Source organism: Barnesiella sp. An55, assembly GCF_002161555.1.
GTDB lineage: Bacteria > Bacteroidota > Bacteroidia > Bacteroidales > Barnesiellaceae > Barnesiella > Barnesiella merdipullorum.
In genome coordinates, this window is record NZ_NFHZ01000017.1 from 1 (window position 1) to 57,671 (window position 57,671).

The 57,671-nt window shown below is 49.6% G+C and carries 38 protein-coding genes and 3 tRNA genes (1 of these 41 running past the window's edge); 22 read left to right on the plus strand and 19 right to left on the minus strand.

The window, feature by feature from the left end; all coding sequences use genetic code 11:
- Positions 1-55: 55 nt before the first annotated feature.
- The 3 genes from B5G10_RS10485 (at position 56) to B5G10_RS10500 (ending at position 6,554) form a co-directional block, all read left to right on the plus strand.
- Complete coding sequence (locus tag B5G10_RS10485; RefSeq protein ID WP_087424682.1) at positions 56-310, plus strand: hypothetical protein; 255 nt, start codon at positions 56-58, stop codon at positions 308-310.
- A gap of 353 nt (positions 311-663) precedes the next feature.
- A complete protein-coding gene (locus B5G10_RS10495) occupies positions 664-4,800 on the plus strand; it encodes a phage tail tape measure protein (RefSeq protein WP_087424684.1) in 4,137 nt (1,378 codons plus the stop codon).
- Complete coding sequence (locus B5G10_RS10500) at positions 4,797-6,554, plus strand: hypothetical protein (protein WP_087424685.1); 1,758 nt, start codon at positions 4,797-4,799, stop codon at positions 6,552-6,554. Before B5G10_RS10495 ends, B5G10_RS10500 begins: the two co-directional genes overlap by 4 nt.
- Here the strand turns inward: B5G10_RS10500 and B5G10_RS10505 are convergent.
- The 8 genes from B5G10_RS10505 to B5G10_RS10540 all read right to left on the minus strand — a co-directional run bounded on the left by B5G10_RS10505 (position 6,551) and on the right by B5G10_RS10540 (position 14,002).
- The gene (locus tag B5G10_RS10505; RefSeq protein WP_087424686.1) at positions 6,551-7,759 is read right to left on the minus strand and encodes a site-specific integrase; all 1,209 of its coding nucleotides are present in this window, start codon (positions 7,757-7,759) and stop codon (positions 6,551-6,553) included. The two genes, B5G10_RS10500 and B5G10_RS10505, sit on opposite strands and share 4 nt — an antisense overlap.
- A 129-nt stretch (positions 7,760-7,888) precedes the next feature.
- Positions 7,889-7,961: transfer RNA gene (locus B5G10_RS10510), tRNA-Glu, on the minus strand.
- Positions 7,962-8,081: 120 nt separating this feature from the next.
- Complete coding sequence (locus B5G10_RS10515; protein WP_087424687.1) at positions 8,082-9,443, minus strand: TrpB-like pyridoxal phosphate-dependent enzyme; 1,362 nt, start codon at positions 9,441-9,443, stop codon at positions 8,082-8,084.
- Positions 9,444-9,702: 259 nt separating this feature from the next.
- Positions 9,703-10,284, minus strand: a complete 582-nt coding sequence (locus tag B5G10_RS10520; RefSeq protein ID WP_087424688.1) for a superoxide dismutase — start codon at positions 10,282-10,284, stop codon at positions 9,703-9,705.
- Between the two features lie 136 nt (positions 10,285-10,420).
- On the minus strand, positions 10,421-11,395 hold the full coding sequence (gene floA, locus B5G10_RS10525; protein ID WP_087424689.1) for a flotillin-like protein FloA: 975 nt from the start codon (positions 11,393-11,395) through the stop codon (positions 10,421-10,423).
- A gap of 22 nt (positions 11,396-11,417) precedes the next feature.
- On the minus strand, positions 11,418-11,924 hold the full coding sequence (locus B5G10_RS10530; RefSeq protein WP_087424690.1) for an NfeD family protein: 507 nt from the start codon (positions 11,922-11,924) through the stop codon (positions 11,418-11,420).
- Between the two features lie 24 nt (positions 11,925-11,948).
- On the minus strand, positions 11,949-13,400 hold the full coding sequence (locus B5G10_RS10535) for a tetratricopeptide repeat protein (RefSeq protein ID WP_087424691.1): 1,452 nt from the start codon (positions 13,398-13,400) through the stop codon (positions 11,949-11,951).
- A gap of 113 nt (positions 13,401-13,513) precedes the next feature.
- Positions 13,514-14,002: a YcxB family protein gene (locus tag B5G10_RS10540; RefSeq protein ID WP_087424692.1), complete on the minus strand. Its 489-nt coding sequence runs from the start codon at positions 14,000-14,002 to the stop codon at positions 13,514-13,516.
- A gap of 208 nt (positions 14,003-14,210) precedes the next feature.
- On the opposite strand from B5G10_RS10540, the gene B5G10_RS10545 reads away from it, so the two are divergent.
- On the plus strand, positions 14,211-14,579 hold the full coding sequence (locus B5G10_RS10545; protein ID WP_087424693.1) for a DMT family protein: 369 nt from the start codon (positions 14,211-14,213) through the stop codon (positions 14,577-14,579).
- A gap of 154 nt (positions 14,580-14,733) precedes the next feature.
- Here the strand turns inward: B5G10_RS10545 and B5G10_RS10550 are convergent, their stop codons facing one another.
- Positions 14,734-17,712: an AsmA-like C-terminal region-containing protein gene (locus tag B5G10_RS10550; protein ID WP_087424694.1), complete on the minus strand. Its 2,979-nt coding sequence runs from the start codon at positions 17,710-17,712 to the stop codon at positions 14,734-14,736.
- 169 nt (positions 17,713-17,881) lie between these two features.
- Positions 17,882-17,956 (minus strand) — tRNA-Met (locus B5G10_RS10555).
- A gap of 240 nt (positions 17,957-18,196) precedes the next feature.
- On the opposite strand from B5G10_RS10555, the gene B5G10_RS10560 reads away from it, so the two are divergent.
- Positions 18,197-18,775, plus strand: a complete 579-nt coding sequence (locus B5G10_RS10560; RefSeq protein ID WP_087424695.1) for a TetR family transcriptional regulator — start codon at positions 18,197-18,199, stop codon at positions 18,773-18,775.
- A gap of 64 nt (positions 18,776-18,839) precedes the next feature.
- Entirely contained in the window at positions 18,840-19,586 is a 747-nt protein-coding gene (fabG, locus tag B5G10_RS10565) for a 3-oxoacyl-[acyl-carrier-protein] reductase (protein WP_087424728.1), read from the plus strand.
- A gap of 125 nt (positions 19,587-19,711) precedes the next feature.
- On the opposite strand, the gene B5G10_RS10570 is transcribed toward fabG, so the two are convergent.
- Positions 19,712-21,901, minus strand: a complete 2,190-nt coding sequence (locus tag B5G10_RS10570; protein ID WP_087424696.1) for an outer membrane beta-barrel protein — start codon at positions 21,899-21,901, stop codon at positions 19,712-19,714.
- 219 nt (positions 21,902-22,120) lie between these two features.
- Between B5G10_RS10570 and B5G10_RS10575 the strand changes: the two genes are divergently transcribed.
- The gene (locus B5G10_RS10575) at positions 22,121-22,807 is read left to right on the plus strand and encodes an RluA family pseudouridine synthase (RefSeq protein ID WP_087424697.1); all 687 of its coding nucleotides are present in this window, start codon (positions 22,121-22,123) and stop codon (positions 22,805-22,807) included.
- A gap of 210 nt (positions 22,808-23,017) precedes the next feature.
- On the opposite strand, the gene B5G10_RS10580 is transcribed toward B5G10_RS10575, so the two are convergent.
- Complete coding sequence (locus B5G10_RS10580; RefSeq protein ID WP_087424698.1) at positions 23,018-24,352, minus strand: DEAD/DEAH box helicase; 1,335 nt, start codon at positions 24,350-24,352, stop codon at positions 23,018-23,020.
- A gap of 393 nt (positions 24,353-24,745) precedes the next feature.
- A complete protein-coding gene (locus tag B5G10_RS10585) occupies positions 24,746-25,930 on the minus strand; it encodes a hypothetical protein (RefSeq protein ID WP_087424699.1) in 1,185 nt (394 codons plus the stop codon).
- Between the two features lie 398 nt (positions 25,931-26,328).
- Between B5G10_RS10585 and B5G10_RS10590 the strand changes: the two genes are divergently transcribed.
- Both B5G10_RS10590 and B5G10_RS10595 read left to right on the plus strand, forming a co-directional pair.
- Entirely contained in the window at positions 26,329-28,674 is a 2,346-nt protein-coding gene (locus B5G10_RS10590) for a PKD domain-containing protein (protein ID WP_087424700.1), read from the plus strand.
- 234 nt (positions 28,675-28,908) lie between these two features.
- Entirely contained in the window at positions 28,909-30,105 is a 1,197-nt protein-coding gene (locus tag B5G10_RS10595; protein WP_087424701.1) for a transglutaminase domain-containing protein, read from the plus strand.
- A 186-nt stretch (positions 30,106-30,291) separates the two neighbouring features.
- Here B5G10_RS10595 and B5G10_RS10600 read toward each other — a convergent pair whose 3' ends face one another.
- Genes B5G10_RS10600 through B5G10_RS10615 form a run of 4 tightly spaced genes read right to left on the minus strand, consistent with a single transcriptional unit; the run spans position 30,292 to position 32,748 of the window.
- Positions 30,292-30,873: a Maf-like protein gene (locus B5G10_RS10600; protein ID WP_087424702.1), complete on the minus strand. Its 582-nt coding sequence runs from the start codon at positions 30,871-30,873 to the stop codon at positions 30,292-30,294.
- A gap of 23 nt (positions 30,874-30,896) precedes the next feature.
- Positions 30,897-31,421, minus strand: coding sequence for an HAD-IIIA family hydrolase (locus B5G10_RS10605; protein WP_087424703.1), 525 nt, complete (start codon positions 31,419-31,421; stop codon positions 30,897-30,899).
- Positions 31,418-32,203, minus strand: coding sequence for a Rossmann-like and DUF2520 domain-containing protein (locus B5G10_RS10610; protein WP_087424729.1), 786 nt, complete (start codon positions 32,201-32,203; stop codon positions 31,418-31,420). Before B5G10_RS10610 ends, B5G10_RS10605 begins: the two co-directional genes overlap by 4 nt.
- Before the next feature lie 14 nt (positions 32,204-32,217).
- Positions 32,218-32,748, minus strand: coding sequence for a nitroreductase family protein (locus B5G10_RS10615; protein WP_087424704.1), 531 nt, complete (start codon positions 32,746-32,748; stop codon positions 32,218-32,220).
- A 250-nt stretch (positions 32,749-32,998) separates the two neighbouring features.
- Between B5G10_RS10615 and B5G10_RS10620 the strand changes: the two genes are divergently transcribed.
- On the plus strand, positions 32,999-35,413 hold the full coding sequence (locus tag B5G10_RS10620; protein WP_087424705.1) for a TonB-dependent receptor: 2,415 nt from the start codon (positions 32,999-33,001) through the stop codon (positions 35,411-35,413).
- 10 nt (positions 35,414-35,423) lie between these two features.
- On the opposite strand, the gene B5G10_RS10625 is transcribed toward B5G10_RS10620, so the two are convergent.
- Positions 35,424-35,939, minus strand: a complete 516-nt coding sequence (locus tag B5G10_RS10625) for a DUF308 domain-containing protein (RefSeq protein WP_087424706.1) — start codon at positions 35,937-35,939, stop codon at positions 35,424-35,426.
- A gap of 449 nt (positions 35,940-36,388) precedes the next feature.
- On the opposite strand from B5G10_RS10625, the gene B5G10_RS10630 reads away from it, so the two are divergent.
- Complete coding sequence (locus B5G10_RS10630; protein WP_087424707.1) at positions 36,389-37,357, plus strand: diacylglycerol kinase family protein; 969 nt, start codon at positions 36,389-36,391, stop codon at positions 37,355-37,357.
- 51 nt (positions 37,358-37,408) lie between these two features.
- Here the strand turns inward: B5G10_RS10630 and B5G10_RS10635 are convergent, their stop codons facing one another.
- On the minus strand, positions 37,409-37,915 hold the full coding sequence (locus B5G10_RS10635; RefSeq protein WP_087424708.1) for a metallophosphoesterase family protein: 507 nt from the start codon (positions 37,913-37,915) through the stop codon (positions 37,409-37,411).
- Positions 37,916-38,003: 88 nt separating this feature from the next.
- Here B5G10_RS10635 and B5G10_RS10640 point away from each other — a divergent pair.
- From B5G10_RS10640 to B5G10_RS10690, 11 genes are all read left to right on the plus strand, one after another.
- Positions 38,004-38,076, plus strand: a tRNA-Gly gene (locus tag B5G10_RS10640).
- Between the two features lie 353 nt (positions 38,077-38,429).
- A complete protein-coding gene (locus B5G10_RS10645; protein ID WP_087424730.1) occupies positions 38,430-39,002 on the plus strand; it encodes an RNA polymerase sigma-70 factor in 573 nt (190 codons plus the stop codon).
- 61 nt (positions 39,003-39,063) lie between these two features.
- Positions 39,064-39,999 carry a FecR domain-containing protein gene (locus tag B5G10_RS10650; RefSeq protein ID WP_087424709.1) on the plus strand — a complete coding sequence of 312 codons (936 nt, stop codon included), beginning with the start codon at positions 39,064-39,066 and terminating at the stop codon, positions 39,997-39,999.
- A 278-nt stretch (positions 40,000-40,277) separates the two neighbouring features.
- Positions 40,278-43,580: a TonB-dependent receptor gene (locus tag B5G10_RS10655; RefSeq protein WP_241147754.1), complete on the plus strand. Its 3,303-nt coding sequence runs from the start codon at positions 40,278-40,280 to the stop codon at positions 43,578-43,580.
- Positions 43,581-43,811: 231 nt separating this feature from the next.
- Entirely contained in the window at positions 43,812-45,368 is a 1,557-nt protein-coding gene (locus B5G10_RS10660) for a RagB/SusD family nutrient uptake outer membrane protein (protein WP_241147755.1), read from the plus strand.
- Positions 45,369-45,537: 169 nt separating this feature from the next.
- Positions 45,538-47,010, plus strand: coding sequence for a LamG-like jellyroll fold domain-containing protein (locus tag B5G10_RS10665; protein ID WP_158098813.1), 1,473 nt, complete (start codon positions 45,538-45,540; stop codon positions 47,008-47,010).
- Positions 47,011-47,021: 11 nt separating this feature from the next.
- Entirely contained in the window at positions 47,022-48,614 is a 1,593-nt protein-coding gene (locus B5G10_RS10670; protein ID WP_158098814.1) for a beta-N-acetylhexosaminidase, read from the plus strand.
- Positions 48,615-48,651: 37 nt separating this feature from the next.
- A complete protein-coding gene (locus tag B5G10_RS10675; RefSeq protein ID WP_087424713.1) occupies positions 48,652-49,521 on the plus strand; it encodes a T9SS type A sorting domain-containing protein in 870 nt (289 codons plus the stop codon).
- Positions 49,522-49,574: 53 nt separating this feature from the next.
- Positions 49,575-52,208 (plus strand): glycoside hydrolase family 2 TIM barrel-domain containing protein, encoded by a 2,634-nt coding sequence (locus B5G10_RS10680; protein WP_087424714.1) that lies wholly within the window; start codon positions 49,575-49,577, stop codon positions 52,206-52,208.
- A 32-nt stretch (positions 52,209-52,240) separates the two neighbouring features.
- Entirely contained in the window at positions 52,241-55,450 is a 3,210-nt protein-coding gene (locus B5G10_RS10685; protein WP_087424715.1) for a phosphodiester glycosidase family protein, read from the plus strand.
- Between the two features lie 275 nt (positions 55,451-55,725).
- Positions 55,726-57,671: the 5' portion of an alpha-L-rhamnosidase C-terminal domain-containing protein gene (locus tag B5G10_RS10690; RefSeq protein WP_241147756.1), read on the plus strand. Its footprint extends 190 nt past the window's final position; 1,946 of the gene's 2,136 nt are visible here — the first part of the coding sequence; the start codon lies at positions 55,726-55,728; the stop codon falls past the right edge of the window.

Consider the following 57,671-nt stretch of genomic DNA (forward strand, 5'->3'; position numbering starts at 1 on the left):
GAGATGATCGAGGAATATATCGAAATGTTTCACCTAACGAAGGAAGGAGAGAATCATGAATAAGCAAGAGAAGGAGGTTTCGTTGCAGAACCTCGTAGAACAGTATTTACAGGAGTGGGCACCGGCCGCCTCTCTCACCGACGAGGGGGCCGTCGTTCGTACCACCGACGATATTTTGCGCGACCTGGACGATATGGCCGATTTAGTGCCCAACGATGTCGCGATGACCATGCTCTCGCTCGGTTTCCGCTCGGCCTATTATCCTGATGGGCGACATGGTTGGCTCATGAAGCCGCGACAATTTGTGTGATAGACTTGCGAATGCCTAAAATTTTCACTATCTTCGGAGAAAAGGAGGGAATATGTTTCTGATTGAATTCTTTGGATATGCGGTTATGTTTGTGGTGGTTCTAGCTATTGCAGGCTGTTTAATTGCCGCTTTTGTCGTATTCGGGCTTTCCTCCGTAGCTTTCCTCGGAGGTGCGATAGGAGCCCTCGGGTATTGGATTGGCCGATTTTTCAAATGGGTGTCACGTCCATTTGTAAGGAGTTGATGTGAAATATAGGATACTTTCGGAGCCTCGGGAAATCTCTCCCCGAGGCTTTTTTGTGTCTTTTATGGTGTCGCCAGGAGTACCCATATTCGTGAAAAATTGAACGAATATGAGCAACTACGAAACATCGGCCTCCATTGTCTTGGAGGTGAATGGCAAGAATGCGGAGGCGCGGTTGAAGGCTCTCCGGCAGCGGGCCGAAGATCTTGAAAATGCTTTGGCCCGGGCCCGCAGTAGCGGCGATAAAATCGAGATGAACAAACTCCAAAAGGAGTTGAGAAAGGCGAACAAGGAGATTAAGGAGATGTCGTCGTCGGCCCAGCAGGCCGAGAACGTCATGCGCCGGCTCGATAGGGCCACCCCGAAAGAGCTTTCCAAAACATTGTCCACGCTTCGCCGGCAGCTCGACAATATCGAGCGAGGATCAGCCGCCTGGAATGCCCAGGTCGAAAAAATAAAACTGGTACAGCGGGAACTGAACTCGGTGAAAAATTCCATGAGAGAACATGAGTCTCTATGGACTCGATTCTCTAAAAAAATGTTTGACTGGGGAAATGCCATTACCATGTCGGTGGCAGCCATCTCCGGCTTGACTATGTCGGGAAGAAAAGCGGTTCAGAGTTATGCCGATATGGAGGGCGAGATGGCAAGCGTTCGTAAATTTACGGGTATGACCATGGACGAGGTTGAGAAGTTGAACGAATCGTTCAAGACGATGGACACCCGCTCTTCTCGCGAACAGCTCAACAAACTGGCCCAGGAGGCCGGTATGTTGGGCTTGGCATCGCAGGACGCCGTTCTTGAATATGTCAAGGCGGCCGATGTGATAAACGTCGCCCTCGATGAGCTGGGAGAGGGGGCAACCCGGGATATCGGTAAGCTCTCGTCGATCTATGGCGATGCGGACCGAATGGGCCTTGGCAAAGCCATGCTGGCCGTAGGAGCTGCCATCAATGAGGTTTCGCAGAATTCTACCGCGTCGGCCTCCTATCTGGTCGATTTCGAGAACCGCATGGCAGGTGTAGGAAAGCAAGCCGATATGACTGTCGCCCAAATCATGGGATATGCTTCGGTACTCGACCAAAATGCCCAGCAAGTTGAGATGTCGGCAACGGCATTACAGGGCGTAATCATGAAGATGTACAAGGAGCCGGAGAAATTAGCCCGAATAGCGGGGATCAATGTCAAGCAGTTTGCTCAGATGGTGAAAGAAGATGCGAACGAGGCTCTGCTCTATTTCCTCGACACCCTGGGCCGGGCCGGTGGTATGCAGGAGCTTGCCCCGATGTTCGACGCGATGAAGCTCGATGGGGCTCGCGCCGCCAGTGTGTTGTCGGTGCTGGCGGGTAATATCGAATCGGTTCGGAGAGAGCAAAAACTGGCTCAAGAAGCATTTGATGAAGGCACTTCGGCCATTACAGAGTTCAATGTCCAAAACAATACGGTGCAGGCGCAACTCGACAAAGCGAAAAAATCATTCAATGAGATTTCAATTGCGCTTGGTAAGGATCTTCTCCCCGTTATGCGATATTCTATTACGAGCGCGTCGGCTATGTTACGGGTTTTGAAATTTGTAGTCGATTTCCTGAAAGAGAATCGAACTTTGATAATTTCTTTGACAGCTGGTGTCGCCGGGTACACAGTGGCAGTCAAGGCTGGAATAATTGCCCAAAAATTGTGGAATGCTACTCAGAAAACGGGGAATGCTATCGCTTTGGTGAGTAGGGGAACTATTCAGTTGCTTAGGCTTTCATACTATCGGCTTACTGGACAAATTCGCAAGGCTGATGTAGTATCGAAGGCATTCAATAGAACCACCAAGATGTCTCCTGTGGGGATATTAGTAGGGGCTTTGGCGGCCGGAGTTGGGGCTCTTTTATCTTACATGGATCGAATGAAATCGGCTCGGGAAGAAGCTGCCGAAGCTGCCAAGGCGGAGCGAGAATTTGAACGCAGTATTACCGATGTGTCGGAGGCAACTGCTTCGGCATCGAAGGCGGAGCTGGCCCAACTGAGAGCTCTTTACCAGGCTGCGGTTAATGAGGCTAATTCCAAAGAGGAGAGAATCAAGGCAGCGAAGCGATTGCAGGCTATGTACCCGGACTATTTTGCCAAGATGTCCACCGAGCAAATTCTACTGGGAGAGGCTAAGTCTAAATACGATGATCTCACCGAATCGATACTCAAGAATGCCAAAGCGAAGGCTGCTGCCGACTTGATAAAAAAGAATTCTGAGCAGATAATCGAAATAGAACAATCCATACCGGAGTTGAAGAAAAATATTTCTGATGCAAATGCTGCATACAATCAGGCAAAACAGCGGAGAAAAGAATACATCGAAAAATATACGATTCATCCTACGGAAATGGTTGGAGGACCAGTTCAGGACCAGTCGGCTATCTTGTCTAATTTTGTGAACAAAGCGACAGCTCCCGGCACTGATAGCGAAAAGGCTGCTGTCGAAGACGCAAAGAAAGTATATGCAGATGCAAATAAAAAGCTGGAGAAACTCCAGGCAGCCAACAAAAAACTGGCTGAAGAGTATGGAGTTTCTTCTATCGATGTATTTGCGGGTCAAGGACCTGGCGGTGTCACTATCGGGGCTCCTGGAGGCTCTATCGGTGACACTGGAAGCGGAACGAAGAACAAGTTTCAGGCAGAGGACGACTGGCTGGCGCTCGAGCAGTCGAAGACTCTCGCCAGCTATGCTACGGGTCTCATCGATTACACCCAGTACAATGAGAAGAAGGCCGAACTCGACAAGCAGTATCTTCTTAAAAAATTGCAGAATACCGAAGCCACCGAGCAGGAGATTGCCGAAATCACCGGTGAATTGAACAAGCTTACCGAGAAGGAGGTGACCCAGCGCAACAAGGAGCAGCTTGATGCTGCCAAGGAGGAGATAGAAGCTGAACGCTGGGAACGAGATGCAGCCATCACCGACAGTTATATGCGGAGCCAGATCTCTGAGAAGACCTACCAGCAAATGAAATTCGAGTCGGAGGTAGTATATCTCAACCGTCTCAAAGAGCTGTATGCCGAGGGTAGCCAGGAGCGCGCCGAGATTGAAAAGCAAATTACCGACAAATTGCAGGCCGATAAACTGGCAAAATTTAAAGAGACGCAGGACCTTCAGAAATCTCTCTATGAGGAATATTTCAAAGGAATATCGCTCATGTCGGACGAAGAGAGGGAACAGCAGTACCGCATGCAAATCGATGCTCTGGATACCCTGACGAAGAAGATGCTCGAGACAGCCGGCTCCGACGAGGCCAAGAGGCAAAAAATCGTCGAGGCATCGGCTATCGCTGAGAAGGCTCTGAAAAAGCAGTATCTCGAAGAGACTACGGAAGAGAGTTTCAATGCTATGGAGAAGGCCAACGCCGAACTGGCCGAATGGTTGCAAAGCGATGGCGGAAGGGCTGTGACCGACTCTTTCGGTACGATCATGTCTGGAATGTCGGCCATCTTCTCGCAAATCTCCTCAATCGTTCAGTCGAATTTGGAGATGGAGACGGCTGCCATCGAGAACCGCTATGACAAGGAAATCTCGCTGGCCGAAGGAAATACCTACAAGGTCAAGAAGATTGAGCAAGACAAAGAGAAAGCGATTGCCAAGGCCAAGAACGAAGCCAACCGCAAGATGTTTGCCATGCAGGTAATTCAGGCCATCGCGCAAACGGCACAGAACGCCATCGCAGCCTATGGTTCGGCGGCCGCGATACCGCTCGTCGGGTATATCATGGCCCCTATTGCTGCCGGTTTGGCCGTAGCTGCCGGTGCCGTGCAGATAGCCGCCATCAAGAAGCAACAGCAAGCCTCTGAGGCGCAAGGATATGCTGTCGGCGGTTTTACTCGCCCAGGTCCTGTGAACGAGCCGGCCGGTATCGTCCATGCCGGCGAGTGGGTCGCCAGCCAGAAGTTGGTAACGTCGCCGGTAACCCGGCCCATCATCGATGCCCTCGAGTATGCACAGCGTACCAACACGATAGGTTCTATCAGTCGAGTATCTACTCCTCCCGGGACGATTAGCTTGCCAACCACTTCGCCTGATGGCGGAGGGAACTCCCCGGACACAGGCGTATTACTCGCCACATATTTTGCGGTTCTCAAGAAACTGAACGACCGCCTCGACGAGCCATTCATCACGGTCAACACTGTTACCGGCGATCGTGGAATCAAGAAGGCTCAGGACGAATACGATCGTCTCATACGAAACAAAACCCCTAAATCACGTAGGAAATGAAAATATTTGTAGAAGGGAAAGAGGCGGTCTTGAAGAAAGGCTCCTCCTTCGAGTTTATTGCTGAAAACAGGCTTTTCTCTGGCGCCGATGAGTACACTTTGTCTATTACCTTTCCGATAGTCGATTGCCCTCAGAACCGGGCGATATTCGGTCATTTGTATCGGAAAGATGTCGATATCGAAAAAGTGAACTTTGCCTGTGAACTGCGGGATACCAATTTCTATAAAATGGGGGTTCTCGCTATCGTCGAGGTGTCGCAGTCTGAAATCAAGGGACAATTCCTCGAAGGCATGAGCGCTCAGAACTTCATCGGTGATTTCGACGAAATATACATCAATGAACTCGAATTGGGCGATTATGAGTATGTGATTATGAGTAATACACCTCCAGAATGGCTTTGGCGAAGCATCGACCGCATGACAAAGTATATAGCTTTGCCCTGGGTCAACAACTATTCGGGGAATATACAAAATGAGGTCGTATATGAGAATGGCACCTATAAATGGCACTCGGACACCAAAGGGGTATCGTTTCAGCCGTATTTGCTATTCATTACCAAGCAAATCTGCGAGGTACTAGGGTATAGCTATGATTTCGGGGAATGGGAAAGATCGAAATATCGCCATCTCATTGTCTGCAATTCGCTTCCGTATGCCTGGGATATGCCCCAAATAGCCAAAGCTCTTCCTCATTGGACGGTAACGGAGTTTTTTGAACAGTTGGAAAATTTCTTGTCGGCCTTTATCGACATCGACCATAAAAAGAAGAGTATATCTTTCCGATTTCTTAATAAAGACCCGGAGATCAATACTTATATAACGATGAATGACATCGTTGATGATTTCAACGTAGAAGTGACTTCGGATCCTCAATCGTCTTATAAAAACGACTCTACATTACGATATGCCGATTGTGACCATGAGTTGTGGAAGTTCTACTCGTGTGATTGGTTGGTAAAGAACCATGAAAAGATGATTGTTAGTTACGGGAAATTGGAAGATCTGATTGAAGCAAATAAAAATTTGAAGGAGACAGTCGTCGGGGTTGAGTATCCGAATTCAAATCTGGACAAAATTTTATATGTCGAGAGTTTGAATACCTATTTCGTATTTAGACCTGTAAAGATTATACCTCAGGGGCGTTATGATTCAGTATCTGATACTTATTACGACTTGTATGTGAATATCCTTCAACCGATAAACCAGTTTGGAGAACGCATCGGCTCAAATGAGGATAGTAATAGCATAGAAATAGGGATTGTACCCGCCTGGATAGATGATACTGAAACCAGTAAAGGGCAATGTCTGTTTTTAGAGCTAAACTTTGGCGATGGGGAAGCAACGTCCGACAACTCAAAGTATTTGCCATTAAGTCTTCTCGACTCGGGAGAGAGTGAGAACAGTGGTGCATACTTTTCTCAACTTTTTGTCGCTTTTTGGGATGGGACGAATTATTTCAAAGGTTTTCAACCTCGGCCTATTATCGATAAAATATCGATGAATGAGGATTGGAGTTTTGCCGAGACTGATTACAGCATGCGTCTGAATGACTTTAGTAGTAATTTTGTCCAGTTCGGTATGGATATCGACAACAGTAAAAAATACAATTTCCAGTTCTTGGCTCATGAAATTCCACCCGTGAGAGCTCATTTCTTCATACAAGGAAAGGAGTATGTATGTGAGAAGATTACGGCTACCTTTACAGAGAATGGTATGTCACAACTCTTAAAGGGGACGTTCTATCGTGTAGGTTAAAGGGCTCCGTCTAAGTCGAGAATAGCTTTGTCTGCCTTGGTCCGGTGGCGGGTATATACGTCGGTAATAGCCAGTGAGCTGTGCCTCGCCTGGTCTCTCACCGAGATGTTGCTCAGTTTTTTGTCCAACATCTCGGTGATTCCTGTATCTTTCAACGAATAGAATGTGTAATCTTTATCGAGGTTCAGTTCCTTTTTTAGTCGAGACCACCTTATGGAAATAAGGCGTCGATCGATCTGTACCTCGCCTGGTAAGATGTCATTTGAAAATAGATAGTAGTGGGGAGGATAGTTGAACACACCTAAATCGAGCATGAACATCATTACTTTCCTCGGAATGGTGATTGTTTGCGTCGTTCTATTCTTGCTGTCTTGGGCTGGAATCGTCAGGGTACACTCTTTTACACTGAAATATTGGAGCTTCAACCGGGTTTGCTCGATGGGCCGGATATAGCAGTAGTACAAGAGATAACACGATAAAAGAAAGTGTTTATCGTGTATCTTCAAATATTCGCCAATTTGTTGAATCACGGGCGCAGGAATGACTTTTCTCCTTTTTTGGAATAGCTTCCGGTTAAAGGGTTTGATGCCGCTGGCCGGGTTGTCATTCATAAACCCTTTTTCTACGCAGAAGGAGCAAAAAGACTTGATAAAAGTGAGGCAGTTGTTTCGATATAAAGGGGAGTTTTTGAGTTCCAAGTGTATGTAATCGAGGAAGTCATTGCAGAATCGTTTGTCCAACTGGTATAGGTAGGTGATGGGGGCGCTCCTTTGTTGATTGTAGGCAACCAACTTTTTGATCTTCGATTCGTGGCTGATGTATGTCTCCTTTCGGAAAATCCCATCGGAGTACATCTTCTTGTTATTCTCCACATATCGTTTGATGGCATCATCAAACAAAATCGCAACCTCGAATTCCTTCTCGATCCAGGGATTCCACCCCCGGATTAGTTGCTGATAAAGGCGGTTAATCAAGCCGGCGGCATACTCTCTCCTTTGACTTTTTGTCGCGAGCCGGTTGATTTTTATGCGCTTTCGCCGCATCACTTTTCTCAACGGGTCGAAGGCATAGAATTCGATATACCAGGCTGGTTTGTTCTCTCGAAGTCTGGGGTAAGTGAAACGAATGATTTCGTCGATAGTCGCTTTTTGGGGAGAATCGCTATTGTTAAAATCAATACGCGCGGGAGGTGTGTTTTTTAGCATTTTTTTATTTAGCAAATCCGTGGAGATTCGCCAAACACGAACGCATTTTGTCTCGTTTTTGTCCCGTTTTGGGATAGAAAAAAACTCAAAAGTCTAATTGATAGGCTTTTGAGTTTCCAATTCTTGTTGTAGCGATTCCGGGAATCGAACCCGAGTCTCAACCGTGAGAGGGTTGCGTGCTAGGCCACTACACTAAACCGCCAGCTTGTTTCCTTTCGGAAAGGTGATGCAAATATAGGCGGTATTTTTGAACTGGCCAAATTTTTGAGATTAAAAAATCAAATATTTTTGTTTGGGCTCTCCTCCTGCGTGTCGGTCGCTATTAAATGATTTTATCCAACTCGCTGATATTCTTTGCAATCTCGGTATCGGATAGAGTGTAGTTCACAAGGTCTCCGGCCAGATATTGGTCGTAGGCCGTCATGTCGATGAGTCCGTGACCCGATAGGTTGAAAAGGATGCAGCGTTTCGTTCCCTCTTCCTTGGCCTTGAGTGCTTCCCGGATGGTTGCCGCGATAGCGTGAGCCGACTCGGGCGCCGGGATGATACCTTCGCTTTGGGCAAAGAGTGTGGCGGCCTTGAAGGTATCGAGTTGGTCGATATCGGTGGCCTCGAGGTAACCGTCTTTCTTGAGTTGGCTGACGATGGTGCCTGCCCCGTGGTAGCGCAGACCTCCGGCATGTATGTTGGCCGGGGCGAAGTTGTGTCCCAGCGTGTACATGGGGAGCAGGGGGGTATAGCCGGCTTCGTCGCCAAAGTCGTATTGGAATACGCCTTTGGTGAGTTTGGGGCACGAAGCGGGTTCGGCAGCCACGAGGCGTATGTCTTTTCCTTCGCGCAATTTGTGCCGCAGGAAGGGGTAGGCGATTCCCGAGAAGTTGGAACCTCCGCCAAAGCAGGCGATGATTACGTCGGGGTATTCGCCGGCCATCTCCATCTGTTTCTCGGCTTCGAGTCCGATGACGGTCTGGTGTAGCGACACATGGTTGAGCACACTGCCCAGGGTGTATTTGCAGTTGGGGGTGCTCATGGCCAGCTCTATTGCTTCGGAAATGGCGGTACCCAAACTGCCCTGGTAGTTGGGATGCTCGGTGAGTATCTTGCGCCCGGCTTTGGTTGACATGCTGGGCGATGCGATTACCTGTGCACCGAAGGTTTGCATGATGGAGCGTCGGTAGGGTTTCTGGTGGTAGCTCACCTTGACCATATAGACGGCGAGCTCGAGCCCGAATACTTTGGCAGCCAACGAGAGAGCTGCACCCCATTGCCCGGCACCGGTTTCGGTGGTGATGTTGGTCACGCCTTGTTTTTTACAATAGTAGGCTTGGGGTATGGCCGAGTTCAGCTTGTGTGAACCCACGGGGCTTACACTCTCGTTTTTGAAATAGATATGGGCAGGGGTGTCGAGTGCTTTTTCAAGCCCAAAAGCTCTCACCAGCGGAGTAGGGCGCCATATTTTGTACATATCGCGTACTTCGTCGGGTATCTCGATCCAAGAATCGGTGCTGTTGAGTTCTTGTTTGCAGAGTTCTTCGGCGAAGATGGGATAGAGGTCTTCTTCGGTGAGCGGCTTTTTGGTTGCCGGGTTGAGCGGACTCATGGGCTTGTGGGGCATGTCGGCGACAATGTTGTACCAAGCCTGTGGAATCTCCTTCTCGGGGAGAATGAATTTCTTGGTTGCCATGTGATTTTTTTAGTTCATAAGATTGTTTGTATTACGGTTTGTCAATAAAAATGCATTTTTATGTCTATCTGTAAACAAATATAGATAAAAAATTATTGTATCGTTATTAATATGCAATAAAAAGTTTCAATTTGAATAAATATTAATTCTTTAAAGCAAAAAGAGACGCTGCTCACGCAGCATCTCTTTTTTAGAATTCATCACATTATGCTTATTTTAAAGTGCTAGATAGAGTTACGCTCACGCGCGACTATGCGAATTATATCGTGTATCTCGACTCGACAACCGACCAGTCTATAATCTCCCACAGGCGGTGCAGATGTTCGGCTCGTCTGTTGCGATAGTCGATATAGTAGGCATGTTCCCACACGTCGAATGTCAGCAACGGTGTGTGCCCCTTTTTCAGCGGGGAACCTGCATTGTTCTCTTTGCTGATTACCAAGTTGCCTTGCGGGTCCTTGGATAACCATACCCAGCCCGACCCAAAGAGGGTCACACCGGCTTGTTCAAACTCTTTCTGGAAGTTTTCCAGTTTTCCCCACTGGCGATCTATGGCTTCGGCCAACCTCCCTTGTGGCGCTCTGCGACCGTTGGGCGAGAAGGTGAAGAAATAGAATATGTGGTTCCACGCCTGCGAGGCGTTGTTGAACAAGGTGCCTTCGGTCTCTTTTACAATCTGCTCGAGCGGCATCTCGGCATAGGGGGTGCCTTCGATCAGTTTGTTGAGATTGTCGATATAGGTTTGTTCGTGCTTGCCATAGTGGAATTCGATGGTCTCGGCGCTGATAACCGGGGCTAAATCGCTTTTCCCATAGGGCAATGGCTGCAATTGGTAACTCATGACTTTCGTTCGTTTCGTTTCCTATATAACAATTGTCGAACCGAAAAGGTTTCAAATATAAGCATATTTTTTCGTTCTGTGCGACTTTTTTCGGTAATCTTTTTTTGACAATAGATTATATAAGGTTTATTGCGACCTATTTCTCGGGCTTTGCACTCGGTTTGGCTATCGATTCGCGCATGGCGGTGTCGGCTTCGACGTTTTTCATGCGGTAGTAGTCCATGATGCCCAAGTTGCCCGAACGGAAGGCTTCTGCCATGGCTTTGGGCACTTCGGCTTCGGCTTCGATAACCTTGGCGCGAGCCTCTTGAGCTTTGGCTTTCATCTCTTGTTCGAGGGCGATAGCCATCGCGCGGCGTTCCTCGGCTTTGGCTTGAGCTATGTTTTTGTCGGCCTGAGCCTGGTCCATTTGCAGGGTAGCTCCGATGTTCTTGCCTATGTCGATGTCGGCGATATCGATCGAGAGTATTTCAAAAGCTGTACCCGAGTCGAGACCTTTTTTCAATACCAGTTTCGATATGGAGTCGGGGTTTTCGAGTACCTGTTTGTGCGATTCGGACGAACCGATCGACGACACGATTCCTTCGCCTACACGGGCCAGCACCGTGTCTTCACCGGCGCCACCCACCAGTTGACGGATGTTGGCGCGCACCGTTACCCGGGCTTTGGCTATCAACTGGATACCGTCTTTGGCTACGGCGGTTACCGGCGGGGTGTCGATGACTTTGGGGTTGACCGACATCTGCACGGCTTCGAACACGTCGCGGCCGGCCAGATCGATAGCGGTAGCCATCTGGAATCCCAGCTCGATATTGGCTTTCGATGCCGATACGAGGGCGTGAACCACTCGTTCCACGTGGCCGCCGGCCAGATAGTGAGCTTCCAGTTCGTCGCGGGTGATGTTTTTGAGCCCGGCTTTGTGGGCTTCGATCATACCCCGCACGATGATTTGGGGCGGAACCTTACGGATGCGCATGAGGAATAGTTGGATCAGGGAGATTCTCACTCCCGATACTTGTGCCGAAATCCATAGCAGGAAGGGCACGAAATAGAAGAATATGGCCAGAATGATAATGATACCAAACGCCAGTAATAGACCTACAGCTATCATGGTTGTATAGTTTGTTTTGTAATTATTTTTGTTCCTTTAATTCGTTCGATTCTTTATCTCTGTCGAGTCGGCTCACGATTACCACGTTGGGTTCTATGCGGATGATGCGCACCGGAGTCTCTTCGTCGATGAGTTCGTTTTCGGCCTGGGCTTCGAGGGTGTGAGGTCCTACGAGTATTTTTCCCATGGGGTTCAGTCGGCTCAAGGTGATGCCTGTGTCACCTACTTTAATATCGGGGGTAATCGGTGAGGGCACAACCGAGTCTATCTCGGTGTGCAGTGCGATTTTGTCAAGGTTGCGCGATCGCATGAACCCGATGATGACGACAATGGTTACCAAGGCTGCGATGAGTAGCGTGATGACGGCTCCGTTTGTCCCGAATACCGAGTGGGCATAATAGATACCTCCTCCATAAAACACCAGCGAGCAGATGCCTGCAATGGTGATACCGGGTAAGAAAAAAATCTCCAGTATCGCCAGTGTAAGGGCTATTGCAATCAGTAATGTAATGGCCAGTATCTCAAACATGGCTATCTGTTTTTACAGTTCTTTTTAATGTCTTTTTTGCAAGGCATCGAGCTCGGCTTTGCGGGCCTGGTTCTCATATTCGGCGGGTTGCGGATAGAGCGAGAGCAGTTGCGACTCGAGCGTCCCTATCTCGGCGGCCAGCCGTTGCCGGGTAGTACCTTGGGCTTTTGTATATTGAGTGCGCAATTGGGCAGCCTTCGCCTCCAGTTGATCAATGTTTTTGCGCGTTTCGTTGGCTTTGACAAACAGGTTGCGGGCCTCGGCATTGGTGAACTGGTCGAGCGAAGTATAGTGTATTCCGTTGCAAATGGCAAAGACAAAATCGGGTCGGGTTTGGGCCTTTGCCTCTTTAATCTCTTTCACCTGTTGCAGCAGTTCGGTATAGTCGGCGCCCTCGGGCCACGAGTCGCGAATGGAGCGAATGAGGGCCAGCGATTTGATGTCGGTGTCGATTTCGTCGAGATTATAGGTCTGTTTACTATCGTTGGGGATAAACAGATAGATGGTTACTTTGCCCGGTATTCGCTGACGGTCGGAGACAAACCACCCGATGTTGAGCATTTCGTCGATGGCCATCATATAGTCGTTGAACGTCGAGTTGAAGGGCATGCCCACATTCTCGGGTTTCAGATAGGTGTTGTTCTCGAGATTCAACCGGGTGATGAAGATGTCGTATCCGCCAATAGAGCCCTCGCCGTTCGAGGCGAAATAGAGGGTTACCCCGTCGTTCAGGAAGAAGGGGTAGGCTTCGTCGCGGTCGGTGTTGACCCCCTCGGGCAGCGGGTTGATGCGACTCCAACGGCCGTCGGTGAGCTTGTTCATCGTGCACAATTCATAGCCTTTGTCTTCGCTCTTCATCCCGAAGAATACCTTGTCGCCCCGTTGTGGCATATAGCCAATGGTCTGTTCGGGGATATCGACTCCCAAAGTTTCGCTCGTGCCTATGCGCCCCGACTCGGGAGTCATCTTGAAATATTCAAAAAACGAGTCGGCATCGACAATGAGGCTGTCGATAATCTGTACCTGCTCTACATGACCAAGTATCAGTTTGGCTTTTTTAGCTCTTTCGATAGCCTCGGTTGCCGAATCGGGAACCTGTTTTTTCGCCTTTTTAAGTCCCGCGATATAGTCTTCATAACTTTCGACGGCATCGTCGAAACGATATTGAGCCATATAGACATCGCCCAGGAAATGGGGCGACTCGAGTACTTTGCGTTTGACTCCTATTTTCAAGTACTTCTCAGCCTCGTCATATTTTCCTTCGTGGAGGAGGCACACGCCATACCAGTGGTTCAGCGACCCGTCGTTGGGTTTCCGTTTCAGCTGAGCCTTGAATACGGGAGCTGCCTCGGCATATTTCCCCGCCTTGTACAATTCGCGGGCTTCGTCGAGGGTTATGGCCCTCGCCGGGAGTAGAACAGAAAAGGCGACAGTAACCGCCAATGAATATTTAAGGAATAGTTTGATTGCTTTCATGTGTAACAAAATTGTACTCACATATAGCGAATGACCCTTGTAGAACCAACCGAAATCTTTGTTCTCACAGAATGGTTATGTTAAGCCATATACTATATTTTACAAATATACAATTAATTTTGATACTTCATGGACGGTGCGAGAATTTTTTTAAGAAAATAGTCCAAATCGTCGGGCGATTGAAATGAGTCACAGGGTAGAACGAAGAAGAGATATCGCGAGAGGTAGAAGACCAGGTCGCTCGAGGTGATTTTAACATCGATAATTTGGTTCCACCCGATGGTCTCGGTGCGATTGTCGTCGAAGTGGCAGGTAATGCCTTGCTCGCTCAATTCAACCTCTTTCGACAGAATGGATGCCCGGCAGTCGGGGTGCAGGGCATAGGCAAACCACAAGTGATACAGAATCATGGGGAAGACCAGAAATACCAGCATGAGCCCTACATAGATGAATAGTGGATTGTGTATCGACAACATCACGAGCAGGGCCACAATCAGCACAATCCATACCCCGTTTCGATATAGCCATGTGCGCAACAATCGCCCGAAATAGTGCATGGGTGACACCTGGCAGGGTTTGGTAACGATGCGTTTGCTCTCCATATAAGATACTCTCGACTGCAAAGATGGGGCATTTTTACCACTTGGCGGGAGTATTAACTTTTTTTATAAATGGTTTTTCCTTGGACCGTTTTGCTTTATGGGAGTGTTGTGTGTATTAATCTTGCTGTGAGCTTCTTGTGCGATTTGCTTTGTTTCTTGTTTTTAATGCGTATCTTTGCACCCGATTTTTGAAAAAGGAGAAAAAGTTATGCAGGGATTGTATGCGATAGGGTTACTTATCATATCCAATATTTTTATGACAATGGCCTGGTATGGCCACCTCAAGTTGCAGGAGATGAAGGTTATCAGTAACTGGCCTCTTTATGGGGTGATTCTGCTTAGCTGGGGTATTGCTTTGTTTGAGTATTGTTGTCAGGTGCCGGCCAACCGGTTGGGGTTCCGTGAGAACGGAGGGCCTTTCAGCCTCATGCAGTTGAAGGTGATTCAGGAGGTGATTACGCTCATTATCTTTACCGTCTTTTCAGTGGTGTTCTTCAAGGGCGAATCGTTGCACTGGAATCATATTGCCGCTTTCGGTTGCTTGGTGCTGGCCGTTTATTTTGTATTTATGAAATGATTCTTGCCCCGTGTTCCTGACGGTCGATGTGCAGGTGACGGGGCTTTCCCTCCCTTGAGAGGCAAATAGTGGTGGTACGACACGCCCCCGAACTGTCAAATCAGTCGGGGGCGTGTCGTTGTATATTGACGGGGTATTCTCTTGTGAAGAAGGTTTATCTTGTAGAGGGCGTACTTTGCCGTCGCATGACTCGCCTGAAGTCGCGCACAATCTGCTCACCCATATTCACGATGGTGCTATCGACCTTGTGTATCTCGACGGGGGTGACGGCGTCTTTGTATTTGGCCTTGCCCATGCCGAATTTCATCTTGTCGAGGTTACCCGAGATGTTCAAACCCAGCTTGAAGGGGATGGGCGACTTGAGTATGGATATGTGGTAGTTGAAGTTCATGTCGAGGTCTTGTGTACCACCCACCGCCGCTCGATAACGGTCCATCTCGACGACGAAGGGATAGACGGTCACATTGCCGTCGGCCACGCTGATGTTGACGGCAATGCTGTCGATGAGGTTGCGCTCTTTATTCTTGAAGAGGAATTTCTTCGAGATCTCGGCGAAGGTTTCACCGTCGAGCAACACGAGGCTGTCGCCTTCGACATGTATGGCCGATCGCAGGGAGGGTATCTTGATGTTGAGGCAGGAGTCGAGTGCCGACTCGGCCGACACGTTGAACTCGACCGTCCCCTGGAACGACCGCAGCATGGGTACGATGGTGTCGAGCGAGGGGATGAAATCGACCAGTTTGCCTATGTTGATGTTGTGCAGCTTGAAGTCAAACCCGGCATATCCGGCTTTGGCATTGCGGGCCTGGTAGATGAGGGTGGTGTTCATGGTGGCTCCCAGTCCCTCCATGCTCAGCTCCTTGAGGTGTATGGCTTGGTTGCGCACATCGACGGCTCCGTGTACGTTGCGGAATGTCATTTTTCCGTAGCGGACTCGCCTCAGGTTGGTTTGTAACTCAAAATCGATGTTCTTGGGTATGACAAAGAGTTGCAGGGGTGTCGAGGTGGTGTCGGTCTCTATTTGAACGGTATCTTCGGGGAATGTAATCGACCGGAGCAGCTGGTTGCAGTTGAGGTTTCTCGATGAGAGGTTTAGGGTCGCCTTGAGCATCTTGTTGCGTTTTAAGGCGCCGTAGAGGTTGTGTATGGAACCCGATGCGGTGAGGTCCGAGCGGCCTATCCGCATGGTGGCGTTGTGCAGGGTGATGGTGCGGTTGCCCACCGATACGGCCGTTTTTTGGAAGCGTATGGGTAGCGACGACATGGGGGTGCGCACAAACAGGCGATTAAACCCTACGGTGCCTTGGGGTATCCATATCGAGTCTTTTATTTGTCGGGCTCTTAATTTTATACCAGCCTTGTCCATGCCCAAGCGGTTTTCGCCGAGTTTACAGAAGAGGGTGTCGGCCTTCAGGTTGAACCGGACTTGGGGTTTGGTGGGTTTGTTTTCCATCGGTTGCAGATTGACGGTAGCGTCGGCTTTGCCGCAGAAGAGCAGCAGCGAGTCGGCGGGCATCGAGGCTTTCAGTTTCTGGACATTCACCTTGCATTGCACGTCGGCTATGCGTGTAGTGTCTTGCGGATTGGTCGTCTTGATGGATGCCGAGAGGTTTTCGATGGTTGAGTTTACCTGGCGTGAGTGAAGCACGATATTCTGGATTTGGGCTTGTGCCCCCAGTACATCGTTGCCAAAGAAACGAAGCGAGGCGTCGCTCGTGAATTCAAAGTTTTTGTTTGTGTCGCGCAAGGCCAGTTGGGCCATCTTTATCTTGCCCAGTGCCTTGATGCGTCCCAGATCTTTCTTCTTGATTGACGACAGGCGGCAGCGCACCCGCAGGTCGGCATCGACGTTTCCCTCGATAGAGACGCCGTCTTGCAAGGGGAATGTCTTGGCCAGGGCGGTCAGGTCGATTACCGATTTGGTGTTCAGCGTGATGTCGGGGTCGCCCAGCAGGTCGGTCACTTTGGCATCGGCCAGGATGTTGGTGTGGGCTCCCTTGAAGTGGAAAATCTTCAGGTCGAGGTACGAGGGTTGCTGTTTGGTCATGTCGATCTGTCCGAAAAAGTCGGCCTTGAATTCATCGATGCCATAGGGCAGGTGGGCATACTTGGCCGAGGCTTTGTCGATTACGACCTTGAGGGTGACCATGGGCAACTTGTCTTTGCCATAGAGCCCTTTGACAATACCGTTCAGCGTCACGTCGCCTTGGGCCGATACCTCCTCCTTCTTGACCACGCTTTCGGGAATCATGCGCATGACAGTCTCCAGCGACGGGGCATGCAGCCCGTATTGCAGGTCTATGCCCAGGGCTTTGGCTACGGTGTCGCCGCGCAAGGTCCCCTTGATATCGAGCTCCACTCCGTTGACATCGAGCAAGGCGTTGCGCAGGTCGATGGTCCGGGTGGCCCGGTCGAGTTCGACATCGGTTTTCAACTGAGTGGCTATGTGGTGGGCCAGCAGTTCGCCGTCTTGCCAGAAGAGTACGTTTTTATTCTTGAAGTCGAGAGCCAGCATGGAGTGTCCCCGTTGCCAGTGCGCTTTCAGTTTGAGGTTCGAGTCCCACAGGTTGGCGAAGACTCGGGTCTCGCGGTCGTCGTAGGTGACGGTGGCATGGCGCACAACGATGCGCCGTATGTCTATTTCGCTGGCAATTGGGCCGGTCGATGTCGTGTCGGTCTCGGCTACGGTATCGGGTTTCACGATATCCCAGTTGGCCACGCCCTCTTTGTTTTTGAAAGCATAGACATTTATACTGTCGAGTCGCAGCCGGTTGAGACTGATTTTCTTGTTTTGCAGGTAATCGACTACATTCACTACTACGATGGCTCGTTTGAACGAGAGTAGCGAATCGGTACGTTGCCAAAGCGAGTCGCGTATCGATTTCGATACAAGGGTACCGTCGGTCAGTTTCACCCCGAATCGCGGGAAGGTCGAGAAGAAGGTCAGCTCCACACTCTTCATGTCGAGCTTGGCATTCAGGTTTTGATTGGCTACCTTAAGTACGACCGGTGTGAGCTTTTCGGGGGTAAATACAAAATTGATGGCAATGGCAATTGCCGCAATCAAAAGTACGATGATCGACCCCAAAGAGATACCCGTGATGGCAAGTATTTTTTTAGTTCGGTTTTTCATATCGATTCCTGTTTGGTCTTACAAAAATAATAAGAAAAGTCGCTGAAAAGTTCTGTTTTTGTAAAAAAGCGTCTCTTTTTCTGAAAATTAGTGGTCTTGTGCGTGTGTGTGCTATGGGGTATGGAGAGGGATATATGAAAAAAGGGCCGCTGTTTGCGACCCTTTGTCTTGGTTGCGGGAGCCGGACTCGAACCGACGACCTTTGGGTTATGAGCCCAACGAGCTACCACTGCTCCACCCCGCGGTGTTTGTGAGTGCAAAGGTACGGAGAATAATCGAAAATGCAAATATTTGGATGTAATTTTTCAGGTAACCTTTTGATTTAAGAATTAAGCTATTGATTATCAATTGATTTTAACAATGTTAAAGTTTCTGCCGTGGAGAGTGGCAAGAAAAACGAAGTGTTTGCTTTGGTTTTTAATGATAAAAATATGTAATTTCGCACAAGTTTTGCACCGATGTGCAACTGAAAAAGAGACAGGTTATGGTTCGTACACGAGAATTGCTTATCGATGTGGCCCGCCAGCTGTTTGCCCGCAAAGGGGTGGCGGCTACGACGATGAACGATATTGCCGAGGCGTCGGGGAAAGGACGCCGCACGATCTATACCTATTTCAAGAACAAGAATGAGATCTATTGGGCTGTAGTCGAGGCCGAGTCGGAGCACTTGTATGCCCGGCTCGAGGGATTGGCCAATCGCGATTTACCCCCCGAGGAGAAGCTGCTCAACTACATTAACACTCGTTTGGAGGCTGTCAAAGAGGCGGTTGTGCGTAACGGTACATTGCGGGCCGAGTTTTTTCGCGACATCTGGAAGGTCGAGAAGGCCCGGCGCAGTATCGATATCCGGGAAGAGGCACTCTTGCGGAGTATTCTCACCGAGGGGGTAGAGCAGGGCGCTTTTCACATCCCCAACGTGACGGCAACCGCTTCGGTGTTGCACTATGCTTTGCGGGGACTCGATGTGCCCTATATCCGCGACAACTTTGCCGAGTCGGGTATCGAGCGGTCGAGGCTGAAGGACTACATCTTGGATTTCATCTTGTATGGAATAAAACGATAGGAAATAATTATATTAACCGGGGGCGGTGAGGCAACTCGCCACCCTGCATATAAACAAGAAAATTATGAAATTACTGGAAGGAAAAGTTGCTGTCATTACTGGTGCAGCACGGGGTATAGGAAAAGCTATCGCCCTGAAATTCGCTTCGGAAGGAGCTGATATCGCATTTACCGACCTCGCCATCGACGAGAACGGAAAAGCTACCGAGCAAGAGATTGCCGCTTTGGGTGTACGTGCCAAAGGGTATGCTTCGAACGCTGCCAACTTTGAAGAGGCTCACAACGTGGTTGCCGAGATCGTGAAGGACTTCGGTCGCATCGATATCCTGGTAAACAATGCTGGTATCACTCGCGACGGTCTGATGATGCGTATGACCGAGCAACAGTGGGATATGGTCATCAACGTGAACCTCAAGTCGGCCTTCAACTTCATCCACGCCGTTACGCCCATCATGATGCGCCAGAAAGGCGGCAGCATCATCAACATGGCTTCGGTGGTAGGTGTATCGGGTAACGCCGGTCAATGCAATTACTCGGCCTCGAAAGCCGGTATGATCGGTTTGGCCAAGTCGATTGCCAAAGAGCTGGGTTCGCGTGGTGTACGTGCCAACGCTATCGCTCCGGGCTTCATCATCACCGACATGACGGCTGCTCTCTCCGACGAGGTGAAAGCCGAATGGGCCAAACAGATTCCTCTGCGTCGTGGTGGAACGCCCGAAGATGTGGCCAATGTGGCTACGTTCCTCGCTTCCGACCTGTCGTCGTATGTAACGGGCCAGGTTATCCACTGCTGCGGTGGTATGAACATGTAATCCAGAGATCTGCATAAAGAGCGGGGCTGTATCGCACAAACGATACAGCCCCGTTTTGTTTCTGTTGGGTGCCTGGCCGGAACCCCGTTGGGTTGCCGGGTTGGTAGAGGGCCGGGGAATCGGGCTTATTTGCCTACGGCATTGACACCGCCGCTGCCTATTGCGTTGTTGATGCGTTGTTTGCCGGCTTCGTATCGGCGGCCCCAGTTGAGATTCCAGCTCACGCTGACGGCTACCATCTGTTTGATCATGTTCGAGGTCATCACCTGTTGGTATCCGGCGTAGCGGTTCCAGTTCTCGCTTTTCACTTTGTAGTCGTTGATGAAGGGGTCTAACACCATCACCCCGAAGTTCCAGTCCTTGTAGTTGTAGGAGAGTTTGAGGGTGTGCACATTCTCCCCGCCATTGAGCGTCTCGCCCCAGAACCGGTTGAAGTTGGTCTGGAGCATCCCCTCGAGCGAGAATCCCCAGTGCGACAGTTCGAAGGCGCCATAACAGTAGAAGTTGTTATAGACGTGGGTGTAGTTGTTGCTCCGCATCCAGTAGCGGTGCCAGGCGGGTCCAACACTGAGGGTGAGCCAGTCGGGGATGGCCGTCACCCGGGTATCGAGGTAGAAACGCAGCTCTTCGGCATTTCGCTGGTTGTTGTAGCGGGTGAGAATTTTGTCGTCCACCCATACCTTTTCGGGCATGATGGCACCCGGAGCATGGGTATAGAAGGCCCCCAGTTTGCCATAGAAGATATCGTTGTTGTATTGGTATTGCAGGTCGTATTTGTAGGTGGCATAGGGCTTGACATCGGGGTTGCCGGTCGATTGCTGTATGCCATCGACGTCCTGCACCACGGGGCTGAGCATATCGAGGCTGATGACGCTGCCCATGCGCACGAAGTTGAACCGCAGCGACGACTGTTCGTTGATGGTGTATCGGGCCGTAAATCGGGGTCGCCAGATGGAGTAGAGGTGCGATTCCCGGTCACGCGGCACATAGGAGTAGAGGCTGTAGCCGATTCCGGCCGAGAAGTCGAAATGTTTTCCCACCCGCATCCAGTATTCGCCAAAGATGTAGCTGTTGCCCTGGTTCATGTGGTCGTCGATGCCCTGCTCCACGTAGTCGTTGGTAATCCACGACTGTGTGTGGCGGATACCGGCCGTCAGGCGGCTGTTTTTCCACCTCTTTTCATAATCGGCCTCGCCCAGTATCGAGTAGGTGCGGCTCTTGATGAGGTTGTCGATATCGACCAGCGACGAGCCGGTGGTGAAGCCGTTGTCGGTATAGATGAGTTCGTCCTCGGTATAGATGCGGTGGCTGTTGGGCCGCTCGTAGCTGGCCACGACGTTGGCCATGAGCAGTTGGTCTTCGTCGAAGTTGTATTGATAGTAGAGGTTCAGCGAGGGTCTGATGCGGTGCGTTTTCGAGTCGTCGAGCATGAGGCTGGTCGTACCGCCGGGCGAATGGTCGGTGAGGATGCCTCGGTAAAGATTCTCCTGGTGACCATAATAGAATTTGAGCGAGGCGTTGAACATCTGCTTTTGTGGGTCGAGGTAGTTGTAGTTGAGCGAATGGCCGTTGGTCCACTGCTCGAATTTGTTCCCGTCGAGACTCTCTTCGGTGCGGGTGTAGCGGGTGCCGTCAGGCAGTTCGTAGTGTTCGGTATTGTCGCGCAGCATCTCCATATTCCAACGGGGCGAGCACCAACCCGAGTAGGAGAACTCAGACTTGCCGCTGTTCACCTTGGCAGCGAGCCAGTATTCGCCGAATCCCCGGTTGACGCTTTGGCTGATGTCTCCCATGAAGCTGCCGCCTGAGGTGGGGTTCTTGACGATGAAATCGATTACGGCACCCACCTCGCCGTAGCGCACGCCCGGGTTGTCGATGTACTCGACGCGTATAATCTGTTCGGGAGAGAGGGCCTGAATCTCCTTGTTGTCGGCGGGCCGACCGTTGATGCGCAGGCTCACCTCGCTCTGGTCGGCCAGGGCAATGCTTTGGTCCGAGGGGTTTATGATGACGCCGGGAATCTGCAACTTCTGAAGCAACTGCAACCCGTTGCGTGATTGCTTTATCTGCTGGGTGTTGGGATATAGCAGGTTGCGGTCGGCCTTCTGCACCCACGACGACGCCTCGATGGTGACCTCGTCGAGATCGACTTGCTTGAGCGAACTCTCGATGGAATCGACATTGAGACCGGTCGTGTCGGCATAGACTACGGCGATGGAATCGCCAGCATGGGCCGGTGTGTTGGGTGTGGCACCGTGTGCGCACAAGGGAGAGAGGACCACCACAAACAGGGCGGCCGGGAGCGTCAGTTTCATTGTGTGTCGTTTTTCTCTTTAGACGTAAAAACGCCGGGTTTCGTTACAAAAAAACGACTCAAAGGTAAAATTTTTTATGCGGAATATTGTGAAGGTGGTGTAAATCTTCATATTATTATAGTTCCACCTCGTCCTCTTCGGACAGGCTTCTCGAGTGCAATCTCTTGTCGGTCCGCCGGGTTTGCACTATCTTTGTGCCGAAAACAAAACGAGATAACTATGGAGGTACTCTACGAAGACAATCATGTGATTATCGTCAACAAGACCTGCTCTGAGATCGTGCAGGGCGACAAGACGGGCGACACGCCGTTGAGCGAGACGCTGAAGGCTTGGCTCAAGGAGAAGTACAACAAGCCGGGCAATGTCTTCGTGGGGGTGACTCATCGCCTCGACCGCCCGGTGAGTGGGCTGGTGGTCTTTGCCAAAACGAGTAAGGCGCTCTCGCGGCTTAACGAGATGTTCCGCAACGGCGAGGTGAAAAAACAGTATTGGGCCATCGTGAAGCAGGCTCCCGAGCAGGAGAGCGGCGAACTGGTGCACTACCTGGTGCGCAACGAGAAGAGTAACAAGTCGATGGCCTATGACCGGGAGCGACCGGGGGCGAAGCGGGCGGTGCTCGACTATCGGGTGCTGGCTCATAGCGACCGCTATACGTTGCTCGAGGTGAATCTGAAGACGGGGCGTCACCACCAGATACGCTGCCAGTTGGCCAAGATGGGGTCGCCCATCAAGGGCGATTTGAAGTATGGAGCCGAGCGCTCCAACCCCGACGGCGGTATCTCGCTTCATGCCCGCCATGTGGAGTTTATTCACCCCGTGTCGAAACAGCTTGTCAGCGTGACGGCTCCTGTGCCCGACGATAAACTGTGGAAAGCTTTCGAGCAGATGGTCGAGGCCGATAAATAAAGGAGGATAGAAAATACCTGCAAGACTTATCGCTAAAGATTGTCACTGGACCCCGCATCGGGGTGCGGGGTGACACACACACGTCATACCGAGCTACGACGCGGTATCCAGGAATACTGGCTTGGGTAAATATCTGCAAAATACATTTCTTTTGCTTGCACTCGACTAGACCCCGCATCGAGTGCGGGTGACAGAGAGTCACGGAGCCAATCAGTAGCTGAACGAAATCTTCACCTTTTTGCCTTTTATCTTTTCGTCGCGAAGGTGGCGCAGCGTCTCGTGAGCCTTGTTGCGCGCCACGGCGGCGTAGCTGTAATGGTCTTTTACCTCGATGAGTCCTATTTCGTCGGCTGCCAATCCCCCTTTTTGGGTGAGGAACCCCACGATATCGCCCTTGCTTATCTTCTCCTTTTTGCCGGCTGCGAAATGTAGAGTAGCCATCGGTGGCGTTTGCAGCCAATTGGCTCGGGGGTCGAGTCGGAAGTCGGTCGCCTGGGCGGCATACTCGGGCAACTGTTCGGTGGGTCCTACAAGCAGAAAGGCTTCGCCCTCGGCGTGCATGCGGGCCGTGCGACCGTTGCGGTGGGTGAAGCTTTCGAGATCGACAGGCAGGTGGTAGTGGATGATGTATTTTACCTCGGGGATGTCGAGGCCGCGGGCCGCCAGGTCGGTCGAGATGCAGATGTAGCTGCTGTGGTTGCGGAATTTGCAGAGTGCCCGTTCGCGGTCGGCCTGCTCCATGCCGCCGTGAAAGGCCTCGGCGATGATGCCTTGGTTGGTGAGAAATTGCTGAACCCGTTCCACGCTCTCGCGTTGGTTGCAGAAGACAAGCGTAAGCCCCGGCTTGAGGTTGCGTAGCAAGAGCAGCAACGTATCGAGCTTGTCCTTTTGGGGCGATGCGATGCGGTAGAGCGAGAGCCGTTTGGGAGCATCCTCCTCGTTTCGCTTCGAACCCAGGAAATCGAGTTTTACCGGTCGTCGCAGGGCGGTGAATCCCGGTAGCGATTCGCTGTCGGTGGCCGAGGTGAGAATCTTTTTCTTTACCCCCTCGAGCGGGGCGATAATCTCTTTCATCTCGTCGTGGAAGCCCAGGGCGAGGCATTTGTCAAACTCGTCGAGTACCAGCGTGTCGAGTGTGTCGAGCGACAGACGTCCCCGGCGTAGGTGATCGGCAATGCGCCCCGGAGTACCCACAACGAGGGCCGGAGCCACCTCGAGCGACTTGCTCTCTTCGCGCACCGAGTGGCCTCCGTAGCAGCACACGATTTTAATGCCTGCGGCAATCTTGCGCAACACACTCTCGATTTGCAGAGCCAGTTCGCGCGACGGCACCAGTACCAGCGCCTGCACACCGGCCATCCGGGGGTCGATGCGTTGCAGCACCGGCAGCAGGAAGGCCAACGTCTTGCCCGAGCCGGTAGGCGAGAGCAAAATGATATCGTTGGGGCGTTGTGCCGTTTCGAGCATTTGTTTCTGCATGCCGTTCAGCGACTCGATGTTCAAGTTGCGGCACGCCTTTTCGATGAGTGACGATATTTCTTTCATGGCTGCAAAGATACGACATCTTGCCAGATCGTGCAAACCCCCTTTGCATCGGCTCTCGGGTTGCGTTGGGGTACCTGCTCGTGGCCGTATGGGTTACCCTTTCGATGTTTAAATAATATTAAAATCGCATGAAATATGTTTGAAAATTATGTTGTATAACAGAAAATGCCGTATATTTGCACTGTGTTTTTCATAGTATTAGATTAAGATTAAGGTTAACAAAGATTGGTTGTCGTGAGACAATCAATTTTTTTTGTACCTGTACGAACTCTCTTGTTGATATATAATCTGTTTATATACAATTATTTAGCTTTTGTTTGACCTGTTTGCGAACCGTGATACGACGTGGCCGCGATAGTCCCTTGCGGACGGTTTTGCGGGTGTTCTCTGGATTTATCGGGCATCGATTTCGATGCAGGCTCGGTATTGGCTGTCGGGAAGGACGGGGGTAAGGGCGAAGTATCCGCCAGCGAATCGTCCGTTGACAATCTGGGCAGGGTTCTCGTGGAGGCGCTCCTGATGGTCGCGGTAGAGCGTGCCGGGCCGGGGAAAGTAGTCGATGCGATAGTGCCCTTCGACACCCGGGGCCAGGAAGCAGTCGGCGATGCGGCGGGCCACTACACCCATGTTCATGCGCAGGTTTATCTCGACGAAGGGGTGCAGCCGGGTCGTGCCGTCGGGGGCGAGATAGGTCATCATATCGACCCCGAGGTAGCCGGTATAGACCGGGGCTATACGCTCGGTGAGGAACCGGGCGAGCTGTTCGCGCACGGCCGTGACGATGTGGGGCTCGACGGTTGCACAAAGCTCTTCGTAAAGTTGTCGATCGGTGGTGAGCCGATTCTCTTTATAAGCCCCGTGGCTATCGGTAAGAAACGACGAGAATCCGGCAAAGGTCACCCGGGTGCCGTCGCTGTAAAACTCCATGGCCCAGTCGCGCTGTTTCTCGTAAAAAGGTTCACCCATCAATACTCCCTGCTTTTGCAGCACGCCGTTGCTCCATTGAGCCAGCGAGGTGTCGTAGCCGTAGAGATTCCAGTAGAGTCCGCGTCCGCTACCCGACCAGGGAGCCTTGAGTACTTTGCGGTCACTTTGTTCGGTAAAGGCGCGCACTTCGTCGGGGGTGTGCAACTCGACAGGCAGCGGTGGCATGAGGTAGTCGATGTGTTGGGCGAGATATTGTCCCGCCTCGGTGGCCAGACGACGGTGGGCAAGTTGGCGCAAGAGGTCGCATTGCCGGGGCGAGGGGAGCAGCCGTTCATCGATGCCGGCCTGCCGCAGACGGTGAGCCAGAGCGAGGTTCCACCCCCACACCTCGATGTGGTCGATGGGCAGTTCGCCAATCTGTTTGAACGCGACGGTCGAGAACGAGAGTCCCAACGGCTCGAGGCTGCGACGGAAATCGTCGGGCACAGGGTCGGGGGTACATATCGTCGTCTCCTCTCCCTCGCGGGCATACCACAGCGGCAGCAGAGCCAGCTCACGGGCAATATGCTGGGCGGCGGGAGGCGGCGTGTAGTTGATGCCTCCAAAGGCCAGGGCCAGGTCGTTTTCGGGATTGAAGAGGTAGAGAGTCACGGCTGTTATGTTTTCGTGTGGCAAAGGTAGTGAAAGTGTGAGCTCGATGCAAGCCAGAGGGGGGGGGAGGTGTGACTCTATGTCAAAGGTCGTCGGGGAATCGGGCAAAATGTAATTAAAGATGCAATTTCTCTTATATTTTTCAGAAATATTACTGATTATATGGATTAATTTAAAATTATCCCTGTAAAATGTTTGCAGATTGTAAATATTTACTACCTTTGTAAAAGGCAGTATGCGACTCGTCATGGAGTGGCGTGAGATAGTTAATCGCAACTATATATAGAATAGCTATGAAAAAATTTCATCTACATCTATGCTGTATGGTGGGCAGAACTGCTGCATGAGAGACTTTGCCATGAAATCCAATTCATCAAATATTTTAATCGTGTAAGTGTATGAAAAGAACAATTACAAACCTAATCCTGACTACTGCGCTCTGGGCTGTTCTGCCGGTGGGCGCACAGCAATGGGTTAACGAGCGCGTGCACGATCGGGTAGCCCCGACCGAAGAGGCACCGCGCATTTCGTTTGCCGGCAAGCAATCGATGCCGAATCTGTTCCGTTCGACAGCGGCCAGTGTAACGGCCGACTTCAGCTGCCAGAGTGCGGGCAGTGCCGTGACGGTGTGGGAAGAAGATTTTGACGACGGTTCGGACGGTTGGACACTGACCAATACCGAAGATATTGTTTGGGAATTGAAAAACACTACCGGCGACGAGGCCTTTGCAGCTATCGACCCCGACGACGTGCAATCGTTCTTTGTCGGGGGGCCTTTACAAATGTATAGGCGTGGCATTGCTTCGGCTACCAGTCCGCAAATCGACGTGCCGGCCAATGCCATGCTGAAGGGCTATGTGGGTTTCAGCCAAAATATGGATAACTATTGCCGCTTGCATATCTCGGTATCGACCGACGCCTTTGCCACGTCGGAACTGCTGTGGAACAGCGGCGACGAGAACGGCGAGAAACCCTGGCGCTGGCACGAATTTGCCGTGTCGCTCGAGAAGTATGCCGGGCAGCAGGTGCAGATACGTTTTACCTATACCGCCGGTTCGGACGACGACATGAACGTGGGTGGCTATATGGGCGACTTCTTCATCGACGGTTTGCAGATAACGGGTGTAGAAGCTGTTGAGCAGGTAGAGGTGACCACTGGCGAAGAGATAGCCTTTGCCGATATGTCGGCCGGGAATCCCACGGCCTGGCAGTGGTCGTTCCCCGGTGGAACACCGGCGACCTCGACCGAGCAGAATCCCCGGGTTTACTACACCCGCGACGGAGTCTATGACGTGACCCTGACGGTGAGCAATGCCGACGGCAGCGATACCAAGACCCGCACCGCCTTTGTCAAGGTGACCGGTGTTGCCCCCGTGGCCCACATCCTGCCGCCTGCCACTTTCCGTTACAGCGAGACCCGTTTGCCCATGGTGGCTCCGCTGGTGGGTGTGCAGTATCACGACAACTCGACGGGCTATCCCACCTCGTGGCAGTGGACCTTCGGTGGGGTGAGTCCCGAGTCGTATGCCCAGGTAACCTCGACCGAACAGAATCCTGTGGTGGCCTATAACTTCCTGCACCAGCAGTCGGTAGCCCTCCAGGTGGCCAACGAGCACGGTGAGTCGGACGATGCCACCGATGTGTCGGTCGAATACAGCGGATTCATTACCAACTTCGAGCCGGGCGACCAACCGACCACCTTCGACATGGAAGATTGGGGTACCTTCCCCGGAACCAACACGATAGGTATTACGGCCTATGCCGAGAAGTTCTCCAAACCCTCGCGCCCCATTCTGGTATTTGGCGCCTATGTCTATTTCGTCACCGCTTCGGCCACAAGTCTCACCGACCAGATTGCCGATGTGGGCGTGCATCTCTATACCAGCGAAAACGGTTTGCCGGGCAAGAAGCTCGACTCGACCTGGTGGCGGGTGTTCGAGTTGGATACTCCCTCGGGTGGTACGATGGTAGGCACCGCCTTTGAGTTCAATCCCAAGGTGGTCGATGACGAGTTCTTTATCGTGGTCGATGGTATCCCCGAGAAGAACGACAGCGTGGATGTGTCGTTTGCGATGGCCGAGTTCCGCGACCATGGCAACACGGCCTATATGTACAAAGAGGGCGAGTGGGTCGATGTGAGCACCTATTTCCCTGCCGGGGCCAATCATACTTCCTATCTGATTATGCCCTCGATCGTGCACTCGGTCATGTCGCCCATCCCGACCGATCGTGAGCCGCTGGTAGTAGGCAAAGAGGCTGGTACGAGCAAATATCCTTTCTTCTCGATATATGGCTACGAGACCCCAATCCAGAGCGATGCCGAATGGTGCCGCGTGGTGGGAAAACCCAATGGCCTCACCCTCGATACGCTGCTTATCTCGTATGATCGTCTGCCCGACGGTATCGACGAGCGGGTAGCTACCCTCACGATTAACGACAGTATATCGACCTACGACATTAAGGTGACGCAAAGTGTGAATGGCGTGAGTGCCGTCAAGACGGTAACCGAGGCTCCCATAACCCTCTGTCCATCGATTTTCGACCAGGAGGTAACGGTGCAGTTGCCTGAAAATTCCCGTCGATTGATGGTGGCCGATGAGAACGGGCGTGAGCTCTATCGGCGCGAACTGAATCCTCTCGAACGACAAGTAACCATCGATGCCTCGGGCTGGACGCCGGGAGCCTACTTCTTCAGGGTACTGGGCGAGCGTGAGGTGACCGTCGTCAAGGGATTGAAACGATAACGACCAGGCAAACGCAAAAGAGATAAAGAGGTGTGTCGTGAGGAGAGACCCGTGGCGCACCTCTCTTTTGTTGTGATGTTACCCTGTATCGTGGGAATGATACAGAGTGTTACCCCCCCGATGCGGAGACCAGGAGGGTAAACCAATATTTTTTCTAAAAAAACGGGAGACGGTTGTAACAAATACGGATATATTTACGTCTCATCCATATACGAAACATTAATACACGAGACTATGAGAAGATTTTTATGGCTGTTGCTTTTGCCCCTCTGTTTCGGGAGCTGGGCCGCCGAGAGTGACTGGAATGCCGATAGCGTGGTGGGTTATTACCAGAACCAAGTAGTGCCGGTGATACAGAAGAGTTGGAAGAATCATGCGTTGGTCGAGAAGACCTACCGGCAGTTTTTCGACCGTTGCAAGTCGTTGCCCGACTCGGTGGTCGATCAGTGTTCGTGGTGTTTATCCGACTCCTATTACAACCTGGCCTGCTGCCAGTCGCTCAGAGGGCGCAAGCGGGCGGCGGTCGATGCCTTCGAGCAGGCTATCCGGCACGGTTACTACGATTATGCCCATGTTCAGGAGGATACCGACCTGGACAATATTCGCAGCGACAAGCGTTTTCAGCGGCTTTTGGCCCAGTTGCGCGAGGTGGGCGATTTCAACTACATACTCCGCAAGTCGCCCGGCTATGACAACACTGCCTCTACCGACTCACTGCCGGCCTTTACCTATATGGCTCCCAACGACAGCAACCTGGTGCGGGTGCGCCGCTACTTCAACCTCGACAGCATTGCGGGGGCAGGCGACGAAATCTCGAAAATCAAGAATCTGCTGTTGTGGGTGCACAACACCATCCGTCACGACGGGTCGTCATACAATCCCGACGTGAAGAATGCCATTGCCATCTACGAAATCTGCAAGCGTGAAGACCGGGGCGTCAACTGCCGCATGATGGCGCAGATGCTCAACGAGTGCTACCTGGCCATGGGCTTCAAGTCGCGCTATGTCACCTGTCTGCCCAAGAGTTTTATCAACGATTGTCATGTGATCAACGCTGTCTATTCCTGCACCCTCGACAAGTGGTTGTGGATGGATCCCACCTGGGGCGCTTATGTGATGGACGAGAAGGGTAATCTGCTCGGCCTCTCGGAGGTGCGCGAACGGTTGAAAACGGGGCAGTTTGTCACGGTAAACGACGATGCCAACTGGAATCATCAAATGGCTTGCACGACCGATTACTACCTGAACTACTACATGAGCAAGAACCTCTATTATCTGCAATGCTCCGATATTAGCGGTTTCGACAACGAGACCTATGTCAAGGGGAAGCGGATGCCGCGATACGTCACCCTCGTGCCTGTGGGTGAACCTTATGGCAATTCGCTCAGCACCTCGAACGAGGCGTGGTTCTGGGCCTCGCCCTATAAATGACGAGGGGAGTCACCCCACACTTCGATGCGGGGTCCAGCTTGGGGAATATGAACAGGGTGCACGAACCGTGCACCCTTTCTTTTTAGATGAGGAGAGTATCTCTTACCGGTATTCCTGCCCGAGTATTTTGGGATTCCGCGTCGGGGCGCGGAATGACAGAAGCGCCGCATCGGGTGCGGCAGGACTTTAGAATTTTTTCAATTCGGTGTAGAGCCGCTGGATAGGCAACCCCATCACATTGTAGTAGCTGCCGTGCAGCCCGGTTACCCCGATGTAGCCAATCCACTCCTGCACGCCGTAGGCGCCGGCTTTGTCGAGCGGGCGGTAGCGATTGACATAGTAGTCTATTTCGTCGTCGGAGAGGAGCGCGAAATCGACCTCGGTCGATACGGCGAAGGAGACTTGTTTCTGCATCGAGGTGAGTGTCACCCCGGTGATGACTGTGTGCGTTTTGCCCGAGAGAGCCCGCAGCATGGCTTTGGCATCGGCCAGGTCGTGAGGCTTGCCATAGACTCGGCCGTCGAGCCACACGATGGTGTCGGCCGTGATGAGCAGGGTGTTGTCCTTCATTTGGTTGTGATAGGCGGCCGCCTTCTCTTGCGAGATGTAGAGGGGAATCTCTTCTCCCGACAGGGTGGCGGGATACGACTCGTCCACCTCGGGCAGAGCCGTCACGCGGTATTCGATGTCGAGTCCGGCCAGGAGCTCGCGGCGGCGGGGCGAATTGCTCGCCAGCAGTATTTCATATTTTTGCAGATTCGATAACATAGTCAATCATTTTTGTCAGTTGGTTACCAGCCGAACGCCTTCTTGTCGGCCATCCATTTGCCTTGAGCGCGCAACACCTGTTCGATGATGTCGCGGCCGCAACCCATGCCACCGCAAATGGGCGAGATGTAGCGGGCTATCTGTTTGATTTCGGGAGCCGCATCGGCCGGACAGGCGGGCAATCCGGCCACTCGCATCACCTCGTAGTCGGGGATATCGTCGCCCATGTACATCACCTCGTCGGCTTGCAGGCCACACTCGGCGAGCCACTGCTCGAATATCTTGATTTTCACGGCTGCGCCCATATAGACATGCGAGAGTCCCAGGCTCTCGAAGCGCTTGCGTACGGCCTCGGTGCGGCCACCAGTGATGATGGCCACGGGGTAGCCCAGCTTGGCGGCCAGCTGCAAGGCATATCCGTCTTTGATATTGATTACCCGCATGGGCTCGCCCGAGGGGTGCAGAGGAATGGAGTCGGACGACAGCACGCCGTCCACGTCGAAAGCAAAGGCTTTTATTCGGGTAAGGTCGAAATCGGTTCGGCTCATGATTCTTGTTTTTTTTCGGGGTTATGAGTTTCGTGAATACTGCGGCTCATGAGGCTGTAAATCTCGCGCAGCGTAGGGTCGGCGAGCAGCGCCTCCTGTTTGGCAATGATGTTTTGGTCGTATCGGATGGCCGGGCCCGTCTGGGCATCGAAGGGCGACATGTCGGCTACCTTGGCGGCTGTTTCGCGGATGAGGGGCAGCATTGCTTCGAAGGGGAGTCCGTGCTCTTGGAGGATGCGGTCGCACAATACATAGAGGTGGTTGGTGAAGTTGCAGGCAAAGACGGCGGCCAGGTGCAGATATTTGCGCTGCTCCGAGTTGGCCCGATAGACCTTGCCCGAAAGCCGGGAGGCCAGGTGGTGCAGCAGCTCGGTGTCGGCTTCGCTGTTGGCCTCGATGAAGAAGGGGATATCGTCGAAATCGACCTCGCGCTCCTTGCTGAAAGTCTGCATGGGATAGAACACGCCGTAACGTGTCGAGTAAGGGCGGAACACTTCGCAATCGACGCTACCGGCCGTGTGGACCCACAGTCCCGTGTTGGCCGGCATACGGGCCAGCAGGTCGGGCAGAACCGAGTCTTTCACGGCAAAGATATAGAGGTCGCCGTCGGCAGGGAGTTGGGCCAGGTCGGTCGTGTAACGGCTGTGAGGAAGCCGGTCGCTCAACTGCCGGGCCGACTCTTCGGTGCGGCTATACACCCAGGCGGGAGTGAGCCCCTTTTTCTGCAAGGCCAGCGCCAGTTGGGTGGCCAGATTTCCGGCTCCGATGAGAATGATTTTCATATCGTTGTTGCTCATCATTCCCATTTGCCTATGTGTACCTTTTCCCACATCATCTTCTCCTCGTCAAAGGGTTTGCGCTCCTCGTCCTTGTGGCCGATGGAGAGGATGCAGAGCACGCCCATTGTCTCGGGGATGCCCAGGATGGAGCGCACGATATCTTCGGCCGGTTCGTCGTCGGCCCCGAATCGGTTGCGCACCTGAATCCAGCAGTTACCCAGACCCAGATCGGCCGCTTGCAGTTGCATGAGTATGGCGGCAATCGAAGCATCTTCGACCCAGGTATCGGTGAGGGTCATGTCGGCCGTCACGACGATAGCCAGTGCCGCGCCCTCGATAGGCTTGGCTCCGGCAGTCTTGCAGGCTGCCAGACGGGCGAGAACCTCTTTATCTTCGACGGCGATGAACTCCCAAGGGGTACAGCGTTTCGACGAAGGGGCGAGCAGCCCCGCTTCGAGAATCAGCTTCACCGAGTCGGGCGACAGCGGCTGGTCGGTATATTTGCGAATACTTCGGCGATGAATCAACAGGTCGTGCAGATTATTCATAAGGGTAATGGTTTTAAGTGTTTGTATCTCTGAATAGACGGATGGTACCTCTCACCGGCTTTGGCCGTGTCATTATCGGTCACGAGGTGTGAGTCTCTTCCAGTAGCAAAGATACAAAACCTAATTTGTCCAGGGGGAATCTGAGAAAACTTTTTTCGATACTTTTCGGCGGGCGATATACTGAACGGCGCTTTTTTGCGTTTATTAAATGTGCCTTTGACAAACAGGGCACGGTGTGTATAGAACCTCGATGAAATACAAGATATTACTCCTTTTTATCGCGATAGGTGCGGTACTCGAGCTGGCAGCGCAGGGCCGGGTGAAACTCACGGGCCGGGTGTATGACAGCGACAATCAGCCCATCGAGCTGGCTACGGTGCGCGTGGCGGGTACGACCATGGGCACGATGACCGACCTGAAGGGCGAGTACCAGTTGTCGGTCCCTGCGAGTGACTCGATTGTGGTTATCTATTCGTGTCTGGGTTACCGCGAGGAGCAACGTCAGTTGCTTAATCTCACGAAAGATGTATCGCTGTCGGTGCGGCTGAATAAAAATTCGAAGATGCTGAGCGAGGTGGTGGTGGCCACTCACCGCCGGCAGACCAGCACGTTGCAGACTATCGACACGAAAGACCTCAGACTGATGCCCGATGCTTCGGGCGGCAGTATCGAGGCGATGCTTACCACCTTTGCCGGGGTGAACTCGAGCAACGAGTTGAGCTCGCAATACTCGGTGCGGGGCGGTAACTTCGACGAGAATATTGTCTATATCAACGGTATAGAGGTCTATCGACCGCTCACGGTGCGGTCGGGGCAGCAGGAGGGGTTGAGTATCATCAACCCCGATATGGTGGGAGCCGTAGGCTTTTCGTCGGGCGGTTTCTCGGCCGAGTATGGCGACAAGATGTCGTCGGTGCTCGATATTATCTACAAGCATCCCGAAGCCTTCGAGGGGTCGGTGTCGGCCAGTTTCCTGGGGGCTACCGCCTCGATAGGGCAGAGCACCAAGAAGTTCTCGCAGCTGCACGGCATCCGCTACAAGACCAACTCCACCCTGTTGAGTTCGCTCGATACCAAGGGCGAGTATGAGCCCTCGTTCTTCGATTACCAAACCTACCTCACCTATAAATTTGCTCCCAAGTGGGAGGCTTCGTTCCTGGGCAACATTGCCATCAACGACTACAAGTTCACTCCTCACGAGCGCAACACTTCGTTTGGTACGGCGACCAACGCCAAGCAGTTCAAGGTCTATTTCGACGGTGGGGAACGCGACAAGTTCGAGACCTATTTCGGGGCTCTGTCGCTGAATTTCTTTCCCGACAAATATACCCAGTGGGCCCTGATGACCTCGGCTTTTGTCACCAACGAGCTGGTGACCTACGACATCTCGGGGCAGTATTGGCTCGACGAGCTGGCCGACACGGGCGATGGCGAGGGTACCGAGAACACGGGGGCGCTGGGTGTGGGCACCTACCACGAGCACGCTCGCAACCGCCTCAAGGCCTCGGTGATTGCCACCTCGATCAAGGGTGCTACCAAGCTGGGACAGAATGAGCTGAAGTGGGGATTGACCCACCAGTATGAGCAGATTTACGACCGGGTGCGCGAGTGGGAGATGCGCGACTCGGCAGGCTATTCGCTGCCGCATACCGGCCAGTCGGTCGAGATGATCTACAACCTCTTTTCTCATCAGGACATGGAGAGCCATCGCCTCTCGGCCTATCTGCAAGATACCTATCGCCTGCGTACCTTGTGGGGACGCTTCATCTTCACGGGTGGTTTGCGGGCCTCGTATTGGGGATTCAACAAGGAGACCCTGGTGAGCCCCCGGGCCTCGATTACCTTTATCCCGGCCGCCAACGAGCAGATAACTACCCGTCTGGCCGGCGGACTCTATTACCAGGCTCCGTTTTACAAGGAGTTGCGCGACACGGTGTGCGATGCGGCCAACAATTATGTGGTGCAGCTCAACCGCAATATCAAGTCGCAACGCTCGATTCACATCGTGCTTGGGGGCGACTACTCGTTCCGGGCGTTGGATAGGCCGTTCAAATTCACGGCCGAACTCTATTACAAGAAGCTCGACAACCTCATTCCCTACGAGATTGACAACCTGCGGGTGTGGTATAGCGGGCAGAACGAGGCCAAGGGCTATGCGGCCGGTATCGACCTGAAACTCTTCGGACAGTTTGTGCCGGGAGTCGATTCGTGGCTCACCTTCTCGCTCATGAAAACGCAGGAGGAGATTGGGGGTGTGAAACTGCCCCGACCTACCGACCAGCGGTACAGCGTGGGCCTCTACTTCCAGGATTATGTACCCCGGTTCCCCAAATACAAATTCAGTCTGCGGGCCATCCTGGCCGACGGACTACCGGTAGGGTCGCCCCGCAAGGGACGGCAGGCGGGCTACTTCAGAGCTCCGGCTTACAAGCGTATCGATATCGGGGCCTCGCGTCTCCTGGTGGGAGGTGAGGACAAACTCCTGCAAAAGGGAATCTTCCGCAATCTCAAAAGCGTGTGGATAGGCATCGACGTCTTCAACCTCTTCGACATCAGCAACGTGAACTCCTACTATTGGGTGACCGACATTACCAATGCCCAGTATGCCGTGCCCAACTATCTCACTCGTCGCCAGATAAATCTGCGGCTTTCGATCGATTTCTGACGTCTCTCGGTTATTTCAGACGAATGTAGAACAACAGGTCGGTGATGCCATAGAGCAGTGTGGCCGCACCGAATGTGGCTACGATAATGCGCTCGGTAGCCGAAAAAGGATTGAGCAAAATTTCTATACCGATGAGCAGGATAATGACAGGCAGCAGATAGGATACCCATCCCGCTTTTTGTTTGATGGCCTTTTTGAGCGTGAGCAGATAGAGTAACTGATAGATTCCTATCAGAATGAGTGCACCCCCCAGTACATAGATCGTTACCCCGATATACCAGCTCGGCACCAGAATGAGGGAGCATCCAAACAGTAGCAAGACCCCCGACATGACAGGAAACGGGGTTGTATCTTTTTGTTCGCCACTCAACAGATAGTACAAGATGGTATATAAACTGGGCACGCCTATGAGGATACCTGTGATCAGGAGTACCGTGGGCAGGGCGGCGTTGGGATAGAGCAGGAGCAACAGGCCTATTACGATGGAGGCGATGATGCGAATCAATGGTTTTTGAAAAGTAATCATATCACTCGTTACGGATTAATCGGTTTTCTTTATGTAAACAAAAAAGATAGCGAAAGGTGAGAGCCGGGGAAAACCGAAAACACAGTTTTCGAAGTTTGACTATGCTGAACCGCATCCTATCTTCGTGAAACAAAGATAGCGAAAGGTTAGCGTTGGGGCAAAAGAAAAATGAGGTTTCCTCTTTTTGTCTGAACTTGGCCATTGCCTCCTCTTTTACAAAAGAGTGTCTCGGCCGTTTGTAAAAGAGGTTCTCGATGAAACGCTATTTAACGGCTTGTAATGCAGAAGCTGTTGCCGTTGTGTGTGAAATTGGGAATATTTATTACCTTTGTCCTCGTTGCTGTAAATGCGTGTCGAGCCGATCTGGTTGATACATGCAGTATCGCCCTTTGTGCAAGATGCTATACACGAATGATTTACAGGTGATTTTTCGAAATTAAAAAGATGCTATGCCTGCACCGAAAAAAATCTTAGCCATCATAAATCCCATCTCGGGAACCAAAGATAAAGAGGATATACCCGCCTTGATCGACGAGGTGATAGACCCCGCCAAATACAGCGTGGAGACGTGTTTTACACAGTATGCCGGTCATGCCGCCGAGATGACTCGCAAAGCCGTTGCCGACGGTGTTGATATTGTGCTCTCGGTCGGGGGCGACGGAACCTGCAACGAAATAGCCCGTGAACTCATCAACACCCACACCTCGCTGGCCATTGTACCGGTAGGTTCGGGTAACGGCCTGGCCCGCCATCTGGGCATCTCGATGGAGGTGCGCAAAGCCCTCGAGATTGTCAACGACGGGGTAATTGCCGACCTCGACTACTGCACGGCCAACGGCCGTCCCTTCTTCTGTACCTGCGGCGTGGGATTCGACGCCCTGGTAAGTCTCAAGTTTGCCCAGGGGAAACGTCGGGGCAAACTGGCCTATGTAGCCAAGGCACTCACCGAATACCTCAAATACAAGTCGGAGACCTACCAGATTGAGATGCCCGACGGTACTGTCACCGAGAAAGCCTTCCTTATAGCCTGCGGCAACGCCTCGCAATATGGCAACAACGCCTACATTGCCCCCCATGCCAGCATGCAGGATGGCAAAATCGACGTCACGGTACTCATGCCCTTTACCCCCTTCGATACCGCCGGTTTGGCTCTGTTGCTCTTTACCAAGCATATCGACCAGGATGCCAATATCAAGAGCTTCACTACCGAGTCTCTTGTAATCAAACGCGAGAAACCCGGAGCCATCCACCTCGACGGTGAGCCCATTGAAATGGGAACCCGCATCGATATCCGCTGCTTCAAAGGCGGTTTGCGTGCACTCATTCCAGCCAGTGAACCCAAGCGCTCTATTATCGAACCCTTTGCCTCGGTATTCTGGGAGTTTATCGAGACCGTCCGGCAGGAGCTGAATATCTAACCGTCAATGCTATTTTGTTGTTGTGTGATAGTTGAACTGTCGTAGATAGCGTTAGCCGCCCTGTCGGCGGTCGGCCAGTTCGATTACTTCGAGGTCTTTGATTTCGCCCCTGTCGAGGACAAAGCGCACCAGTGTACGTTTTTTATGGAACCCATACAGCCCGGCAGCTCCCGGGTTGATATGCAGGCATTTCAAGGTCTTGTCGTAGAGTACCTTCAAGATATGCGAGTGGCCCGAGATAAAGAGTTTGGGCGGGTGGATATAGATCTGGGGCGTTACCTCGCGGGCATATTTGCCGGGATAGCCCCCTATGTGAGTCATCCACACATCCACCCCCTCGATGGTAAACCGTTGATGCTGTGGGTAGCGCAGGCGCAATTCGTGCCCGTCGATATTACCATATACGGCCCGAAAGGGTTTTAAGGCTTCGAATCGGTCGGCCAGCTCGACTGAGCCAATGTCGCCTGCATGCCAAATCTCGTCGCACTCGGCAAAATATTTCGCGTAACGGTCGTCCCACCAGGCATGGGTGTCGGACAGCAAACCTATCTTTACCATTTCTCATTTTCCAATTTAAGGGTAAAAGTACGGCAATAATTTGTAAAGTCGAAAAAAAACAGCTACATTTGTCCCCATAGAAACAGATGCGGTAGTAGCTCAGTTGGTAGAGCATCAGCTTCCCAAGCTGAGGGTCGCGAGTTCGAGCCTCGTTTGCCGCTCTTCGAGAAGCCGGTTTGCATGCAGTAAGCCGGCTTTTTTTGTGCTGGTTCATATTGGAGAAGAGGGCCTTCGAGCTTTGAAGAAGGGGTGTAGCACAACGGATAGAACAGATGCTATCTCTCTCGCATTTAATCCTCCGTGGAATTGATATGGGCTTGTGTAATAGTCTGCTACCTGTTATAAATCGGAGACATTACATTTTTATTATATTCTTTATTATACCTTGCAGAGGAAAGATTTTCTTGATAACTTGCACTACATTTTTTTTATTATAGGAATAAAAGACTATTTTAGCACGCTTGAAATATAGAGGCACAGCTTATTTAAAGACATAAATAGTTTGGCGATATCGATGGAATATATAGATAAATCAGAAGCATTGGCATCCTTTAGCGAAGTTTATCAGAAGTATAGAGGACCGTTCACAAGAATGGCTATTTCTTATGTGGGAGATAAGAGTATAGCTGAGGATTTTGTGACCGATTCATTCGTTGCTTATTGGGAGAACAGAAGCCGATTGCCTCAAGGCACCAATATACCGGCCTATATATTGGTATCGCTTAAGAATAAATGTTTGACCTATTTGACCCACCTCCGTAAAGAGCAGGAGATAATCGATTCGATGAAAAGTCAATACCAGTGGGAACTTGATTTTCAAATAGCCTCTTTGGAGGCATGTAATCCCCAGGAGATATTTTCAGAGGAGGTATGGCGGTTGGTAAACGAGGCTATTCGGTCGCTTCCCGATAAGACGAAAGAAATATTTTTGTTGAGTCGTATGGAAAATCTTACCAATCGTGAAATTGCCGAGCAGTTGGATATTTCGATTAAAACCGTAGAGTTTCATATAGGTCGGGCTTTGAAGGTGATGAGAGTTGCCCTGAAAGATTATTTGCCTCTTTTTTTTCTTCTTTTTGTAAAATAATTGGATTTTTCGTTAGGGTACATTTATACTCGTTAGTTATATATGCGTAAAGGGTAAATTTATGGATAGAGATTTGCTATATCGTTTTTTCAATGGGACCGCTTCAGAATCGGAACGGAAGGATATTAGGCAGTGGGCCGATGCAGCTCCCGAGAATATGAAAGAACTGTTGAAAGAACGTAAATTATACACGGCTATCTTATTGACTGGTGAGCGGGAGTCTTTTGCCCTGTCTAAGGAGAAAGAGCCGGTATGGTATAAGCGTTCTTATTTTGTTCGATGGGGGCAGTATGCTGCGGTTTTTCTCTGTGCCGTGTTATTGACCTGGTTGGTTTCGAATCGGGTAGATCGTGCTTCGTCGATGATGCAAGTGGATGTCCCCCTTGGACAATATATCAATCTGACTCTGTCGGATGGAACAAACGTATATTTGAACTCTGGAACAACATTCAAATATCCAACAGCCTTTACCGGGAAAAATCGTGAGGTGGAAATTGATGGAGAGGGATTCTTTCGGGTAACGCATCAAAAGAACGATGTCCCTTTTATAGTTAAGACTTCGAAAGGACAGGTGAAGGTATTGGGTACCCAGTTCAATGTAGAGGCATACAACGATAAAGATCTGTTTGAGACTTCATTACTTGAAGGGAAAGTTGAGGTGACTACGGCATCTGATAAACTTGTATTGAACCCCAGTGAAAAAGCCGTTCTTGTTGGTGGAAAATTAAAGAGAGAGACTCTTGATGACGAGAGTAGCTATAGTTGGACAAGCGGGATAATTGACTTTAACAATATTCGCTTTGATGACCTTATGAAAGAGTTTGAGAAGATTTATGGAGTTCATATTATCATTCGTAATCCGCAAATCAAGGATAATCGCTGTTTAGGAAAATTCCGGCGTATAGATGGGCTGGACTATGCATTACAAGTATTGCAGGTAGATATAGATTTTGAGTATAGTCACGATTTTGAAACACAAACCTTTTATATTAACTAAAAACACAACACAATACCATGAGAAAGACATAGCCCAGATAAAAAGTAGGGAATATCGAACCGTCGCCAAACAATCGATATTCCCCTTTGGAAAATTAACACAAGAATTGTATTAATCTTAAAACACACAAATGTATGAAAAAGAAATTGATGTTGAGGAATGAACATTCCTCTAATTCAATATTATTAAGAATTATGAAAATCACATGTACCTTATTTTTTGTGGGCATATTGCAGATTTTTGCTTTCAACGCTTATTCTCAAAATGCTCGTGTTACTATGAATCATGTCAATACACCCCTTCGGGTTATTCTTAACGATATTGAGAAGCAGACCAATTATCTGTTTGTAATTATTAACTCACAAGTCGATACACAGAAGAAATATACGGTACAAGTTAAGTCGGAACCCGTTTCTACTGTATTGAACACCTTGTTTCAAGGTGAAAATGTGGTTTATCAATTGCAGGGAAATCACATTGTACTTTCGCGTGAGGATAAAAAGCGAGAGCAGAAATCCAAACGTACAGTGACAGGGTATATAAAGGATCATTCGGGCGAACCATTGGTGGGTGCCAGTATTCTGGTAAAAGGGACTCAACAAGGTACAGTGACCGACTTGAATGGCTATTTCAGTCTCGAAGGCGAATATGACGAAAGTACCGTATTGAGTATTCGCTATGTGGGTATGGAGAGTAAGGATGTGGCAATTGCCGATAAAAACAGTCTCGATATCACTCTCGACGATGGTGCACAACAACTGGACGATGTGGTTGTCGTGGGATATGGAACCCAAAAGAAGATAAATTTGAGTGGAGCCGTCGAGGCCGTATCGGGAGCTGTCCTTGAAAACCGCTCGGTCAATAACGTGGGAACCATGTTGCAAGGATTGGTGCCCAACCTGAATATTAGTGTGGATGGCGGTCAGATAAATCAGACTCCGAGTTTCAATATTCGAGGCGTCACAACTATAACCAATGGTGGAGCTCCATTGATTCTTGTCGATGGAATCCCTACCGAAGAGGCCGATTTCTCGCGTATGAACAGTGCCGATATTGAGAGTATATCGGTACTTAAGGATGCCTCTTCAGCTGCTATTTATGGAGCAAGGGCCGCATTCGGTGTAATTCTGGTTACGACGAAAAAAGGAGGAAAAGACGGTAAGGTAAGGTTTACGTTCAACAACACGGTCAACGTGCGTACTCTGGGGCGTATGCCACAGGTTGTAAAAGACCCCTATATACAGGCTTCGTATAAAGATATTATGGGAGCTCCGTGGTACGACCTTTACAGCGAAGAGGAGTTGGAGTATGCCAAGCAACGTTCGCTCGATCCTTCGTTGTCGCCGGTAATGATCGACCCGACTGATCCAAACCGATATACCTATTTGGGCGCTACCGACTGGTTTCACGAACTCTATAATAATACCGGGCTATCTCATTCACACTCCATCGGTATGTCGGGAGCTACCGAGAAAACCTCGTATTATCTGGGTGGAGAGTATTTTGGCGAAAGCGGTATGCTTAAGTATAATACCGATCAGTACAATCGTTATAACTTGAGGAGTAATGTCAGCTATCAGGTGACCGATTGGCTTTCGATTTCAAATAATACATCGATGACTTATTATACCTATAAAGCACCCTCTTCGCTCGATTGCGGTTGGTTGTACAAAGAGATACACAATGCCAATGCCTTGACTATTCCCAAGAATCCCGACGGAAGTTGGACCGAGAGTGGAGCCAAGTATATTGCCGGTACCGAAATGGGCGGCGAAAGCGAATATGAAGAGCTATTGGCTCAGACTCAGATTTCGTTTGATATCCAGCTTATTAAAAACATTTGGTCGGTAAAAGGAGATCTTGCTGTTAAATTTTGGAACAAGCATAAGAACTATTGGGAGTCTGATAAAGATATCGTGTATAGAGATGGGCCCGAGAGTGCACCCAAGGAATTGGGATGGAGCGATTTCGCTCGTACCGAGCATGATAATTCCCGATTTACCCTTTTTAATGTATATACCAACTTCAACAAGAAATTTGGTAAACACGAGTTAGGCGCAACTCTTGGCTTTGAGCAGCAACTCGAAACCGCACAATACTTTACCGGTGAGCGAGATGGCCTTATCAGTAACTCGGCTCCCAGTATTGGTGTGGCATCGGGCGATAATAAAACTTTGACCGATACCCGTTACAGCTGGGCTACGCGGAGTGGCTTTTATCGGTTGAACTATATATTTGACGATAAATATATTTTTGAAGCAAACGGCCGTTACGATGGAACTTCGCGATTCCAAAAGGACCATCGCTTTGGATTTTTCCCTTCATTCTCGGCCGCGTGGGTAATCTCAAACGAGAATTTCTATCAAGGAATAAAAGAGGTGATGAATATGACCAAACTCAGGGCCTCTTATGGTTGGCTGGGTAATCAAAATGTGGGCTATTATGAGTATATTTCAAATATGACCTTCTATGAGTGTAACTACTTGCTCAATGGGAAAAAGCCTATTGGAGTGGGGTCGCCCGATTTGATATCCGATGACTTGACGTGGGAGAAAGTAAATACGATTGATTTCGGTTTGGATCTGGCTTTCTTGAGAAACAGACTTACATTCAGTGGCGATGTATATCGTCGAAATACCAAGGATATGCTCACTCCAGGGAAAACGCTTCCCGGTGTATTGGGTGTTGCGTCGCCTCGTCAGAATGCGGCCGACCTGAAAACCGAGGGATGGGAAATCTCGATTGGTTGGCAAGACCATTTTATGTTGGCATCCAAACCGTTCAAATATTCGGTTAAATTCAATATCTCCGATTCGTATGCCGTGATAACCAAGTTTAACAATGAGACCGGAACGCTTGACGATTATTATCCCGGATGGCGTATCGGTGATATATGGGGATTGACGACCGAAGGTTTCTTCCAAAGTGAGGAGGATATTAAGAATCATGCCGACCAATGGGAGGTTACGGCCTATCCGGGTGACCGGCCTCTTGCTCCCGGCGATTTGAAATACAAGGATTTGAATGGCGATGGATATGTCAATAAAGGCAAATGGACAATCGATGACCATGGCGATTTTTCGATTATCGGGAACACAAGCGATCGCTATTGCTATGGTGCCGATATAAACGCCGAATGGAATGGCTTTGACCTTAGAATCTTGTTGCAAGGTGTAGGGAAAAAGGACTGGTATCCCAATGTGTTTACGTTCTTTGGAATTTATCGAGCTCCGTGGTCAGATGTATATACCAACAATCTTGACCACTGGACTCCCGAGAATCCCGACGGATATTTCCCCCGGTTGAAATCCTATACGGCCGAGGTCGCAGGTGATATGAGTATTGCCCAAACCCGATATTTACAGGATGCCTCTTATATGAGAATCAAGAATATCACCTTTGGATATACTTTGCCACAGTCGCTTACCCGTAAGATTAAAATCGATCAGGTGCGGTTCTATTTTAGTGGAGATAATATAGCTGAGATTACCAAACTTTGCAAGAATGTCGATCCCGAGGGGCTTGGATTGGTACATCCCATGCAACGGGTATTCTCTTTTGGCCTCAATCTTAATTTCTAAAACGTATGAATTATGAAAACGAGAGTATTATATATTGTAATTATAATGATGGGGTTATGTGGTTGTAACGATTCTTTTTTGAATCGTTTGCCCGAAACGTCGTTGGTTACTGAAAATTTCTTCAACTCACCGTCCGATCTGGAGCTTTTTGTCAATAAATTGTACTTAAGTGAATCTCCTAAGTATTGGGATCCGGGAACCGACAATGTTGTTGCTTCGGAAAAGGATGAAATGTTGGATTTGATACATGGCAATATTACACCTGCTACGGTTGGTGGCTGGGATTGGGGCCAGATACGTGAGTTGAACTATTTCCTCGATAATGCCGGTAAAGCGCAGGGTGACCAGGAATTGATAAACCATTATATTGGCATTGTGCGTATGTTGCGTGGTCGCGAATATTATGAAATGGTAAAGCGATATAGTGATGTACCTTGGTATGACCGTGCTTTGAAAGATACCGAGGTCGATGAGCTATACAAGCCTCAAGATTCCCGCACCTTTGTCGTTGAGAAAATCATGGAAGATTTGGATTTCGGGTGTAAAAATATTATGACCGACCTTGAGAATAGAACCGTTTACAACCGGTGGTATGCCTATGGCTTGCTGGCCCGTATAGCCTTGCATGAAGGTACGTTCAGAAAGTATCACACCGAACTGGGTTTGGAAAGTACTGCCGATGAGTTCCTTCGCAAAGCGGTTACGGCTTGTGAAGCTATCATGGCAAATACTACCGACTTTGAGATTTATGATGCCGACGGTCCTGATAATTCGTATCGCAACCTGTTTATCAGCAATGATTTGAGCAAGTGTAAGGAGATTATTCTGTTCAAAGATTATGATTATGATGCACAAATTAAGCATTATGCTTCGAATCATGTATTCTCCTATACTACCAATTTGAGTCGGGCTTTGATGGAGAGTTATCTGGTAAAGAAAGAGAATAAGGCTGTTCCGTTCTCTTCGGTAGAAAACTACCAGACTAAGACATTTATCGAAACCTTTGCCGATAGAGACCCCCGATATGCACAAACGTTTATGTATCCCGGTTACATACGACCGGGCGATGTACAACCGTTTGTCCCCAATATGAATTTGGGGGGGTATCCTCAAATCAAGTTCGTATCGAAAGATGCTCAGCAGATTATGCCGGGTACCTCATATAACGATCTTCCCTTGATGCGGCTGGGTGAGATATTGCTTATCTATGCCGAGGCCAAAGCCGAGTTGGGAACACTCAATCAAGAGGATCTCGATAAATCGATTAATAAGTTGAGAGATCGGGTAGGAATGCCTCACATGATCTTGTCGGAGTTGGTGACCGATCCTATTTTGGAACAACAGTATCCCAATGTTTCGGGTGCCATGAAAAACGCAATTCTCGAAGTCCGTCGCGAACGTCGGGTCGAGTTGGCTTGTGAGGGATTTCGTAAAGATGATATTCTGCGGTGGCGTGTAGGGACCCTTCTCGAGATGCCACAAGGGGCCTATATTGCGGCTATTAACGAGGTATTCGATGTGACTGGTGACGGAGTTTCCGATGTGGGCATTTTCTTGAACAGTGCTTCGGTCAAGCCCATTTATAAAAAGAAGATATGCTACTATCTTGAGGATGAAAATGGCGAAAAGACCGGTATTTCTCTCTCGGAAGGTGATCATGGTTATATTATTCTGACAAATGATTTGACCAGTCCCAAGAAATTTATCGAGCCTAAGTATTATTATTTCCCGATACCTCAGGGCGAACGTGTTACCAATCCTAATTTACACGAAACAAATTTCTGGTAATTATCTAATTTCCAATTAAATATAATCTCCTTTTCATCTTGTGCATGACATAAGATGGAGCCCAGGTTATACCCTGTGTTAGAATAACTTTCGGGTTGTTCAGAGGGAGATTATTGTCTAACAAAGAAAGATTATGAGATATTCTTATTCTATATTAATCCCGTTACTGGTGTTTGTAGCTTGGCCGCTTCAAGCCAAGGAGGTGGTTGTAACATTTGATAATCCGGCTGAGTTTTATGAGAAATATCGGTTTGTCGATGGAATCGAGGGTAAAGCCCTGGATTTGAGTTCCGATGCCTATCATCGCAATCCGGTTACGGTGGGGCAGATTGATTCGCTCGATATGGCAGGCTCTTTTTCTTTGGGAATTTGGGTCAACACAACGAGTCGGGAAACAGGTCTGAAAGCATTGGTAAGTAATAAGCGTTCATATGAGATGAAAGATGCCGGCATTATGTTGTCGGCTCAGGAAAATGGGTCGTGGTGCGTCTATTTTACCGATGGGACCAATTGGCAATGGGATTATCGTCCTACTGTAGAACGGCAGCCCATTAATGATGGGAAGTGGCATTTCCTTGCTGTAACTCATAATGCCGATAAAGATGAGATGAAGATGTATTACGACGGGCTAAATGTAGCTACTTATTGCACCAATGGGAATAAGTGCTTGGCGACGGGAAATCCTTTATATATAGGAAATCACATCGACGATCAATGGCACAGTTTCGAGGGCCTTTTAGACCGTTTCTCTTTTATCGATCGGGTGAAGAGTGAAGCTGAAATTGCCGATGAATATGAGCGGTTTACAGGAATCAGGCGAGAGGCTCGGCTACCGTATTTTACTCCTGAGATAAATTTGATGGAGTTTAATATTTTCCATGGAGGTCATGAATTGGGTGAGCAGGTGGGCGTAAATCGCGTCGTAGAGGTGATTAAAAAGTCTCATGCCGATATCATAGGTATGATTGAAACTTACGGAGCCGGGGCCGAAATAGCCGATGCCCTGGGGTATTATTTCTATTTGCGCAGTTCAAATCTTTCGATTATGAGCAAGTATCCCATAGAACAGACCTGGGATATGTTTCAGCCCTTCAACACGTGTGCTGCAACAATCCGTATCAGCGAGACTCAGGTCATCAATTATGTAAATCTGTGGCTCGATTACCGACCCATCACCGACGAGCAAGTGAGGGCACGATTGTCGGTCGAGGAGATAGAACAGCAAGAGTTGCCCACGCGTTATCGCGAGTTGACGGCCATATTGGGTGATATGCAACCCTTCTTTGACCAGAAAGGGGTGCCTCTCTTTGTCTCGGGAGACTTTAACAGTGGTTCTCATCTGGATTGGACCGAGGAGGCGAAACATCTGTTCGGTGGCTATGTATTGAAATGGCCTACCAGTGTACTGATGGAGAAGAGAGGTTTTAAGGATTCGTATCGAGAACTCCATCCCGATCCTGTGAAGGATCCTTGCCTTACCTGGTCCACCATGTCGAAGCTCGACTTGCAATATCGCATCGACTTTATCTATTATATGGGTGATAAAGTGAAAGCCGTTCGTTCTGAAATGCTTGACAAGCATCCGATACGTTTCCCGTCGGACCACGCGGCTATGATAACAACTTTCTCTTTTAAGAAATGAATATGATAGGTATGACAAAATATAAGATTTGGGTGATAATAGCTCTCATTGTTTTTCTGGGAAGATCCCATTCTTTTGCCGGTATATTGCCCTATCCCAATCATGTAGAGTGGAAGTCGGGCGAATATCGTATGGGGAGGAAAGCTCTTCTGTATTGCGATGTGTGTTTCAAGGAAGAGGTACGGCGAGCAATGGATGGCTTGGACAAGGCGGGTTTGTTGTCATACGACTTTTGTGACAAGTCGGGAGCTGATTTTCGTATCTGTTATACCAGTGAGATAAAGCCCGAAGGATATATGCTGGACATAAATTCTGATGGGATAACCATTTGTGCCTCAACTCAATCGGGCGTGTTTTATGCTATCCAGACCCTTAGGCAGGTAGCTCAGGAAGAGGGGGCTTCAATACTGTTCCCGTGCATGGTTGTCTGTGATTATCCGGCATTTGCCTGGCGTGGTTTCCTGTTGGATGAAGCACGTAACTTCCAGGGAAAGAGTGAGGTAAAGAAGCTTTTGGATGAAATGGCTGCATTGAAGATGAATGTGTTTCAATGGCACTTGACCGATGATCAGGGTTGGCGTATTGAAATCAAGAAATATCCCTTGCTGACCGCAGTGGGTGGGCATAGAGATTCTACTCAGCTCGACTGGTATGAGAGTACCGTATATGATGGCACGCCCGTGAGTGGATTCTACACGCAAGACGATATTCGTGAGATTGTAGCTTATGCCGCCGATCGCCACATTACGGTGGTTCCCGAGATTGAATTTCCCGGGCACGCATCGGCTGCTATTGCGGCATATCCCTGGCTGGGATGTAGTCAAGACCCGATATCGGTACCTTGTAGTTATGGAGTATTTTCGGCTGTTTTCAATATAGCCGACAGTCGGGTGCAGACTTTCATCCGGGATGTGTTGGACGAAGTTTCGTCTCTTTTTCCTTCGGCGGTTATTCACATTGGAGGTGATGAGGTGAAATATGATGAGTGGCAAAACTCTCAAGCAATACAACAATTGATGGAGAAGGAACAGCTATCGACTCCGGCCGAGTTACAGATCTGGTTTGCCAATCGACTCTCAAGCTATTTGAGTCGAAAAGGAAAAATCATGATGGGGTGGAACGATATCACCGGCGACAAACTTCATGCGTTTCAACCCGATAGCGAGGTGCAAAGTAAACTCGACCCCGCTAATACGATTGTTCAGTTTTGGACAGGGGATCGCTCGATATTGAAGAAAGCCCTCGAGCGGCGTCTTAAAATTGTGAATACTCTGTGCGAATATACCTATTTGAATTATAACTACGATAAGATTGTTCCAGGGTTGGAGTATGGATACAAACCTATTTCGTTGGAGAAGGCCTATGACTTTAATCCGGTTCCCGAGTGGTTGGAGAGTGATCGGGATTTGATATTGGGCCTTTCGTGTGCCATGTGGGGCGAGTGGATTAACCGACCCGAAACAATGTATAAGATGGTCTATCCTCAGATTGCAGCCTATGCCGAAACGGGATGGACTCTACAAGAGAATAAAAATTTCGACAGATTCCAGCGCTCTTTGAGATTCTTCATCGATCGGTGGCAAGCTGCTCGGTATATACAATAATCTAAAATCTATGTTTCACTAAAAAAAATCAGTTATTATGAAAAAGTTAACTTTACTTTTGGCGTGTGTGATTGCTTCGTTGGCACAAGTGTGGTCACAGGTTACTATCTCTTTGGAAAATTTCCATATTCAAAGAGGCTCGGACATTGTAGTCAAATATAGCAATGGGGCTGGTAATCAGAAAGATTATATCGGTATAGCGCCTCTTGGACAGGCAATTACCGGTATTCCAGGTGGATATACGACTACCTATGCCTATCTCGACAATCCAGGTTCGCAAGAGGGTACATGCACCATTCCGGCCAACAACATGGGAGCTACAGGTGATGGCTATTATTGGGCCGTATATCTGTTGGACGACGGGTATAATGCCGCATCGGACTATATACCTTTTTACTATGGCGATGAGGTTCCTCAGAATGAGAGTCCCGTTTTGTCGGTTGATGAGTGTACCCCCGATTATACGACGATTACCTTTACCGATAATGAACTTTGGAGAATGCTTATTAAAGAGATAAGTGTCGATGGTGAGGTTTTAAGTCCCGATGATTATGCGGTTGAGGCGGGAGCACTCTATGTATTGAAAGATTTGACTTCGGCCGGCTCGCTCACGATTACGGCTTGGGATCATCCCGATGCAACGGTTCAATTGAATGCTTCGGCGGTTGAGACCGAACTTCTTGTTGATAACATACGATTCCACAACAATCAACTGGTTATTGCCGGCGCACAGTCTTCGATTCAGTCGGTTGCAGTATATGCGTTGACCGGGGCATTGTTACAGACTTATAAGGTGGCTTCGGAAGAGACTACAATTGATTTGAACTATCTGAATAGTGGGGTTTATGTAGTCCTGCTGAAAGGGAATACTACCCCCCAAGCGATTAAGATTATCATAAGACATTAATGTTAACTATATTCTGCCGATAGAAATATCGGCAGAATATAATAATCCCGATTATGAGAAGAACGGTTGTTTCAATCCTGCTAAGTCTTTGTTTCTGCTATACGCTTTGGGGACATTCAGTTCAACCCGAGTTTTCGGTCGCCGGATTTTATCCCCTTGACGGTGTCGGGCGGGAAATCTATTCAATGAATCCATCATGGCTTTTTTACAGAGGTGATATGGTTGGTGCCGAGCAAAAGGAGTTTGATGACTCGAGGTGGACTCTGGTATCGTTTCCCCATAGTATAGATACTTTGCCTACTGAGGCGAGTGGGTGCATCAATTATCAGGGTGTGTGCTGGTATAGAAAACATTTCTCTTCGTCCGACTCATTTGCTGGGAAAAAGCTGTTTCTCTATTTCGAGGCAATTATGGGTGAGGCTCGTGTATGGGTCAACGGCAAATTGTGTGCGACCCATTATGGAGGGTATTTACCTGTAATAGTAGATATTACCGATAAACTGGAGCCCGAGAATGTGATCGCTGTCTATACCGACAACTCGAACTGTCCGCTCTATCCGCCAGGAAAACCTCAGGAGTTTCTCGATTTTACCTATTCGGGCGGGATTTATCGCGATTGTTGGTTGATTGCTCATAACCGGGTGTATATAACCGATGAGAATTATGCTGCAGAAGTAGGTGGGGGAGGACTATTCGTTTCATACAGTCGGGTTTCCGAGAAGTCGGCCGATGTGAATTTGAAGTTGCAGCTGAGAAATGAGACTTCTCGTATTTTTAGCGGGAAGGTGCTGTTTACGTTGCGAGCTCCGTCGGGTGAAACTGTAGCGCAAAAGAGCTGTCAGGTGCGGCTTTTGTCGGGGCGCTCGGGAAATTGTGAAACATATATCAGGCTCAAGAAACCTTATTTGTGGTCTCCATCGTCTCCATCGTTATATCAATTGTATATCGAAGTCAAAGATGAGAACACGGGGGAAACAATAGATGGCTATCGAAAAAAGATAGGCATACGCAGTATTGAGTTTAAAGGGTCGGATGGCTTGTGGGTAAACGGGAAACCTTATCCTCATCCGCTGATGGGCGTGAATCGGCATCAGGATTTTGCCGTAGTGGGCAATGCCATGACCAATAATCTGCATTGGAGAGATGCCATGAAGATAAAAGCTTTGGGACTGGAGGTCGTGCGTAATGCACATTATCCTCAAGATCCAGCATTTATGGATGCTTGTGACGCTTTGGGCCTTTTTGTCATTGAGAATACTCCAGGATGGCAATTTTGGAACGATGAGCCAGTGTTTCAAGATCGTGTTTTCAGCGACATACGAAATATGATTCGTCGGGATCGAAACAGACCGTCGGTTTTCTTGTGGGAACCTATTTTAAATGAAACTTGGTATCCCGAGTCGTTTGTCGATAGTGCCGTGCAAATCGTTGGCGAGGAGTATCCCTATCACTATTCTCATGTAGTATGCGATTCTGAAGCTCGGGGAGCTTCGAAGTTTTCTGTTCGTTATGCTCATCCGGGGAATGGTGATACCGATATTGCGACAAAGGAGTTTGATAGCCGGGTCGCTTACTTTACCCGAGAGTGGGGTGATAATGTTGATGACTGGAATTCTCATAATTCGACGAGTCGTGTGAGGCGGTCGTGGGGTGAAGTGCCTATGTTGGTACAGGCTATGCACTACGCCTTACCTCCCTATGTATGCACCAGTTATGATGCGTTATGGCGCACCTCCCGTCAGCATGTAGGTGGATGTTTGTGGCATTCGTTCGATCATCAGAGGGGATATCATCCCGATCCTTTTTATGGAGGATTGACCGATGTATTCAGACAACCCAAATATGCATATTACATGTTTATGGCACAACGTCCGATCGATACTTTGGATATTCAGGCCGATAGTGGCCCAATGGTTTATATTGCGCATGAAATGACGCCTTTCTCACCTGCCGATGTGACAGTGTACAGCAATTGTGATGAGGTAAGGCTGACTGTTTTCAAGGGAGGCAACACTTATAGTTATCACAAAAAGCTACAGAGTGAGGGGATGCCTTCACCAATTATCCGGTTTGAAAAGGTTTATCGGTTTATGGATGACAAGGCGCTTTCTCGCCAAAACCGGCACGATGAGGTATTCTTACTGGCCGAGGGCTTTCTGAATGGAGTAAAGGTGGCTGAGCATAAGCGTATGCCGGCCAGGCGTCCGGCTAAAATCGAACTTCGGTTGGATGATGAGCACATTGCTCCGATAGCCGACGGATCTGATTTAGTTACCGTGATAGCTTCGGTGACCGACGAGCAGGGTACGGTTAAACGACTCAACAATTATCACATACGCTTTTCAATCGAAGGAGAGGGCCGGCTGGTTGCCAATGAGGCAACACATACCAATCCTCGAGCCGTTGAGTGGGGAACAGCACCTGTTTTGGTGCGTACAACCCTACGCCCCGGAAAGGTAAAGGTGCGTGCAGCTGTTGATTTCCCTGGTTTACAGATGCCTCTACAGGGTGAGTTGGAGTTTGAGGTATTGCCGGCGCCCTATGGGGCTATCTATAATGAAGAAGATCGAGCAGGGGTGAGCGAATTGATCTCTACCGGAGATAGTGGTGAGGAGGTTGAGCAACGTAGCCGTCTTAACCAGGAGTTGAAAAGTGTAGAGCAACAGCAAACAGATTTTGGAGAGTAGATATATAATTAGTAATCAATAAAATAAAATGTATGAAAAAATATTTTTTCTCAATGATTGCCTTAATGGCTTGGATGTACCCCGGTACTGTTATGGCCGATACAGGCGAGGTATGGGTGATGCCTTGTACAGAAATTCTGGATAATTATCAGGACTTCCCGGCCAAGGAATCTAATTTGGTCGTGTTGGGTAAAGGCGAGACCGAGCATGTACAACTTGTCTTATCGACTATACCGAAAGAGAACATCTCTTTTACGTCGTCGTCGGCTCCGGCCGGTATTGATATTAGCTATAGAGTTGTTCGCGAAATCGATACCTTTGACGATGCATTGGTCCCTTTTGATTCTCAGGTAGAAGCGGCAGAGGGTACGACCGTAGTGTGGTTGACGTTTGAGACCGATCGGAATTGCTCGGTAGGGACGTATGACTATTCGGTACAAGTCAAGAGTCTGAAAAATAATGTAAAGGTAAATTTCAAGATTCGAGTGGCCGATTATGAGATACCGCTTACCCCGTCAATACCTTCGGAGTTTAGTATCGATTTGGATAATATGCCCGACGGAGGTTCCGACAGGCAAAAGGAACTGTGGACCGAGTTTCTGTTGTCGCGTCGCATAGATCCTTATTATAGTGTAATTGTCGATCGAGGTGCTTGGCGATGGGAGAATTGTTTCTCGCCTTGGTCCTGGGATGACCCCAGAAGTCAAGCTTTGCTTCAAGACCCGCGTTTCTGTCGTTTTGCGCTCCCTTGTATGCTTGAGGATGAGGCGTTTTTACGCATGTGTAGCGATATGAAGGAGAAAGGAGTTTTTGACCGGTGCTATTTTTATATCTGGGATGAGCCTAAGAAAGAGGCTCATTATGCACAAATTGCCGAAGAGTCGTCGCATCTGTTGTCGCTGGAGCCAGGGTCGAAGATGTTGGTTCCGGTGTCGAGCTATTTGATTGATGGTGATCACAAATGGAATTACGATTATACATTTGACTTTTTGACACAGTACGTTAAAATTTTACCTGTTGCTGCCGAAGAATACAAAGGTGAAAATGCGAAGGCCGAGGAGTTTAGAAAGATGATTGAGCCTCAGTCGGAGTGGTGGACTTATGTGTGCTGTTATCCCAAAGGCGATCAGCCCAATTTCCTCTTGGAACTAACTCCGTTTCATCATCGAGCCATTATGTGGCGAGTGTGGAAAGAACAGGAGACCGGCTTCTTGTATTGGGGAGTTAATCGTTATCAGTTGAATCCGTTTGCTTTTGATCGTAGTCTCGATGCGGTAGGCGATGGCGCTTTGGTTTTCCCGGGAAGTCTTTTTGGAATAGAGGAGCAGCCTGTCGCTTCGGTACGCTTGGAGCAATGGAAAGAGGGACAGGAGGATTATGAGCTGTTGAAAATCGTAGAGAAAAAGATTGGCCGAGAGAAAACCGAACGAATATTGAGTCAAGTATATCGTACTCCCACCGACTTTACCAAAAGTTCCGAAGAGATAGAGTCATTTCGTAATAGCTTGATTCAGATTATAGAGAATTATGATCCTTCGACTCAAATCATGATACGGGGTGAGTTGCATGAGGTGGATACCTTGAATGCCTATGTCCCGGGACCGGGTTGTGAATATGCATATATCCGCATCGACGATTTACCTGTTGAGGCCCATGTTTTGAAACTCGATTTGCAAAATCCCTATTCGCAAGTGAAGACATTTTTAGGCAATGATGTTATCGATGGTTTGGAGCGGGTTTCTTCGGCTTGTGATAGATATACCACGGCCGGCTCCGATGCGTATGCCGGTATCAATGGCGATTTCTTTAACATCAGTGGCCACAACGAATATCCACTGGGCGCTCCTCGGGGTGGTTGTGCCTCCGAAGGGGTGATACAGCGAGAACCTCGCAGTATGGCATGGGCTTTTGCCGCGATTGATTATGACAACAAACCGATACTTAACAACATGGAGTTTGGGGGGTCGGTAGTCAGTTTGAAATCACCTATCGCATCATATAGTTTTAATGATGTGAATATCCCCCGTACCGATTGCTACTCATGCGATATGACTTTTTATAATGAGTTTGCCGGTGGCTATACTCGTATGGATGAGAATGCCGATATTGGTGATAAACTAAAGACCGAGGTGTTCTTCAAATTGTCCGATGGCCAGAGTTGGGGGATAAATTCACCCAAGACTTGTATCGTGACTCGAATTATTCGTGATACACAGGGGCATAATGCATTGGAACCGGGAGAGTCGGCTTTGTCGGGGATTGATGCCGCAAAGGCTTTTCTGGACAACTTGACTGTGGGACAGAAATTGAAAATCAATATGTCTATTAAGACAGCCGATGGAGAGGCTCCCCTGATTAAGGAGATGGTGGGTGGTAACTCGTTGTTGATGAAGAATGGGGTAATTATGGATTGTAATTTCAATGACTCGTATAACAATGTGTTATATCCGCGAACTGGAATTGGTTGTTCATCCGACGGTCGTTGGTTATACCTGATTGCTATTGACGGGCGACAGTCCCATTCGAGAGGCGTGTACTCCGATGAGATGTGTGATATTTTGCGGGCCTTGGGGGCCTCGGATGTAATAGGCTTGGACGGAGGCGGTTCTACCGGTATGGTGGTTAATCATGCGGTAGTCAACAAGCCGAGTGATGGACAAGAGCGTGCGGTTACCAATGGCTGGCTTTTGAGAACTACGGCGCCTGCCGATGACAAAATTGCCCGATTGTCCTTTAATTATTGGAATAAAGCGCAAATTGAGGCTCGGGAGATTCCTTTGTCGGTTTTGGGGTATAACCAGTACGATGTCCTTGTGGACTCCGAACTATCTCCGGTTTCTTTGAGTTGTACTCCCGGTCTGGGACATATCGAAGGTGAAACTTTGTTGCTTGATGGTCCAGAGAAGAGTGGAACGGTAACTGCCAAGTATGAAAGGTTGACGGTCTCTCGTTACTTGAACTTCGGAGATCCATCGGGAATAGAGTCTATAGCAGAGGTTAACGTTCCATTCAAATTTTATCGTAATCCAGGAACGAATCTCTTCTATATTGAGGCAAGCGGCGATGGGGGTACCCGAATGAGTTACGGCCTGTACGCAACAAGTGGTGGTTGCATACGGCAGGGCGAAGCCGATATCATAGGCTCATATTGTTTCGATTTTTCCGATTTGACCCCTGGCGTCTATCTCTTGAGAATATGCATGGGGAATGACTGTCATACGATTAAATTGATTATCGGGTAATTTGTGTAATGGAGTTTGAAAGCCTTTCGGTTCGGCCTATCGGGCAGAATACAAAGACTTTTGTAACTCCATACATTCATCTTCATTATGCAAATTCAATAATATATATGTTTCGTCAATTTGTTATCCTCATTATGGTTGGTCTATGGACCGTTTGGGCGCAAGCTGATGTTCCTGCGGCTCATTGGATTACGGCCTTTGAGAACCAGAGTGCCACGAATACATGGCTTTGTTTTCGGCGGGATATTCGACTGGATACTCTCCCTCGGGGAAGTGTGAACCTTAAGATTGCCGCCGACAGCAAATATTGGATGTGGATAAATGGGACATTGGCCGTTTTTGAGGGGGCAGTAAAGCGAGGCCCTACTCCCGAAGATACCTATTATGATACGGTTGATATCTCTTCTTTTCTGCAGGAGGGGAACAATACGATAGCGATTTTGCTGTGGTACTTTGGGAAGGAGGGATTCTCATATCAGCCCAGCGGTAAGGCGGGCCTTTTTGTCGAGAGCCTTTCTCCGACATTCTCCTTATGTAGCGACAAACAGTGGTTGGCAACGGTCCATGCCGGTTATTATACACCGGCTGGTCCCCAGCCAAATTTTCGATTGCCCGAGTCCAATATCGGGTATGATGCTCGTCGTTTCTCCGAACGGTGGATTTCAATGCCGGTCGATTCCCTTTCTTCTTGGCCAGCGGCTGTGGAGGTTGGACTATTGGGATGCAAACCTTGGAATAAACTGTACCCTCGAGTGATACCCTTGTGGAAAGACTATGGGCTTCGAGCATATGACCGTCAGGAGTGGCATCGGGGCATCGACAGAGATACACTTGTGTGTTATTTACCCTATAACATGCAGGTAACTCCTGCTTTTGAATTGGAGTCACAAGGCGGTGATACAATAGGTATGTGTACCGATAATTATCGAGGAGGAGGTGCGAATAATCTTCGGGCCGAGTATGTGACAAGGAGTGGTGTTCAGCAGTATGAGAGTTTGGGATGGATAAACGGACATGCGGTCTATTATATTTTGCCTAAAGGTGTTACTCTTACACGGGCTCTGTATCGAGAGAGTTCATATGATACCTCGTTTGCCGGTTCGTTCAGTTGTAACGACGATTTTTATAACCGACTTTGGACAAAGGCACAGCGTACACTTCTGGTGACCATGCGCGATACATACATGGATTGTCCCGATCGGGAGAGGGCACAATGGTGGGGCGACGAGGTCATCGAATCGGGTGAGTCGTTTTATGCCCTTTGTCCTCGGTCGCATTTACTCATCAAGAAAGGCATGTATGAACTGATGCGGTGGCAAAGGCCCGATGGTACGATTTTTTCGCCAGTACCTGCATCGAATTACCAGACGGAGCTCCCGGGACAAATGTTGGCCAGTGTAGGATACTATGGTTTCTGGAACTATTTCCTTCATACGGGCGACACGGCAACCATTGCCGATTTGTATGATGCGGTAAAACGGTATTTGGAGGTCTGGGAATACAATGCAGATGGTACTGTCAAATTCCGTAGTGGCGAATGGACTTGGGGCGATTGGGGAACTAATGTCGATATACAGGGACTATTCAATGCCTGGTATTACTTGGCGTTGGATGGAGTCTCGCGTATGGCCGACCTCCTTGATAAACGGGAGGATGCTATTGAGTTGCGTCGCCAAATGGTGTCGCTGAAGGAGTCGTTCAACCGAGTGTTCTGGTGTGGCGATGCATATCGGGCCAATCGGTTGCTACCCGATCCCGATGATCGGCTTCAGGCTTTGGCTGTTGTTTCGGGTTTGGCCGATGAATCGAAATATGATGCTATTCGGGAACTGCTCGGACGGTATGAATATGCCAGCCCATATATGGAAAAATATGTCTTGGAGGCATTATTTGATATGGGTTGTCCGCACGAAGCCTTGGCCCGGATGAAGAAACGATTTGGCAAGATGGTCGATCATCCTCGTCTCACTACCCTTTTTGAAGGATGGGGTATAGGTCCTGAAGGATTTGGCGGCGGTACATATAATCATGCCTGGAGTGGTGGCGGTCTTACTCTTTTGTCTCAAAAGGTGTGTGGGATATCTCCGATAGAAGCGGGTTTTAAAGCCTTTCGGGTTACGCCTCAAATGGGACCGCTTGTCCATGCCGAGGCTTCATTATTGAGTGTCCGAGGTCGAATATCGGTTGACTTGACTCGTTCGGGCCATAAACTGGATATGCT

Coding starts and splice junctions, on each gene's coding strand:
- B5G10_RS10485 (WP_087424682.1), top strand. CDS start 56: ATGAATAAGCAAGAGAAGGAGGTTTCGTTGCAGAACCTCGTAGAACAG.
- B5G10_RS10495 (WP_087424684.1), top strand. CDS start 664: ATGAGCAACTACGAAACATCGGCCTCCATTGTCTTGGAGGTGAATGGC.
- B5G10_RS10500 (WP_087424685.1), top strand. CDS start 4,797: ATGAAAATATTTGTAGAAGGGAAAGAGGCGGTCTTGAAGAAAGGCTCC.
- B5G10_RS10505 (WP_087424686.1), bottom strand. CDS start 7,759: ATGCTAAAAAACACACCTCCCGCGCGTATTGATTTTAACAATAGCGAT.
- B5G10_RS10515 (WP_087424687.1), bottom strand. CDS start 9,443: ATGGCAACCAAGAAATTCATTCTCCCCGAGAAGGAGATTCCACAGGCT.
- B5G10_RS10520 (WP_087424688.1), bottom strand. CDS start 10,284: ATGAGTTACCAATTGCAGCCATTGCCCTATGGGAAAAGCGATTTAGCC.
- floA (WP_087424689.1), bottom strand. CDS start 11,395: ATGATAGCTGTAGGTCTATTACTGGCGTTTGGTATCATTATCATTCTG.
- B5G10_RS10530 (WP_087424690.1), bottom strand. CDS start 11,924: ATGTTTGAGATACTGGCCATTACATTACTGATTGCAATAGCCCTTACA.
- B5G10_RS10535 (WP_087424691.1), bottom strand. CDS start 13,400: ATGAAAGCAATCAAACTATTCCTTAAATATTCATTGGCGGTTACTGTC.
- B5G10_RS10540 (WP_087424692.1), bottom strand. CDS start 14,002: ATGGAGAGCAAACGCATCGTTACCAAACCCTGCCAGGTGTCACCCATG.
- B5G10_RS10545 (WP_087424693.1), top strand. CDS start 14,211: ATGCAGGGATTGTATGCGATAGGGTTACTTATCATATCCAATATTTTT.
- B5G10_RS10550 (WP_087424694.1), bottom strand. CDS start 17,712: ATGAAAAACCGAACTAAAAAAATACTTGCCATCACGGGTATCTCTTTG.
- B5G10_RS10560 (WP_087424695.1), top strand. CDS start 18,197: ATGGTTCGTACACGAGAATTGCTTATCGATGTGGCCCGCCAGCTGTTT.
- fabG (WP_087424728.1), top strand. CDS start 18,840: ATGAAATTACTGGAAGGAAAAGTTGCTGTCATTACTGGTGCAGCACGG.
- B5G10_RS10570 (WP_087424696.1), bottom strand. CDS start 21,901: ATGAAACTGACGCTCCCGGCCGCCCTGTTTGTGGTGGTCCTCTCTCCC.
- B5G10_RS10575 (WP_087424697.1), top strand. CDS start 22,121: ATGGAGGTACTCTACGAAGACAATCATGTGATTATCGTCAACAAGACC.
- B5G10_RS10580 (WP_087424698.1), bottom strand. CDS start 24,352: ATGAAAGAAATATCGTCACTCATCGAAAAGGCGTGCCGCAACTTGAAC.
- B5G10_RS10590 (WP_087424700.1), top strand. CDS start 26,329: ATGAAAAGAACAATTACAAACCTAATCCTGACTACTGCGCTCTGGGCT.
- B5G10_RS10595 (WP_087424701.1), top strand. CDS start 28,909: ATGAGAAGATTTTTATGGCTGTTGCTTTTGCCCCTCTGTTTCGGGAGC.
- B5G10_RS10600 (WP_087424702.1), bottom strand. CDS start 30,873: ATGTTATCGAATCTGCAAAAATATGAAATACTGCTGGCGAGCAATTCG.
- B5G10_RS10605 (WP_087424703.1), bottom strand. CDS start 31,421: ATGAGCCGAACCGATTTCGACCTTACCCGAATAAAAGCCTTTGCTTTC.
- B5G10_RS10610 (WP_087424729.1), bottom strand. CDS start 32,203: ATGAAAATCATTCTCATCGGAGCCGGAAATCTGGCCACCCAACTGGCG.
- B5G10_RS10615 (WP_087424704.1), bottom strand. CDS start 32,748: ATGAATAATCTGCACGACCTGTTGATTCATCGCCGAAGTATTCGCAAA.
- B5G10_RS10620 (WP_087424705.1), top strand. CDS start 32,999: ATGAAATACAAGATATTACTCCTTTTTATCGCGATAGGTGCGGTACTC.
- B5G10_RS10625 (WP_087424706.1), bottom strand. CDS start 35,939: ATGATTACTTTTCAAAAACCATTGATTCGCATCATCGCCTCCATCGTA.
- B5G10_RS10630 (WP_087424707.1), top strand. CDS start 36,389: ATGCCTGCACCGAAAAAAATCTTAGCCATCATAAATCCCATCTCGGGA.
- B5G10_RS10635 (WP_087424708.1), bottom strand. CDS start 37,915: ATGGTAAAGATAGGTTTGCTGTCCGACACCCATGCCTGGTGGGACGAC.
- B5G10_RS10645 (WP_087424730.1), top strand. CDS start 38,430: ATGGAATATATAGATAAATCAGAAGCATTGGCATCCTTTAGCGAAGTT.
- B5G10_RS10650 (WP_087424709.1), top strand. CDS start 39,064: ATGGATAGAGATTTGCTATATCGTTTTTTCAATGGGACCGCTTCAGAA.
- B5G10_RS10655 (WP_241147754.1), top strand. CDS start 40,278: ATGAATCATGTCAATACACCCCTTCGGGTTATTCTTAACGATATTGAG.
- B5G10_RS10660 (WP_241147755.1), top strand. CDS start 43,812: ATGTTGGATTTGATACATGGCAATATTACACCTGCTACGGTTGGTGGC.
- B5G10_RS10670 (WP_158098814.1), top strand. CDS start 47,022: ATGACAAAATATAAGATTTGGGTGATAATAGCTCTCATTGTTTTTCTG.
- B5G10_RS10675 (WP_087424713.1), top strand. CDS start 48,652: ATGAAAAAGTTAACTTTACTTTTGGCGTGTGTGATTGCTTCGTTGGCA.
- B5G10_RS10680 (WP_087424714.1), top strand. CDS start 49,575: ATGAGAAGAACGGTTGTTTCAATCCTGCTAAGTCTTTGTTTCTGCTAT.
- B5G10_RS10685 (WP_087424715.1), top strand. CDS start 52,241: ATGAAAAAATATTTTTTCTCAATGATTGCCTTAATGGCTTGGATGTAC.